General features: G+C 68.4%; 56 protein-coding genes (1 of these 56 only partly in view). 31 read left to right on the top strand and 25 right to left on the bottom strand.

Features of this window, described 5'->3' with window-relative positions; translation table 11 throughout:
- The 5 genes in view from QWY80_RS13010 to QWY80_RS12990 are tightly spaced (at most 10 nt apart) and all read right to left on the bottom strand, a layout consistent with a single transcriptional unit that may run on beyond the window.
- On the bottom strand, positions 1-59 hold the start of the coding sequence (locus QWY80_RS13010; RefSeq protein ID WP_290232146.1) for a formate dehydrogenase subunit delta. Its footprint begins 202 nt before the window's first position; 59 of the gene's 261 nt are visible here — the first part of the coding sequence; it begins with the start codon at positions 57-59; its stop codon lies beyond the left edge, outside the window.
- 10 nt (positions 60-69) lie between these two features.
- On the bottom strand, positions 70-909 hold the full coding sequence (gene fdhD, locus QWY80_RS13005) for a formate dehydrogenase accessory sulfurtransferase FdhD (RefSeq protein WP_290232144.1): 840 nt from the start codon (positions 907-909) through the stop codon (positions 70-72).
- A complete protein-coding gene (gene fdhF / locus QWY80_RS13000) occupies positions 906-3788 on the bottom strand; it encodes a formate dehydrogenase subunit alpha (protein WP_290232142.1) in 2883 nt (960 codons plus the stop codon). Before fdhF ends, fdhD begins: the two co-directional genes overlap by 4 nt.
- Positions 3785-5341, bottom strand: coding sequence for a formate dehydrogenase beta subunit (locus QWY80_RS12995; protein WP_290232140.1), 1557 nt, complete (start codon positions 5339-5341; stop codon positions 3785-3787). The genes fdhF and QWY80_RS12995 overlap by 4 nt, the downstream gene beginning before the upstream one ends.
- Entirely contained in the window at positions 5338-5832 is a 495-nt protein-coding gene (locus tag QWY80_RS12990) for a formate dehydrogenase subunit gamma (RefSeq protein WP_290232138.1), read from the bottom strand. Before QWY80_RS12990 ends, QWY80_RS12995 begins: the two co-directional genes overlap by 4 nt.
- Positions 5833-5961: 129 nt before the next feature.
- Here QWY80_RS12990 and QWY80_RS12985 point away from each other — a divergent pair, with 129 nt between their 5' ends.
- The gene (locus tag QWY80_RS12985) at positions 5962-7041 is read left to right on the top strand and encodes a substrate-binding domain-containing protein (protein ID WP_290232136.1); all 1080 of its coding nucleotides are present in this window, start codon (positions 5962-5964) and stop codon (positions 7039-7041) included.
- A 17-nt stretch (positions 7042-7058) separates the two neighbouring features.
- Here the strand turns inward: QWY80_RS12985 and QWY80_RS12980 are convergent, their stop codons facing one another.
- Genes QWY80_RS12980 through gatC form a run of 5 tightly spaced genes read right to left on the bottom strand, consistent with a single transcriptional unit; the run spans position 7059 to position 11708 of the window.
- On the bottom strand, positions 7059-7877 hold the full coding sequence (locus QWY80_RS12980) for a LuxR C-terminal-related transcriptional regulator (protein ID WP_290232133.1): 819 nt from the start codon (positions 7875-7877) through the stop codon (positions 7059-7061).
- A gap of 10 nt (positions 7878-7887) precedes the next feature.
- Complete coding sequence (locus QWY80_RS12975; RefSeq protein WP_290232131.1) at positions 7888-8439, bottom strand: cupin domain-containing protein; 552 nt, start codon at positions 8437-8439, stop codon at positions 7888-7890.
- Positions 8440-8464: 25 nt separating this feature from the next.
- Positions 8465-9919, bottom strand: coding sequence for an Asp-tRNA(Asn)/Glu-tRNA(Gln) amidotransferase subunit GatB (gene gatB / locus QWY80_RS12970; protein WP_290232129.1), 1455 nt, complete (start codon positions 9917-9919; stop codon positions 8465-8467).
- Complete coding sequence (gene gatA / locus QWY80_RS12965) at positions 9919-11394, bottom strand: Asp-tRNA(Asn)/Glu-tRNA(Gln) amidotransferase subunit GatA (RefSeq protein WP_290232127.1); 1476 nt, start codon at positions 11392-11394, stop codon at positions 9919-9921. Before gatA ends, gatB begins: the two co-directional genes overlap by 1 nt.
- Before the next feature lie 26 nt (positions 11395-11420).
- Entirely contained in the window at positions 11421-11708 is a 288-nt protein-coding gene (gene gatC, locus QWY80_RS12960; protein WP_290232126.1) for an Asp-tRNA(Asn)/Glu-tRNA(Gln) amidotransferase subunit GatC, read from the bottom strand.
- 170 nt (positions 11709-11878) lie between these two features.
- Here gatC and QWY80_RS12955 point away from each other — a divergent pair, with 170 nt between their 5' ends.
- From QWY80_RS12955 to tldD, 7 genes are read left to right on the top strand one after another with little or no spacing between them, the layout of a single operon-like run.
- Complete coding sequence (locus QWY80_RS12955; protein WP_290232123.1) at positions 11879-12916, top strand: rod shape-determining protein; 1038 nt, start codon at positions 11879-11881, stop codon at positions 12914-12916.
- A gap of 25 nt (positions 12917-12941) precedes the next feature.
- Entirely contained in the window at positions 12942-13853 is a 912-nt protein-coding gene (gene mreC / locus QWY80_RS12950; RefSeq protein WP_435389373.1) for a rod shape-determining protein MreC, read from the top strand.
- Positions 13853-14347 (top strand): rod shape-determining protein MreD, encoded by a 495-nt coding sequence (mreD, locus tag QWY80_RS12945; RefSeq protein ID WP_290232121.1) that lies wholly within the window; start codon positions 13853-13855, stop codon positions 14345-14347. The genes mreC and mreD overlap by 1 nt, the downstream gene beginning before the upstream one ends.
- 14 nt (positions 14348-14361) lie before the next feature.
- Positions 14362-14970: a Maf family protein gene (locus QWY80_RS12940; RefSeq protein WP_290232119.1), complete on the top strand. Its 609-nt coding sequence runs from the start codon at positions 14362-14364 to the stop codon at positions 14968-14970.
- Positions 14971-15004: 34 nt separating this feature from the next.
- Positions 15005-16468, top strand: a complete 1464-nt coding sequence (gene rng / locus QWY80_RS12935; protein ID WP_290232117.1) for a ribonuclease G — start codon at positions 15005-15007, stop codon at positions 16466-16468.
- A gap of 4 nt (positions 16469-16472) precedes the next feature.
- Entirely contained in the window at positions 16473-20300 is a 3828-nt protein-coding gene (locus tag QWY80_RS12930) for a YhdP family protein (RefSeq protein ID WP_290232115.1), read from the top strand.
- Positions 20297-21751, top strand: coding sequence for a metalloprotease TldD (tldD, locus tag QWY80_RS12925; RefSeq protein WP_290232113.1), 1455 nt, complete (start codon positions 20297-20299; stop codon positions 21749-21751). The genes QWY80_RS12930 and tldD overlap by 4 nt, the downstream gene beginning before the upstream one ends.
- 157 nt (positions 21752-21908) lie before the next feature.
- Here the strand turns inward: tldD and yjgA are convergent, their stop codons facing one another.
- Positions 21909-22442, bottom strand: a complete 534-nt coding sequence (yjgA, locus tag QWY80_RS12920) for a ribosome biogenesis factor YjgA (protein WP_290232111.1) — start codon at positions 22440-22442, stop codon at positions 21909-21911.
- A 112-nt stretch (positions 22443-22554) separates the two neighbouring features.
- On the opposite strand from yjgA, the gene pmbA reads away from it, so the two are divergent.
- Positions 22555-23895: a metalloprotease PmbA gene (gene pmbA, locus QWY80_RS12915; protein WP_290232108.1), complete on the top strand. Its 1341-nt coding sequence runs from the start codon at positions 22555-22557 to the stop codon at positions 23893-23895.
- On the opposite strand, the gene QWY80_RS12910 is transcribed toward pmbA, so the two are convergent.
- From QWY80_RS12910 to QWY80_RS12860, 11 genes are all read right to left on the bottom strand, one after another.
- Positions 23892-24161, bottom strand: coding sequence for an HPr family phosphocarrier protein (locus QWY80_RS12910; RefSeq protein WP_290232106.1), 270 nt, complete (start codon positions 24159-24161; stop codon positions 23892-23894). The two genes, pmbA and QWY80_RS12910, sit on opposite strands and share 4 nt — an antisense overlap.
- Before the next feature lie 3 nt (positions 24162-24164).
- On the bottom strand, positions 24165-25085 hold the full coding sequence (gene rapZ, locus QWY80_RS12905) for an RNase adapter RapZ (protein ID WP_290232104.1): 921 nt from the start codon (positions 25083-25085) through the stop codon (positions 24165-24167).
- 43 nt (positions 25086-25128) lie between these two features.
- Positions 25129-25593: a PTS IIA-like nitrogen regulatory protein PtsN gene (gene ptsN / locus QWY80_RS12900; protein WP_290232102.1), complete on the bottom strand. Its 465-nt coding sequence runs from the start codon at positions 25591-25593 to the stop codon at positions 25129-25131.
- 7 nt (positions 25594-25600) lie between these two features.
- Positions 25601-25909, bottom strand: a complete 309-nt coding sequence (gene hpf, locus QWY80_RS12895; protein WP_290232100.1) for a ribosome hibernation-promoting factor, HPF/YfiA family — start codon at positions 25907-25909, stop codon at positions 25601-25603.
- 272 nt (positions 25910-26181) lie between these two features.
- A complete protein-coding gene (locus QWY80_RS12890) occupies positions 26182-27600 on the bottom strand; it encodes an RNA polymerase factor sigma-54 (protein ID WP_290232098.1) in 1419 nt (472 codons plus the stop codon).
- Between the two features lie 142 nt (positions 27601-27742).
- On the bottom strand, positions 27743-28468 hold the full coding sequence (lptB, locus tag QWY80_RS12885) for an LPS export ABC transporter ATP-binding protein (RefSeq protein ID WP_290232096.1): 726 nt from the start codon (positions 28466-28468) through the stop codon (positions 27743-27745).
- A 7-nt stretch (positions 28469-28475) separates the two neighbouring features.
- The gene (lptA, locus tag QWY80_RS12880; protein ID WP_290232094.1) at positions 28476-29000 is read right to left on the bottom strand and encodes a lipopolysaccharide transport periplasmic protein LptA; all 525 of its coding nucleotides are present in this window, start codon (positions 28998-29000) and stop codon (positions 28476-28478) included.
- Positions 28997-29581: an LPS export ABC transporter periplasmic protein LptC gene (lptC, locus tag QWY80_RS12875; protein WP_290232091.1), complete on the bottom strand. Its 585-nt coding sequence runs from the start codon at positions 29579-29581 to the stop codon at positions 28997-28999. Before lptC ends, lptA begins: the two co-directional genes overlap by 4 nt.
- A gap of 4 nt (positions 29582-29585) precedes the next feature.
- Positions 29586-30143, bottom strand: coding sequence for a KdsC family phosphatase (locus QWY80_RS12870; RefSeq protein WP_290232090.1), 558 nt, complete (start codon positions 30141-30143; stop codon positions 29586-29588).
- 22 nt (positions 30144-30165) lie between these two features.
- Positions 30166-31158 (bottom strand): KpsF/GutQ family sugar-phosphate isomerase, encoded by a 993-nt coding sequence (locus QWY80_RS12865; protein ID WP_290232088.1) that lies wholly within the window; start codon positions 31156-31158, stop codon positions 30166-30168.
- Positions 31159-31190: 32 nt separating this feature from the next.
- The gene (locus tag QWY80_RS12860; RefSeq protein WP_290232086.1) at positions 31191-32147 is read right to left on the bottom strand and encodes a calcium/sodium antiporter; all 957 of its coding nucleotides are present in this window, start codon (positions 32145-32147) and stop codon (positions 31191-31193) included.
- Between the two features lie 142 nt (positions 32148-32289).
- Between QWY80_RS12860 and QWY80_RS12855 the strand changes: the two genes are divergently transcribed.
- From QWY80_RS12855 to hisD, 9 genes are all read left to right on the top strand, one after another.
- Positions 32290-33102, top strand: coding sequence for an ABC transporter ATP-binding protein (locus QWY80_RS12855; protein WP_290232085.1), 813 nt, complete (start codon positions 32290-32292; stop codon positions 33100-33102).
- Positions 33099-33881 (top strand): lipid asymmetry maintenance ABC transporter permease subunit MlaE, encoded by a 783-nt coding sequence (mlaE, locus tag QWY80_RS12850; RefSeq protein WP_290232082.1) that lies wholly within the window; start codon positions 33099-33101, stop codon positions 33879-33881. Before QWY80_RS12855 ends, mlaE begins: the two co-directional genes overlap by 4 nt.
- 21 nt (positions 33882-33902) lie before the next feature.
- Entirely contained in the window at positions 33903-34367 is a 465-nt protein-coding gene (mlaD, locus tag QWY80_RS12845; protein WP_290232080.1) for an outer membrane lipid asymmetry maintenance protein MlaD, read from the top strand.
- 49 nt (positions 34368-34416) lie between these two features.
- The gene (locus QWY80_RS12840; RefSeq protein ID WP_290232079.1) at positions 34417-35064 is read left to right on the top strand and encodes an MlaC/ttg2D family ABC transporter substrate-binding protein; all 648 of its coding nucleotides are present in this window, start codon (positions 34417-34419) and stop codon (positions 35062-35064) included.
- Positions 35064-35387, top strand: a complete 324-nt coding sequence (locus QWY80_RS12835) for an STAS domain-containing protein (RefSeq protein ID WP_290232077.1) — start codon at positions 35064-35066, stop codon at positions 35385-35387. Before QWY80_RS12840 ends, QWY80_RS12835 begins: the two co-directional genes overlap by 1 nt.
- 118 nt (positions 35388-35505) lie before the next feature.
- Positions 35506-35760, top strand: coding sequence for a BolA family protein (locus tag QWY80_RS12830; RefSeq protein WP_290232075.1), 255 nt, complete (start codon positions 35506-35508; stop codon positions 35758-35760).
- A gap of 6 nt (positions 35761-35766) precedes the next feature.
- Positions 35767-37029 carry a UDP-N-acetylglucosamine 1-carboxyvinyltransferase gene (gene murA, locus QWY80_RS12825; RefSeq protein ID WP_290232073.1) on the top strand — a complete coding sequence of 421 codons (1263 nt, stop codon included), beginning with the start codon at positions 35767-35769 and terminating at the stop codon, positions 37027-37029.
- A gap of 25 nt (positions 37030-37054) precedes the next feature.
- Positions 37055-37708 (top strand): ATP phosphoribosyltransferase, encoded by a 654-nt coding sequence (hisG, locus tag QWY80_RS12820; protein ID WP_290232071.1) that lies wholly within the window; start codon positions 37055-37057, stop codon positions 37706-37708.
- Between the two features lie 93 nt (positions 37709-37801).
- Positions 37802-39121, top strand: coding sequence for a histidinol dehydrogenase (hisD, locus tag QWY80_RS12815; RefSeq protein ID WP_290232069.1), 1320 nt, complete (start codon positions 37802-37804; stop codon positions 39119-39121).
- Between the two features lie 246 nt (positions 39122-39367).
- Here the strand turns inward: hisD and QWY80_RS12810 are convergent, their stop codons facing one another.
- Positions 39368-40213 (bottom strand): IclR family transcriptional regulator, encoded by an 846-nt coding sequence (locus QWY80_RS12810; protein WP_290232067.1) that lies wholly within the window; start codon positions 40211-40213, stop codon positions 39368-39370.
- Positions 40214-40455: 242 nt separating this feature from the next.
- On the opposite strand from QWY80_RS12810, the gene QWY80_RS12805 reads away from it, so the two are divergent.
- The 5 genes from QWY80_RS12805 to QWY80_RS12785 all read left to right on the top strand — a co-directional run bounded on the left by QWY80_RS12805 (position 40456) and on the right by QWY80_RS12785 (position 46486).
- Positions 40456-41841, top strand: coding sequence for an FAD-dependent oxidoreductase (locus QWY80_RS12805; protein WP_290232065.1), 1386 nt, complete (start codon positions 40456-40458; stop codon positions 41839-41841).
- Between the two features lie 188 nt (positions 41842-42029).
- Positions 42030-42698, top strand: coding sequence for a hypothetical protein (locus QWY80_RS12800; RefSeq protein WP_290232063.1), 669 nt, complete (start codon positions 42030-42032; stop codon positions 42696-42698).
- On the top strand, positions 42695-43936 hold the full coding sequence (locus QWY80_RS12795; RefSeq protein WP_290232061.1) for a TRAP transporter permease: 1242 nt from the start codon (positions 42695-42697) through the stop codon (positions 43934-43936). The genes QWY80_RS12800 and QWY80_RS12795 overlap by 4 nt, the downstream gene beginning before the upstream one ends.
- A 35-nt stretch (positions 43937-43971) precedes the next feature.
- On the top strand, positions 43972-44991 hold the full coding sequence (locus QWY80_RS12790) for a TAXI family TRAP transporter solute-binding subunit (RefSeq protein ID WP_290232058.1): 1020 nt from the start codon (positions 43972-43974) through the stop codon (positions 44989-44991).
- A gap of 178 nt (positions 44992-45169) precedes the next feature.
- Positions 45170-46486, top strand: a complete 1317-nt coding sequence (locus QWY80_RS12785) for an MFS transporter (RefSeq protein WP_290232056.1) — start codon at positions 45170-45172, stop codon at positions 46484-46486.
- Between the two features lie 42 nt (positions 46487-46528).
- Here QWY80_RS12785 and QWY80_RS12780 read toward each other — a convergent pair whose 3' ends face one another.
- The gene (locus QWY80_RS12780; protein WP_290232053.1) at positions 46529-47806 is read right to left on the bottom strand and encodes a S1C family serine protease; all 1278 of its coding nucleotides are present in this window, start codon (positions 47804-47806) and stop codon (positions 46529-46531) included.
- Between the two features lie 175 nt (positions 47807-47981).
- Here QWY80_RS12780 and QWY80_RS12775 point away from each other — a divergent pair, with 175 nt between their 5' ends.
- Positions 47982-48743, top strand: a complete 762-nt coding sequence (locus tag QWY80_RS12775) for a Nif3-like dinuclear metal center hexameric protein (protein WP_290232051.1) — start codon at positions 47982-47984, stop codon at positions 48741-48743.
- A 16-nt stretch (positions 48744-48759) separates the two neighbouring features.
- Here QWY80_RS12775 and QWY80_RS12770 read toward each other — a convergent pair whose 3' ends face one another.
- A complete protein-coding gene (locus tag QWY80_RS12770) occupies positions 48760-49200 on the bottom strand; it encodes a Z-ring associated ZapG family protein (protein WP_290232049.1) in 441 nt (146 codons plus the stop codon).
- A gap of 242 nt (positions 49201-49442) precedes the next feature.
- Between QWY80_RS12770 and zapE the strand changes: the two genes are divergently transcribed.
- From zapE to QWY80_RS12735, 7 genes are all read left to right on the top strand, one after another.
- A complete protein-coding gene (zapE, locus tag QWY80_RS12765; protein ID WP_290232047.1) occupies positions 49443-50627 on the top strand; it encodes a cell division protein ZapE in 1185 nt (394 codons plus the stop codon).
- A 411-nt stretch (positions 50628-51038) separates the two neighbouring features.
- Positions 51039-51467, top strand: coding sequence for a 50S ribosomal protein L13 (rplM, locus tag QWY80_RS12760; protein ID WP_290232045.1), 429 nt, complete (start codon positions 51039-51041; stop codon positions 51465-51467).
- Between the two features lie 13 nt (positions 51468-51480).
- Positions 51481-51870 (top strand): 30S ribosomal protein S9, encoded by a 390-nt coding sequence (rpsI, locus tag QWY80_RS12755; protein WP_290232043.1) that lies wholly within the window; start codon positions 51481-51483, stop codon positions 51868-51870.
- Positions 51871-52094: 224 nt separating this feature from the next.
- Positions 52095-52694 (top strand): ubiquinol-cytochrome c reductase iron-sulfur subunit, encoded by a 600-nt coding sequence (gene petA / locus QWY80_RS12750; protein WP_290232041.1) that lies wholly within the window; start codon positions 52095-52097, stop codon positions 52692-52694.
- Positions 52694-53953, top strand: coding sequence for a cytochrome b (locus QWY80_RS12745; protein ID WP_290232039.1), 1260 nt, complete (start codon positions 52694-52696; stop codon positions 53951-53953). The genes petA and QWY80_RS12745 overlap by 1 nt, the downstream gene beginning before the upstream one ends.
- Positions 53953-54720 carry a cytochrome c1 gene (locus tag QWY80_RS12740; protein ID WP_290232036.1) on the top strand — a complete coding sequence of 256 codons (768 nt, stop codon included), beginning with the start codon at positions 53953-53955 and terminating at the stop codon, positions 54718-54720. The genes QWY80_RS12745 and QWY80_RS12740 overlap by 1 nt, the downstream gene beginning before the upstream one ends.
- Before the next feature lie 134 nt (positions 54721-54854).
- Positions 54855-55407 (top strand): glutathione S-transferase N-terminal domain-containing protein (locus tag QWY80_RS12735; protein WP_290232033.1); only part of this gene is annotated, 553 nt, incomplete at its 3' end.

The following is a 55407-nucleotide window of genomic DNA, read 5'->3' as shown; positions in this document are numbered from 1 at the left end:
AGGTTGGCGGCGATCTGGTTGGCCATGCGTACCAGGTGTGTGTCGTGCTGCAGTGACATCGTCGATTCCTCAGCCATGGGCCCGTGCCGTCGTGGGGGCGGCGGGGCGGTGATAGACCAGGTGACGCCCCGGGCGGGCGAAGCCCACCAGCAGCAGGTCGGCCGCCCTGGCCTGCTCCACCGCCAGCGCCGTGGCCGCCGAGACGGCCACCAGGGCGCCGATGCCGGCGCTGGCGCTCTTGTGCACCATCTCGTAGCTGGCGCGGCTGGAGACCAGGGCGAAGCCGTCCGGCGTGGGCCCGCCGCGACGGGCCAGGGCGCCGATCAGCTTGTCCAGGGCGTTGTGGCGCCCCACGTCCTCGCGGACCAGCCGGATGCACCCCTGGCCGTCGCACCAGGCGGCGGCGTGGGTCGCGCCGGTCAGGGCCTGCAGGGCCTGGTGCTCGGCGAGGTTCGCCAGGGCCCGCTGGATGGCGGCATCGCCGAGGGCCGGCGCCGTGACCCGGGGAATGGGGCGGATCGCCTGCGCCAGCGACTCGGTACCGCACAGGCCGCAGCCGGTGCGCCCGGCCAGGCTGCGGCGCCGGGCCTTGAGGGCCGCCAGCCGCTGGCCGGCGATGCGCAGATGCACCGCCAGGCCCCGGGGTTCCTCCTTGACCTCCAGGTCGTAGCACTCGTGGGGATGCGCCAGGATGCCCTCGGAGAGGCTGAAGCCCAGGGCGAACTCCTCCAGGTCGGCGGGGCTGGCCATCATCACCGCCTGGGAGATGCCGTTGTAGACCAGCGCCACCGGCACCTCCAGGGCCAGGGCGTCCTCCCGGGCGTCGGCGTACCAGCCGTTGCTCCCGCGGTGGACCTCCACGGAGTGACGCGCCACGGCGGTCGTGGCCTCCAGACGGCCCGTGCTCATGACGTGGCCTCCCGCTGCGTCGCCTCGGCCAGATAGCCGCGCTGCGCCCGGTCGAAGTCGTCGAAGCGCCGCTGCCAGGCGGAGGGCCGGCTGACCTTCTCCACCTGTACCGCGGTAACCTTGTACTCCGGGCAATTGGTGGCCCAGTCGGAGTTGTCGGTGGTGATGACGTTGGCGCCGCTGCCCGGGTGGTGGAAGGTGGTGTAGACCACCCCCGGCTGCATGCGCTCGCTGAGCCGCGCCCGCAGCACCGTCTGGCCGGCGCGGCTGGTGATGCCCAGCCAGTCGCCGTCGCGGATGCCGCGCAGCTCGGCGTCGGAGGGGTGCAGCTCCAGCACGTCCTCGTCGTGCCACACCTGGTTGTCGGTGCGCCGGGTCTGGGCGCCGACGTTGTACTGCGACAGGATGCGCCCGGTGGTCAGCAGCAGCGGGAAGCGGCGGTTGGCGCGCTCCTCGGTGGCGACGTACTCGGTGATCGCGAAGCGCCCCCGGCCGATGGGGAAATCGTCCGCATGCAGGGTCGGCGTGCCCAGTGGCTGCTCGGCGTTGCAGGGCCACTGCAGGCTGCCGCGTTCCTCGAGCCGCGCGTAGCTGACCCCGGCGAAGCTCGGCGTGAGCCGGGCGATCTCGTCCATGATCTCGGACGGATGGGCGTAGTCCATGGGGTAGCCCAGGGCCCGGGCCAGCTCCTGGGTGACCTCCCAGTCGGCCTTGCCGGCCAGCGGCGGCATCACCCGGCGTACCCGGTTGATGCGCCGCTCGGCGTTGGTGAAGGTGCCGTCCTTCTCCAGGAAGCTCGAGCCCGGCAGCAGCACGTGGGCGTACTTGGCGGTCTCGTTGAGGAAGAGGTCCTGGACGATCAAGCACTCCAGGGAGGAGAGCGCCGCCTCCACGTGCTGGGTGTTGGGGTCGGACTGGGCGATGTCCTCGCCCTGCACGTAGAGCGCCTTGAAGCCGCCCTCGATGGCGGCGTCGAACATGTTGGGGATGCGCAGCCCCGGCTCGTCGTCCAGGATCACGCCCCAGGCGGCCTCGAAGCGCCCGCGGGCCTCGGGATCGGCGACGTGCTGGTAGCCGGGCAGCTCGTGGGGGAAGGAGCCCATGTCGCAGGAGCCCTGGACGTTGTTCTGGCCGCGCAGCGGGTTCACGCCCACGCCCTCGCGGCCGATGTTGCCGGTGGCCAGGGCCAGGTTGGCGATGCCCATCACCATGGTCGAGCCCTGGCTGTGCTCGGTGACCCCCAGGCCATAGTAGATGGCGCCGTTGCCGGCGGTGGCGTAGGTGCGCGCGGCGCGGCGCACGGCCTCGGCGGGAACCCCGGTGATCGCCTCGCTGGCCTCGGGGGAATGGCGCGGCTCACGGATGAAGTCGCGCCAGGCCCGGTAGGCCTCGGTGTCGCAGCGCGAGGCGATAAAGTCCTGGTCTTCCAACCCCTCCGAGATGACGACATGCGCCAGGGCATTGATCAGCGCCACGTTGGTGCCGGGACGCAGCGGCAGATGCTGGGCCTCCTCGAGGTGGGGCGTCTTGAGCAGGTCGATGCGCCGCGGGTCGGCGACGATCAGTTGGGCCCCCTGGCGCAGCCGCTTGCGCATCAGCGAACCGAACACCGGGTGGGCATCGGTGGGGTTGGCGCCGATCACCAGGATCGCATCGGCCTGCATCACCGAGTCAAAGGTCTGGGTGCCGGCGGACTCGCCCAGGGTGGTCTTGAGGCCGTAGCCGGTGGGCGAGTGGCAGACCCGGGCGCAGGTATCGGTGTTGTTGTTGCCGAAGGCGGCCCGCACCAGCTTCTGTACCAGGTAGGTCTCCTCGTTGGTGCAGCGCGAGGAGGTGATGCCGCCGATGCTTTCGCGGCCGTGCTTGGCCTGGATCGCCTCGAGGCGTGCCGCGGCGAAGGCGATGGCCTCCTCCCAGCTCACCTCGCGCCAGGGCTGGTCGATGGCCTCGCGGATCATCGGCGTGGTGAGGCGATCGGGGTGGGTGGCATAGCCGAAGGCGAAGCGTCCCTTGACGCAGGAGTGGCCGTGATTGGCGTCGCCGCCCTTGAAGGGCACCATGCGCACCAGCTGGTCGCCCTTCATCTGCGCCTCGAAGGAGCAGCCCACCCCGCAGTAGGCGCAGGTGGTGACGATGCTGTGCTCCGGCTGGCCGGCGTCGATGACGCTCTTCTCCATCAGGGTGGCGGTGGGGCAGGCCTGGACGCAGGCGCCGCAGGAGACGCAATCGGAGTCCATGAAGGCCTCCGCCTGGCCGGCCGCCACCTTGGAATCGAACCCGCGACCGTCGATGGTCAGGGCGAAGGTGCCCTGCACCTCCTCGCAGGCGCGCACGCAGCGCGAGCAGACGATGCACTTGCTGGGGTCGAAGGTGAAGTAGGGGTTGGACTCGTCCTTCGCCGCCTGCAGGTGATTCTCGCCCTCGAAGCCGTAGCGCACCTGGCGCAGCCCCACCGCCCCGGCCATGTCCTGCAGCTCGCAGTCGCCGTTGGCCGGGCAGGTCAGGCAATCCAGGGGGTGGTCGGAGATGTAGAGCTCCATGACGTTGCGGCGCAGCCGGGCCAGGCGCTCGTTCTGGGTGGTGACCTTCATGCCCTCGGCCACCGGGGTGGTGCAGGCCGCCGGGGTGCCGCGCCGGCCCTCCACCTGGACGGCGCACAGCCGGCAGGAGCCGAAGGCCTCCAGGCTGTCGGTGGCGCACAGCTTGGGGATGTTGATGTCGGCGAGCGCCGCGGCGCGCAGCACCGAGGTGCCCTCGGGCACGCTGATCGCCACGCCGTCGATCTCCAGGCTCACCGGGGCCGCGTCGGCGGCGGGTGCCGGCGTGCCCAGGTCCTTGGAAAGCGCCTTGTCGTGCTGGGGGTCGAAGTGCTGAATCATGAGCGGTCTCCTTCCGGCGCGCGGTGGAAGTCGTCGGGGAAGTGTTTCAGGGCACTCTGCACCGGGAAGGGGGTCATGCCGCCCATGGCGCACAGCGAACCGTCTTCCATGGTCTCGCAGAGCTCGCCGAGCAGTTCGAGATTGGCCTCGCGGTTGTCGTTCGCGCGGATGCGGTCGATGACCTCGACGCCGCGGGTCGAGCCGATGCGGCAGGGCGTGCACTTGCCGCAGGATTCCACCTTGCAGAACTCCATCGAGAAGCGCGCCTGCTCGGCCATGTCCACGCTGTCGTCGAACATCACCACGCCGCCGTGACCGACGCCCGCGCCGACCTCGGCGAAGGTCTCGTAGTCCAGCGGCATATCCCACTGGCTCTCGGGCAGGTAGGCGCACAGCGGGCCGCCGACCTGGACGGCGCGCAGCGGGCGGCCGCTGGCGGTGCCGCCGCCGAAATCCTCCATCAGGGTGCGCAGGGTGGTGCCGAAGGCCAGCTCGATGAGGCCGCCGCGCTTGACGTTGCCCGCCAGCTGCAGCGCCAGGGTGCCGCGGGAGCGGCCCATGCCGTGGTTGGCGTAGGCCGCGGCGCCCTCGGCGAGGATGAAGGGCACGGCGGCCAGCGACAGCACGTTGTTGACCACGGTGGGGCGGCCGAACAGCCCCTCGATGGCCGGCAGCGGCGGCTTGAAGCGCACCAGGCCGCGCTTGCCCTCGAGGCTCTCCAGCAGCGAGGTCTCCTCGCCGCAGATGTAGGCGCCGGCGCCCAGGCGCACCTCCAGGTGGAAGGCGCGACCGCTGCCGCGGATATCCTCGCCCAGGTAGCCGGCGGCCTCGGCCCGGGCGATGGCCGCGTCGAGGATCTCCTTGGCCAGCAGGTACTCGGAGCGCAGGTAGATATAGCCCTGGGTGGCGCCCACGGCGAGGCCGGCGATGGCCATGCCCTCGATCAGCATGTAGGGGTCGCACTCCATCGCCAGGCGATCGGCGAAGGTGCCGGAGTCGCCCTCGTCGGCGTTGCAGACGATGTACTTCTGGTCCGCCGGGGTATCGAGCACCGTCTGCCACTTGATGCCGGTGGGGAAGGCCGCGCCGCCGCGTCCGCGCAGGCCCGAGGCCTTGACCTCCTCGACGATGTCCTGAGGCGTGCGGCTCAGGGCGATCTCCAGGCCGCGGAAGCCGTCGAGGGCCAGGTAGTCGGCGATGGACAATGGGTCGCTGACGCCGATGCGGGCGAAGGTCAGACGCTGCTGACGCTCCAGGTAGGGGATCGCCTCGGTCGGTCCCAGGGCCAGCGGGTGGGAGTCGCGGCCCTCGAGCAGGCCGGCGTCGAGCAGCCCCGGCACGTCGCCGGGGGTCACTGGGCCGTAGGCGACGCGGCCGTCGGCGGTCTCGACCTCGACCAGCGGCTCCAGCCAGGCCAGGCCGCGGGAGCCGTTGCGCACCAGGGTGAGGGACAGGCCGCGGGCGCGGGCCTCCCGCTCCAGGCGCGCGGCCACCTCGTCGGCGCCCAGGGAGAGGGCGGTGGTATCGCGGGGGACGAAGACGCGGACGCTCATGCGAGCACCTCCAGGGGACGGGTCTGCAGCTCGTCGACCAGGGCGTCGAAGGCGTCGGGGGTGATGCGGCCCCGCACCTTGTCGTCGACGCGGACTGAGGGGCCGCAGGCGCAGTTGCCCAGGCAGTAGACCGCCTCCAGGGTGATCTCGCGATCCGCGGTGGTCTGGTGGTAGTCGATGCCCAGGCGCGCCCTGGCATGGGCCTCCAGGGCGCGTCCTCCCACCGCCTGGCAGGCCTCGGCGCGGCAGAGCTGCACCACGTGTCGGCCGGGGGGCGTGGTGCGGAAATGGTGGTAGAAACTGATCACCCCGTGCACCTCGGCACGGGTCTGGCCCAGGGTCTCGGCGATGATCGGCACCGCCCCTTCGGGAACGAAGCCGACGCGCTCCTGGATGGCGTGCAGAATCGGCAGCAGGGCGCCGGGCTTGTGCTTCAGGGCGTCGATCTCGGCCTGGATCGCCTGGGGCGTCCACTCACGGGAATCGCTCATCGAGTCCCCCTGGTCGTTGTGGTGCTGGCTAGTTATGCACGCGATTTCATATATAGGAAGGGGCGTGCGTTTCGGTCGCAATAACGCTAGCATTGGTGTGTTAATTGCAAAATATGAAACTTACTTCATATGAAGCGTATCCGGATCACGCCGGCCTGGTACTTCAGCGACGAGGCCGGTAACCAGCTGGACCCCAAGCTGTTCGCGCTGCTCGAGGCGGTGCATCGGCACGGCAAGCTGACCCGTGCCGCCGAGACCGTCGGTGTCTCTTATCGGCACGCCTGGAACCTGCTCAACAAGTGGGGGGAGTTCTTCGGCATCGCCCTGGTCGAGCTCGAGCGGGGGCGGGGGGCGCGATTGTCGCCACTGGGCGAGAAGCTGCTGTGGGCCGAGCAGCGGGTGATCGCCCGCCTGGGGCCGCAACTGGTGAGCCTGGGCTCGGAGCTCAACCTGGCCATCCAGCAGCAACTGGAGGGGGTGCAGCCGGTGCTGCGCCTGCATGCCAGTCACGGCTTCGCCGTGGAGCTGCTGCCGCAGCATCTCGAGGCGCTGCGCCTCGACCTGCAGTACTGCAGCCCCCGGGAGGCCCTGGCGGCGCTCAACCGTGGGGCCTGTGATCTGGCCGGCTTCCACTTGCCCCGGGGCAAGGTGGGTGAGGTGGTGAGCCGGGGCTACCGCGACCTGCTCAAGCCGCGCAGCCATCGATTGATCGGCTTCATCTCCCGTCGCCAGGGGCTGATGGTGGCCCCGGGCAATCCCGAGGGCATTCAGGGCCTGCAGGGGCTGCTGCAAGAGGGTGTCCGCCTTATCAATCGCCAGGCGGCCTCCGGCACCCGGGCGCTGTTCGATGGCCTGCTGGCGGTGGCAGGCATCCCGGCGTCACGGATCCGCGGCTACGAGGTGGAGGAGTACACCCACTCGGCGGTGGCCGCCTACGTGGCCGCCGGCATGGCCGATACGGGCTTCGGGGTGGAGGCGGCGGCACGGCGCTTCGGGCTCGACTTCGTGCCTCTGGCCACCGAGGACTACCTGCTGGTCTGCCACCGGCGCAGCCTGGCGGAGCCGCGCTTCGCCGCCCTGCTCGAAGTGCTCCGGGGCGAGGCCTTCCAGGCGGCGGTGCGGGCCCTGCCGGGGTATGCGCCGAACCGCTGCGGGGAGGTGACAGGCGTGGACGTGTTGTACGCGGAGGCGGGGCCCGCGCCACCGTAAGGGGCCGCCGTGGGGGATCAGCCGCCGCGCTGGCGGGAGACCAGCGCCACGTGGTCGAGGAACAGCCGGAACAGCTGCGACTGGCTGGAGACCTCGAGGCGCTGGTAGATGTGCTTGCGGTGCACCTTGACAGTGCCGTCGCTGATGTCCAGCTCGCGGGCCGCCGACTTCGTCGAGTGGCCGGCCAGCAGCAGGCGCACGATCTCCTGCTCCCGGGCGGTGAGCACGCCGGCGCCGAAGCTGGCGAAGGCCAGCGCCACGGGTTCCTGCTCCGCCAGTTGCCGCTGGAACTGCCCGCCCTGCCACTTCCAGTACTCGGCGAGCAGGGCCTCCACCAGCGGCGCCAGGTGGCGCAGGGCCTGCATGGCGCGGCGGCTCAGGGGCGGCGACAGGGTGCCGAAGCCCAGCGACACGGCGATCACCACCTCGGCGTCGACCCGGGCGAAGAAAACCACCTCGTCGTGCAGCCCCAGGTCCCGGTAGTAGCGGCGGTAGTAGTCGCTGGCCTCGAAGCGGTCCGGGGCCAGTTCGCGCAGGCGGTGGGCGCCCTGGTCGAGGCCGTCACTCACGGCGGTGAAGAAGGGGTCGAGTAGGTAGGCCTCGCTGAGGTAGCGTTCGATGCCCTGCTCGCGGCGCTGTGGCGGGTAGTCGTCGTGGATCAGCAGCGGCCGGCGGCGGCCGCGATAGGCGTTGACCAGCACGGTGTCGTAGGGCACCAGCTCGCGCAGGCAGCGGTCGAGTCGCCGGGGGAAGTCCGCTGCCGGGGCACCGCGCAGCAGGCCGGCCAGACGCTGGTGCCAGGCCAGGCTGTCGGCGCGGGCGAGGTGGTCGAGCACGGCCCCGCCCTCAGAAGGCCCGGGCCGGGGTGGTGCAGCTGACCAGCCGGCAGGCCACCACGCCCGGGTTGCGGAAGCGGTGGGGCACGTTGGTCTCGAAGTAGTAGGCCTCGCCGGGGCCGAGCAGGCGGGTCTCGGCGCCGACGGTGATCTCGATCTCGCCCTCCAGCACCACGCCGGCCTCCTCGCCCTGATGGGCGATCATCTCGCGGCCGGTGTCGGCGCCGGGGGCGTAGGTCTCGAGCATGAAGGAGAGGGCGCGGTCGCGGCGGTCGGCGCCCACCAGCTTGTAGATGACGTCGCCCGAGCCCACGTCGGCCAGCTCGTCGGCGCTGTAGAACACCCGATGGCCGCTCTCCAGTTCCATGGTGAAGAAGTCCCCGACGCTCATGGGGATGGCGTCGAGGATCTTCTTCAGCGAGCTGACCGAGGGGCTCACCTTGCCCTGCTCGATCAGCGACAGGCTGGAGTGGGTGACCCCGCAGCGCTTGGCCAGCTCGCGCTGGGAAATGCCGCGCAGGCTGCGCAGGGTGCGCAGCCGTTCGCCTACGTCATCGGACATGCCGGTCCTCCTCCTTGCGAAGCCGTCAGCACAGGGCGTCGAGCTTTTCCTTGAGCAACTGGTTGACCTGCTGGGGGTTGGCGGTGCCCCGCGAGGCCTTCATCACCTGGCCGACGAAGTAGCCGATCATCTTGCCGCGCTTCTCCGGCTCGGCATCGCGGTACTGGGCCACCTGGGCGGGGCTCTCGGCGATCACCCGGTCGATCATCGCCTCGATGGCGCCGGTGTCGGTGACCTGCTTGAGCCCCTTGGCCTCGATGATGGCGTCCGCGGAGTCGCCCTCGCCATGCCACAGCGCCTGGAACACCTGCTTGGCGGCCTTGCCGTTGATGGTGTCGTCGATCACCCGGCCGATCAGCTCGCCGAGCTGGCGGGCCGAGACGGGGCTGTCGGTGATCGCCAGGCCCTCGCGGTTCAGGGCGCCGGAGAGCTCGCCCTGGACCCAGTTGGCGGCCTGCTTGGCGTCGCCGCAGGCGTCCTTGACCGCTTCGAAGTACTCGGCCATGGCCCGGCTTGCCGAGAGCACCCCGGCGTCGTAGGCGGACAGGCCGAGCTCGCCCTGGAAGCGCGCGCGCTTCTCGTCGGGCAGCTCCGGCAGGGCCTCGCGCAGGTGATCGACGTAGGCGGCGTCGAGCACCACCGGCAGCAGGTCGGGGCAGGGGAAGTAACGGTAGTCGTTGGCCTCCTCCTTGGTGCGCATGCTGCGGGTCTCGTCGCGCTCAGGGTCGAACAGGCGGGTCTCCTGGATCACCTCGCCGCCGTCCTCGAGCAGCTCGATCTGGCGCTCCACCTCGAACTCGATGGCGCGCTCGACGAAGCGGAAGGAGTTGACGTTCTTGATCTCGGCGCGGGTGCCGAAGCTCTCCTGGCCCTCGGGCCGCACCGAGACGTTGACGTCGCAGCGCATCGAGCCCTCGGCCATATTGCCGTCGGAAATCCCCAGATAGGTGACGATGGAATGGATCGCCTTGAGATAGGCCGCGGCTTCCTTGGCGCTGCGCATGTCCGGCTCGGAGACGATCTCCAGCAGTGGCGTGCCGGCGCGGTTGAGGTCGATGCCGGTCATGCCGTGGAAGTCCTCGTGGAGCGACTTGCCGGCGTCCTCCTCGAGGTGGGCGTGGTGCACCCCGACGCGCTTGGTGCTGCCGTCCTCGAGAGTGATCTCCACCTCGCCGGCCCCCACGATGGGGTGGTACATCTGGCTGGTCTGGTAGCCCTTGGGCAGGTCCGGGTAGAAGTAATTCTTGCGGTCGAACACCGAGACCTCGGGGATCTCGGCGTGGATCGCCAGGCCGAACTGCACCGCCATGGCCACCGCGGCTTCGTTCAACACCGGCAGCACGCCGGGCAGTCCCAGGTCCACGGCGCAGGCCTGGGTGTTGGGCTCGGCGCCGAAGGCGGTGGAGGCGCCGGAAAAGATCTTGGACTGGGTGGCGAGCTGGACGTGCACCTCCAGCCCGATCACGGTTTCCCATTGCATCAGGCGTTCTCCTCGGCGAAGGCGGGACGGCGCAGGTGCCAGTCGGTGGCCTGCTGGAAGCGGTGGGCGACGTTGAGCAGGCGCGCCTCGGCGAAGTGGGTGCCGAGGATCTGCAGGCCTACGGGGCGGCCTTCCGCGGGGCGGCCGCCCGCGAAGCCGGCCGGCACGCTGATGCCGGGGATGCCCGCCAGGTTCACCGCGATGGTGTAGATGTCCTGCAGGTACATGGAGACCGGATCCTTCCTGGCCCCCAGGTCGAAGGCCGGGGTGGGGGAGGCCGGTCCCATCAGCACGTCGACTTCCTCGAAGGCGTCGAGGAAGTCCTGGCGGATCAGCCGCCGCACCTGCTGGGCCTTCTTGTAGTAGGCGTCGAAGAAGCCCTCCGAGAGGGTGTGGGTGCCGATCAGGATGCGCCGCTTGACCTCCTCGCCGAAGCCCTCGGCGCGGGAGCGCTCGTAGAGGTCGATCAGGTCGGTGGGGGCCTCGCAGCGGTGGCCGAAGCGCACGCCGTCGTAGCGCGACAGGTTCGCGGAGGCCTCGGCCGGGGCGATCACGTAGTAGGCCGGGATGGCGTAGTGGGTGTGCGGCAGGCTCACCTCGCGCACCGTGGCGCCCAGCGACTCGTAGACCTTCACCGCCTCGCGTACCGCGCTCTCGACCTCGGGGTCCAGGCCGTCGCCGAAGTACTCCCGAGGCAGGCCGATCTTCAGACCGCTCAGGGGCGCGGCGAGCTCCTCGGTGTAGTCCGGCACGCCGCGGGCCACGCTGGTGGAGTCGCGCAGGTCATGGCCGGCGATGGCGTTCAGCAGCAGGGCGCAGTCCTCGGCCGTGCGCGCCATGGGGCCGGCCTGGTCGAGGCTCGAGGCGTAGGCGATGATGCCCCAGCGCGACACCCGGCCGTAGGTGGGCTTGAGGCCGGTGATGCCGCAGAAGGCCGCCGGCTGGCGGATCGAGCCGCCGGTGTCGGTGCCCATGGCGGCGGGCACCAGGCCCGCGGCCACCGCGGCGGCGCTGCCGCCGGAGCTGCCACCGGGCACGGCGGCGAGGTCCCAGGGGTTCTTCACCGGGCCGAAGTGGCTGTTCTCGTTGGAGGAGCCCATGGCGAACTCGTCCAGGTTGGTCTTGCCCAGGCTCACGGTGCCGGCGGCCTTGAGCCTCTCCACCACGCTGGCGTCGTAGGGCGCCACGAAGTTGGCCAGCATCCGCGAGCCGGCGGTGGTCAGCACGCCGTCGGTACAGAACAGGTCCTTGATGGCCAGGGGCAGGCCGGTGAGCGGGCCGGCCTCGCCCTTCGCTCGGGCGGCGTCGGCCCGATCCGCTGCCTCCCGGGCAGCGTCTGGCGTCACGGTGATAAGGCTGTTGATCTCGCCGTCGAGGCGATCGATGCGCGCGAGCAGGCTCTCGGTCAGCTCGCGGCTGGTGAACTCACCGGCCGCGAGGCAGGCGGCGAGCTCGGTCAGTGTCTTGTCATGCATGGGCCGGAGGCTCCGTTAAGTTTCTCTCACTCGACGACGCGGGGCACCAGGTAGAGGCCCTGTTCCACCGCCGGCGCGCAGCGCTGGAAGCGGTCGCGCTGGTCGGTCTCGGTGACCTCGTCGGCGCGCAGCCGCTGGGTGGCGTCCAGTGGATGGGCCAGGGGCGCGACCCCCTCGGTGTCCAGCGCCTGGAGCTGGTCGACCATTTCCAGGATGCGGCCGAGGTCGTCCAGGTAGTGGGCGGCATCGTCTTCGCTCAGGCCGAGCCGGGCGAGGTGCGCGGCCCTGAGAACGTCAGCGTGTTCAAGCGCCATGATTCGGATGTCCTCGAAGGGAAAACAGGCCGCAAAAGGTACCATATCCGAGGCGCCACGGGCAGGTCCGTGCATCGGCATCGGCGGTGCTCGTGCTTGCTGCTGGGGGGGTGCGGTGATACCGTTTGCATCCGCACAGGGTTCCCGGACTGCACTAGGTAACGACTTCCATGTTCAAACGTTTGAGGGGGCTGTTCTCCAGCGATCTGTCGATCGACCTGGGGACCGCCAATACGCTGATCTACGTCCGCGGCCGCGGCATCGTGCTCGACGAACCGTCGGTCGTGGCCATTCGCCAGTCCGGCAACATGCGCAGCGTGGCCGCCGTGGGGTCCGACGCCAAGCGCATGCTGGGCCGCACCCCCGGCAACATCACCGCCATCCGGCCGATGAAGGACGGCGTGATCGCCGACTTCACCGTCACCGAGCAGATGCTCCAGCACTTCATCCGCAAGGTCCATCAGAGCACCTTCCTGACCCCGAGCCCGCGGGTGCTGGTCTGCGTGCCCTGCATGTCGACCCAGGTGGAGCGCCGCGCCATCAAGGAGTCCGCCGAGGGCGCCGGGGCCCGCGAGGTGTTCCTGATCGAGGAGCCCATGGCGGCGGCCATCGGCGCCGGCCTGCCCGTGGAGGAGGCCCAGGGCTCCATGGTGGTGGACATCGGCGGCGGCACCAGCGAGATCGCCATTATCTCGCTCAACGGCATCGTCTACTCCGAGTCGATCCGCGTCGGCGGCGACCGCTTCGACGAGGCGATCATCGGCTATGTGCGTCGCCACTACGGCAGCCTGATCGGTGAGGCCACTGCCGAGCGCATCAAGGAGGAGATCGGTTGCGCCTATCCCGGCGGCGAACTGCGCGAGATCGACGTGCGCGGCCGCAACCTGGCCGAGGGCATTCCGCGCAGCTTCACGCTCAACTCCCACGAGATCCTCGATGCCCTGCAGGAGACGCTGTCGTCGATCGTCGCCGCGGTCAAGAACGCCCTGGAGCAGTCGCCCCCGGAGCTCGCCTCCGACATCGCCGAGCGCGGCCTGGTGCTGACCGGCGGCGGTGCGCTGCTGCGCGACCTGGACAAGCTGATCGCCGAGGAGACCGGCCTGCCGGTGATCGTCGCCGAGGACCCGTTGACCTGCGTGGCCCGCGGCGGCGGCAAGGCCCTGGAGATGATCGACCAGCATACCTTCGAGCTGCTCTCCAGCGACTGACCGGGGAGGGCTCCCTATCAAGCCGCTGTTCTCGCACGGACCGCTGCCCGTCTATCGCCTCCTGGCGTGCGCCATCGCCTCGGCGGCGCTGATGTTCGTCGATATGCGCTTCACCCGCATGGAGGAGGTGCGCGCCCAGCTCTCCACCGTGGTGGCGCCCGTCCAGTGGGTGGTGAGCCTGCCCAGCGACGTCCTCACCTGGGGGTCGCTGGCGCTCTCCGACCAGCGCGCCCTGCTGGACGAGAACCAGCGCCTGCGCGAGCAGATCCTGACGCTCTCCCACCGGGTGCAGCGCATGGCCGACCTGACCGCCGAGAACGTGCGCTTGCGCGAGCTGCTCGCCGCGGCGCGCCAGCACGACATGCCCTTCATCACCGCCGAGCTGCTCTCCCTGGACCCTGACCCCTTCGCCCACCAGATGGTGATCGATCGGGGGCGTCGCGACGGCGCCTATGTGGGCCAGCCGGTGATGGATGCCGCCGGCCTGGTGGGGCAGGTCACCGCCGTTTCCGCCTACTCCAGCCGGGTGCTGATGGTGGCCGACGCCAGCCATGCGCTGCCGGTGCGGGTCAACCGCAACGGCCTGCGCTTCATCCTCCAGGGCGGCGGCCGCTACGACAGCCTCAACGTGCTGCACGTGCCCGACACCGCCGACATCCGCGAGGGCGACCTGCTGGTCACCTCGGGGCTGGCCGGGCGCTTCCCGCCCGGCTACCCGGTGGCCCGGGTCGCCGAGGTGGTGCATGACCCGGGCGAGCCCTTTGCGCGAGTCACCGCCGCGCCGGTGGCCCAGCTGCAGCGCTCGCGTCACTTCCTGCTGCTCTTCCCGCCGCCCGTGCCGCGCCTCGACGAGGCCTGGGGAGGCGAGCTGGCGCCCGAGGCCCTCGAGGCGGCCCGCGGGGTGAGCGGCAGGCTCGCCGACGAGGAGAGACGCTGATGGCCGTCCCGTCCGCCGCCAACCTGGCCCTGCCCTGGATCTGGCTGTCGCTGCTGCTGGCGCTATGCCTGCAGGTGATGCCGCTGGCCGAGGGCTGGCAGGTGTGGCGACCCGACTGGCTGGGACTGATGCTGATCTACTGGTGCATGCGTGCGCCGGCCCGGGTCGGGGTGGTCCACGGTTTCCTGCTGGGCATCCTGCTCGACCTGATCGAGGGGGCGGTGCTGGGCCAGAATGCCCTGATCCTGTCGCTGCTGGCCTTCCTCTGTGCCCTGGTCTACCCGCGCTTCCGCGCCTACTCCCTGGTCCAGCAGGCGCTGATGGTGCTGGTGCTGCTGGGCACCGCCCAGCTCGCCGAGCAGTGGCTGCGCACCCTGCTGGGTCCCTTCTCCATCCATCTCGCCTTCCTCTTGCCGTCGCTGATCGGTGCGGTGCTCTGGCCCTGGTTCGCCACCCTGTTCGAGGCCCTGGGGCGCCGCCTGACCCGTGCCTGACCCGGAGCCGCCCGATGACCGCCCGAGACCCCGTCCTCTGCCTCGCCTCCGCCTCGCCGCGCCGCCGAGACCTGCTCGCCTCCATCGGCGTGACGGTGACGGTGCACCCGGTGGACGTCGACGAGACGCCCCTGCCGGGTGAGCCGGCCGACGCCTACGTGACCCGCCTGGCCCGCGACAAGGCCCGGCTCGGCGCGGGCCTCTCGCCGTTGCCCAGCCTGGGCTCCGACACCGCCGTGGTGCGCGACGGCGAGATCCTCGGCAAGCCTGAGGGGCCCGAGCACGCCGCCGCCATGCTGCGCTCGCTCTCCGGCCGCAGCCACGAGGTGCTCACCGCCGTGGCGGTGAGCGGCCCGGCCGGGCTGGTTGACGCCTGCGTGGCCACGCGGGTGGTCATGCGCCCGATCCTTGATGCCGAGATCGCCGCCTACTGGGCCACCGGCGAGCCCGCCGACAAGGCCGGGGGCTATGCCATCCAGGGCCTGGCCGCGGTGTTCGTCGAGCGCCTCGAGGGGAGCCACTCGGCGGTGGTGGGCCTGCCGCTGTTCGAGACCGCCGCACTGCTGCGTCGCCAGGGCGTGCCACTATGGAATCGGGCGCTGCCGGCCGCGGCTATGTCATAATGACGAAAGACCCTTTCTGGACAAGGATTTCCGCATGAGCGGCGAAGTACTCATCAACCTGACGCCGATGGAGACCCGAGTGGCCGTCGTGGAGAACGGGGTGCTGCAGGAGGCCTTCATCGAGCGTAGCCGACGGCGGGGCATCGTCGGCAACATCTACAAGGGCAAGGTGGTGCGCGTGCTGCCCGGCATGCAGGCCGCCTTCGTCGACATCGGCCTGGACCGGGCCGCCTTCATCCACGCCCACGAGGTGATGCCCCCCGGGACCCCCGCCGAGGATCAGGTCTCCATCGGCCACCTGCTCCACGAGGGGCAATCGCTGGTGGTGCAGGTCACCAAGGACCCCATCGGCTCCAAGGGCGCCAGGCTCACCACCCACCTCTCGGTGCCGTCGCGCTACTTGGTCTACATGCCCGATGCCCCCCACCATGGCGTCTCCCAGCGCATCGAGGACGATCGCGAGCGCGAGCGGCTGCGCGGATTGATCGAGGAGGCCCAGGCTCAGCAGACCCTGGAGGTCACCGGTGGCTTCATCGTGCGCACCGCCGCCGAGGGGGTCGGGCTCGAGGAGCTCGCCTCGGACATGCACTTCCTGCTGCGGCTGTGGCGCAAGGTCAGCGAGCGCAAGGTCACCGCGCCCGCGCCCAGCGTCATCTACGACGACCTGCCGCTGTTCATGCGCACCCTGCGCGACGTGATGCGCGACGAGATCGAGAAGGTACGCATCGACTCCCGAGAGAACTACATCAAGCTCATCGAGTTCGCCGAGGAGTTCATGCCCGACGCCGTGGAGCGCATCGAGCACTACGCCGGCGAGCGGCCGATCTTCGACCTCTACAGCGTCGAGGACGAGATCCACAAGGCGCTGGGGCGCAAGGTGCAGCTCAAGTCCGGCGGTTACCTGGTGATCGATCCCACCGAGGCGATGACCACCATCGACGTCAATACCGGCGGCTACGTGGGGCATCGCAACCTCGAGGAGACCATCTTCAAGACCAACCTCGAGGCGGCCACCGCCATCGCCCGCCAGCTGCGCCTGCGCAACCTCGGCGGCATCATCATCATCGACTTCATCGACATGGAGGACCCGGAGCACCAGCGCCAGGTGCTGCGCATGCTCGAGAAGTCGCTGGAGCGCGACCACGCCAAGACCAAGTGCACCGGAGTCACCGAGCTGGGCCTGGTGCAACTGACCCGCAAGCGTACCCGCGAGAGCCTGGAACAGACCCTCTGCGAGGCCTGCTCCACCTGCGGCGGACGCGGCACCCTCAAGACCCCGGAGACGGTCTGCTACGAGATCTTCCGCGAGATCCTGCGCGAGGAGCGCGCCTACAACGCCGAGACCTACATGGTGCTGGCCTCCCAGGAGGTGGTGGATCGCCTGCTCGACGAGGAATCCGCGGCGGTGGCCGACCTGGAGGAGTTTATCGGCAAGCCGATCCGTTTCCAGGTGGAGGCTCACTACTCCCAGGAGCAGTACGATATCGTGCTGATGTAGGCCCATGTCCCCGATCCGCCTGGTGACGCGCTGGACCCTGACGCTGGTGGCACTGCCGTTGGCCCTGGCGGCGCTGCTGCTGCTGGCGCTGCGGCTCGCCCTGGGGGTCGCCGACGCCTTCACGCCCCGGCTGGAGGGGCTGCTCTCGGCGCGCTTCAACGCCGAGGTGCGCATCGCCGATCTCGATACCGGCCTGGTCCGGCTCGACCCGCGGCTCGCCCTGGACGGGCTGAGCATCCGGACCCGCGAGGACGACCGGCCGCTGCTGGAGGTGGCCGGTGGCCGCCTGCGCCTGGACACCCTGCAGAGCCTGCGCTCCGGGGTGCCGGTGGTGGAGGATGCGCGCCTGGAGGGCGTGACCCTGCACCTCTATCAGGACGCGTCGGGGGGCTGGCACTGGCCCGACCCCGCCGAGCTGCCCCCCGAACTCCAGCCCCGCAGCGAGTTCGACCTGGAGCGTCTCGACTTCATCGTGGGGGTGCTGCTGCGCCAGCGTGCCTGGGCCGAGGAGGTGCGCGTGGTGCTGCACGGCCGCGAGCGCCGTCTGGACTTCGAGGCGCCGCGCCTGTTGATGACCGGTGACGCCCGGCATGCCCACCTGGAGGGTGAGGTGCGCCTGGCCGGCGCCCGGGAGTCGACCATGCAGGCCGTGCTGGAGATCCGCCCGGGACCCACGGGGTTCCGCGACTTCAGCGCCGCCCTGCAGGCCGACATGCGGCTCGACGACCTGGTCGGCCTGGCCGAGGTGCTGGGCCGCGGCGAACCGCTGCGCCTCGACGAGGCGAGCGGCGAGGCACGGCTGTGGGGGCGCTGGCACCGCGGTTTCCTGGACGACGCGCGGCTGGCCGTGGAGGTGGCGCGGCTGGCGATCAGCCATGAGGACGCGGCGGGGGAGCGCCACGCCATCGAGCTCGATGAGGTCCAGGGGCGCGGTCAGTGGCGGCGCGCGGCCGATGGCTGGGAGGCCTGGTTCGAGGGCGACGCCGAGAGCCCCGACGAGAGCGAGCCCGCAGCCCTGGCGCAGCGCTGGGGCCCCGCCTTGCCCTACCGCTGGCAGTTGGCGGGGGACGCCGACGGCTGGTGGCTCAAGACCGGGGCCTTCGACCTCGGCTCGCTGGCCGCCTGGCGCCACCGGGTGCCGCTGCCCGAGGCCCTGGCACGGGCGGTGGACAGCCTCGACCCGCGGGGGCGGGTGATGGGCTTCGGCCTGGGCCATCGCGACGGCGCCTGGCAGGCCCGGGCGGCGCTGCGCGGCGTGGAGGTCTCGCCCTGGCAGCAGGCGCCGGGCGGCGGCCCCCTGGACATGTGGGTCGAGGCGCGGGGGCTCGACGGCCGGGTGCGCTTCGCCGGGGGCGAGGGCAGTCGGCTCCACTTCCCCGAGGTGTTCGAGGCGCCCATGACCCTGGAGTATGCCGACGGTGAGGTGCTGTGGTCCTATGACGGCCCGCGCAGCCTGGTCAGCGGCCGCGACCTGCGGGCGGGGTGGAACGGCGCCGAGATCCGTGGCGACTTCGGCCTCTCGACGGGACGTGGCGAGCGCGGTGGCCTCGGCCTCTCGCTGGCCTTCGAGGACGTGGACGCCGTCGACTCCCCGCTGCTCGACTGGCTGCCGGTGGGCATCCTCGGCGATGAGTTGCGCGACTGGCTGGGCGCCGGCGTGGCCGGCCGGGTGCCCGAGGGCTCGCTGCGCCTTCACGTACCGCTGTCCGGCGGCAGCGACGAGCGCCTCGACCCCAGCTTCGGCCTCATGCTGGCGATCCGCGAGGGGCGACTGCCCTTCGCCCCGGAGTGGCCGGCCCTGGAGAACGTCGAGGGGAGCCTCGAGCTGCAGGACGAGATCCTGACGGCGACGCTGGAGCGGGCCGAGAGCCTGGGCGTCGCCGTCGGCCCGGGGCGGGTCGGCCTGGCCGACCAGCGGCTCGAGGTGGTCGGCGAGCTAGCCGCCGACGCCGAGGCGCTGCGTCGCTACCTGCTGGCCATGCCCGTGGAGGGCATCGAAGCGGTGAGCGACTGGCGGGCCGAGGGACAGGCGCAGGGTGAGCTGGCCCTGTCCCTGCCGCTGGGTCGGCCCGAGGACCTGGACCTGGAGATCGACACCGAGATCGACTTCCCGCGCCTCGCGTATGCCCCCTTGGGGCTGGCGTTCGGCGATCTGAGCGGCCCCCTGACCTGGCACCAGGAGGGCGAGGAGGGTGGCCTGTCGGGGCGCGTGGAGGGACGCCTGCTGGGCGGTCCGGTGAGCGCCGAGATCGATACCCCGGCCGGCGGCCTGGACCTCGCCGGCCGCGCCCAGGCCGCCGCGCTGGCCGACTGGGCGGGAGTGGCGGCCCTGGGCGAGCGGTTGACGGGTGACATGGGCTGGCAGGGGCGGCTGACCATCGACGAGACGGCCAGCCGTCTGCGCCTGGACAGCACCCTGGAGGGCCTGGCCATCGACCTGCCGGCGCCGCTGGGCAAGGGCCGGGGCGAGTCGCGGCCGCTGCGACTCGACATGGACCTGACGGCGGGGCGCCTGGAGGGGCACCTGGGCGAGCAGCTGGCGCTGCGCTGGCGGGCGCTGCCGGGTAGCGACGCCGGCCAGGGGCAAGTGTGGCTGGGTCGGGCGGCGGGCGGCGGCTGGCCCAGCGGTCCGGGGTGGTGGATCGACGCCTACCGGCCGCGCCTCGAGCCGGCCGCCTGGGCCGATGTCCTGACCGCCGTGCAGGGGGGCGGCGCGGCGGGGCGCCAGGCCCTGCGCGAGGTGCGCCTGGCCACCGACTGCCTGCGGCACGGCGACCACTGCCTGGGCTCCTTCCGCGCCACGGGGCGCCCGCAGTCCGGCGATGGCTGGCGCCTGGACCTGGGCGGCAGCCTGCTGGCGGGCCGGCTCGACTACCGCCCGCAGTTGGCCGAGCCGCTGGACATCGGCCTGTCGCGGCTCGCCCTGGACGGCCTGCTGCCTGAGCCCGCCGAGGTCGACTCGCTGTTCGACGAGATCGCCACGCCGCCCGAACCGACGCCGCTGCCCGACTGGGTGGCCGAGCTGCCCGCGGGGCGACTGCGCATCGCCGAGATCGAGCGTCGCGGCCAGCGCCTGGGGCCCCTCACGGCGCGCTGGCGGGCCACGCCGGAGCGCTTGACCGTGGCGCCCCTGGGGCTGACCCTGGGGGAAATCAGCGCCCACGGCGAGCTGGTCTGGGAGACCGCCGGGGCGGGCGACAGCCTGACCCGGGCGCGGCTCGACCTGGACGGCCGCGACCTGGGCACGGCCCTCGAGGCGCTGGGACAGACGGCGGCCATCCGCAACGCCGAGACACGGGTCGAGAGCCAGCTGGCCTGGCCGGGGGCGCCCTGGCAGTTTGCCCTGGAACGCTCGCGGGGCAGCATCGAGGCGGAGCTGCGGCGCGGGCGCTTCGTCAACCTCGACTCCACCCCGGCGCGGCTGGTGGGGCTGCTCAACGTGGACAACCTGGTACGCCGCCTGCGCCTGGACTTCTCCGACGTCACCGGCCAGGGCACCGCCTTCGATCGTGTCACCGGCTCGGCGACCCTGTATGGTGGCATACTGGAGACCCGTGGGCCGGTGGAGGTCGAAGGGCCGGCCACCCGCTTCACCCTGGACGGCAGCGTCGACCTGGCGCGTCGTGAGCTGGATCAGCGGCTGGGGGTCACCGTGCCCATCAGCCGCAACCTGCCGCTGGCGGCGGTGATCGCCGGGGCGCCGGTGGTGGGCGGTGCCCTGTTCATCGCCGACCGGCTGTTCGGCGATGCCATCGACAACGTGACCCGAATTCATTACCGCGTGCGGGGCCCCTGGACCTCGCCGCAGATCTCAGTGGAAAGTGCCGAATGACGACATCCCGACCCCCCTTGCTCGACGAAGCCGCCGACATCCTGCTCGCCCCGGGCGGGCTGGCCCTCGATGACCTGGAGTCCGGCCTCGGCCACGCCCTGGGGCCGGGCATCGACTACGCCGACCTCTACTTCCAGCGCAGCTGGCACGAGGCCTGGGTGCTGGAGGACGGCGAGGTCAAGGAGGCCAGCTACAACATCGACGGCGGGGTGGGCGTGCGTTCGCTGGCCGGCGAGCGGACCGGCTTCGCCTACTCCAACCAGATCACCGCGGACGCCCTGGCCGAGACCGGGCGCACCGCCGCCGGCATCGTGCGCAGCGGCTCGCGGCTCTCCCTGGCCCGGCCGATGGCGGTGCGGGCCGAGCTGCGCTACGGCGGGGTGGACCCGCTCACCGGGCTCTCCGCCGAGGAGAAGATCGCCCTGCTCAAGGCGGCCGACCGCGTAGCCCGCGCCGCCGATCCGGCGGTGAGCCAGGTGAGCGCCTCGCTCACCGGGGTGCACGAAGTGGTGCTGGTGCGCGCCAGCGACGGCACCTTGGCGGCGGACATCCGGCCCCTGGTGCGCTTCAACGTCAGCGTCATCGCGGTTCGCGACGGCCGCCGCGAGCGCGGCAGTGCCGGGGGCGGCGGTCGCTACACCATGGCGCGACTGCGCGACGAGAACGTGGCCGAGCGCTACGCCAAGGAGGCGGTACGCCAGGCGCTGGTCAACCTGGAGGCGGTCGCCGCCCCGGCCGGCCAGCTGCCGGTGGTGCTGGGGGCGGGCTGGCCGGGCATCCTGCTCCACGAGGCGGTGGGGCATGGCCTGGAGGGCGATTTCAACCGCAAGGGCAGCTCGGCCTTCGCCGGGCGCATGGGCCAGCGAGTGGCGGCGAAGGGGGTGACCGTGGTGGACGACGCGACCCTGGCCGACCGCCGCGGCTCCATGAGCGTCGACGACGAGGGCACCCCGGGACAGAACACGCCGCTGATCGAGGACGGCATCCTCACCGGCTACATGCAGGACAAGCTCAACGCGCGGCTGATGGGCATGACGCCCACCGGCAATGCCCGGCGCGAGTCCTTCGCCCACCTGCCCATGCCGCGCATGACCAACACCTACATGCTGGCAGGAGAGGATGATCCCCAGGACATTCTGAGGAGCGTCAAGCGCGGCCTCTATGCGGTGAGCTTCGGCGGCGGCCAGGTGGACATCACCTCGGGCAAGTTCGTCTTCTCGGCCAGCGAGGCCTACCTGATCGAGGACGGCCGGATCACCGCACCGGTGAAGGGGGCGACACTGATCGGCAACGGCCCCGAGGCCATGGGCCGCGTCTCGATGATCGGCCACGACATGGAACTGGACACCGGGATCGGCGTCTGCGGCAAGGAGGGGCAGGGCGTGCCCGTGGGGGTGGGCCAGCCCACCCTGAAGCTCGACGAGCTGACCGTGGGCGGCACCCAGTCATAGGCGAGTGGCCTGTAGGAGGCCAGCTCTGCTGGGCGATTGGCGCCGTCAGGCGCCTGGCGGTGTAGCCAGGCCTGGACAGTGGACTCGGCCGGGAGCCTGTCGGCTCCTGTCGCCCGACAGAGTCGGCCTCCTACAATGCCTGGCATACTGCCGGCAGTTACAGCCCTGCCGTATCGCGGATCAGCCTGAACAGCTTGCGGGCGCTGGCCGGGGGCTTGCCCCGCTCGCGTTCGCGCCGGGCATTGCGGATCAGCTGGCGCAGTGCCTGGCGGTCGACGTCGGGATGGTCGGCGATGAAGGCCTCCAGGGCACCGTCGCCTTCCTCGAGCAGGCGGTCGCGCCAGGCCTCGAGACGGTGGAAGGCGTGGTCCCGGCGCAGCTGCTCCTGTTCGAGCTCGTCGAGCACCGCCAGGATGGCCGCGAGGTCCTCGCGTCGCATCAGCTTGCCGACGTACTGCATGTGACGTCGGCGGGCCTCGTGGGCGCGGAGGCGGCCGCTCTCCTCGACGGCGGCGAGCAGGTCGTCGGAGAGGGGGAAGCGGGCGCGCTCGGCGGGGCTCATGGCGATGAGCCGCTCGCCCAGGGCCTGGAGCGCGTGCATCTCGCGCTTGAGCTGGGACTTGCTGGGACGCTCGTCGTCCGGCTGCTGGAGGATCTGGGCGAGCAGCTCGCGAGGGGATTGCTGGGACATGCCGCTTCCATGGTCGAGACTGTTAGGGTCCTAGAGTATACCAGCCCGCCTCCCCGGGCTGACGAGGAAGATCACAAGCCGCCGGCCCGCGGGCCGGCCGAAGGAGAGAGAGATGACACAGGCATTCGATGCCGCCGCCCAGCAGTCGCTGCTGGAGTCCCGTTCCCGCATGGCCCTCGAGCTGGCCCGCCGGCTGGGGGCCGACGCCTGCGAGGTGGGGGCCAGCGTCGACCAGGGCATGGGGGTGAGCGTGCGCGAGGGCGAGGTGGAGACCGTGGAGCTCTCCCGCGACCAGGGCATCGCGGTGACCGTCTATCTGGGCACCCGCAAGGGGAGTGCCTCCTCCACCGACGCTGGCGAGGCGTCGATTCGCGCCGTAGTGGAGAAGGCCGTCGCCATCGCCCGTCACACCGGCGAGGACCCGGCGGCGGGCCTGGCCGACGCCGCGCTGATGGCCACCGAGCTGCCGGACCTCGACGTCCACCATCCCTGGGCACTGACCACCGAGCAGGCCATCGAGCTGGCGCTGGCCTGTGAAGCGGCCGGGCGCGGCCGTGCGGGCATCAAGAGCTCCGACGGGGCCTCGCTGTCCAGCGGCGAGGGGGTGCGGGTCTACGCCAACAGCCACGGCTTCCTGGGCAGCCAGCGCGGCAGCCGCCACTCCTTCTCCTGCATGCTGATCGCCGAGGACGAGGCTGGCATGCAGCGTGACTACGACTATACCAGTGCCCGGAATCCCCGCGACTTGCTGACCCCGGAGCGGGTCGGCGAGAGCGCCGCCGAGCGTACCCTGCGCCGCCTGGGCGCACGCCGCCCGGCCACCGGGCGCCTGCCGGTGCTCTTCGACCCCAGCCTGGCCGCGGGGCTGGTGGGCTCGCTGATGGGCGCCATCGCCGGCGGCAACCTCTATCGCCAGGCCTCCTTCCTCTGCGACCGGCTCGGCGATTCCCTCTTCCCCGAGTGGTTCGGTCTCCAGGAACGGCCCATGGAGGTGGGGGCCATGGCCAGCTCGCCCTTCGACAACGACGGCGTCCAGACCCGCGACAACGTCTTCATCGAGGACGGCCGCCTGGCCAGTTACATGCTCTCGGCCTACAGCGCCCGGCGCCTGGGCATGCAGACCACCGCCAACGCCGGCGGCGCCCGCAACCTGCGCCTCGCCGCACCGCTGGTTCCCCGCGACGAGCTGCTGGCACGCATGGGGCGCGGCGTGGTGGTCACCGAACTGATGGGGCAGGGCGTCAACGCCGTGACCGGCGACTACTCCCGTGGCGCCGCCGGTTTCTGGGTGGAGGACGGCGAGGTCCAGTATCCGGTGGAGGAGTTCACCATCGCCGGCAACCTGGAGGCGATGTACCGCGGCCTGGCCGGCGTCGGCAGCGACACCGACACCCGCGGCAGCATCCATACCGGCAGCTGGCTGATCGACGAGATGACCGTGGCGGGCGGCTAGGCATCCTCCTCGAAGCGTGCCTCGAACAGCGCCTGTATGGCGTCCAGGGCCGCCTCGGCGTCCTCGCCCTCGGCGGTGATGGTGAGCTCGGTGCCGCAGGGCGCGGCGAGCATCAGCAGCGACATGATGTTGGCGGCATCGCCTTTGTGGCCGTCGTTGGCCACGGTGATGCGGGCGTCGAAGGGCTGGCAGCACTGCACCAGCTTGGTGGCGGCACGGGCGTGCAGGCCGCGCCTGTTGGTGAGGGTGAGCTTGCGTTGCGGCACGCGTCAGGTTCCTTGACCGGGTGATGCAGGATCCGCCTCCTCCGGCGGGTGGGGCAGGGTGTCGTGGATGCCCAGCTCGCGGTGGCGTAGCCGGACGTGGGGGTAGTGTTCCGTCATGCGGCCGGCCAGGCGCTCGGCGAGGAACACCGAGCGATGCTGACCGCCGGTGCAGCCGATGGCCACGGTGAGGTAGCTGCGGTGGCTGGCCAGGTAGCTGGGCAACCAGCGCTCCAGCCAGCCGAGGATGTCGTCGAGCATCGCCTCGACCACCGGGTAGCCCTCCAGGAAGGCGATGATCTCGGGGTCACGACCGGTGAAGGCGCGCAGCCGGGGGTCCCAGTAGGGATTGGGCAGGCAGCGGGCGTCGAACACCAGGTCGGCGTCCAGCGGCACGCCACGCTTGAAGCCGAAGGACTCCACGGTCAGGGTCAGCTGATCGGGGTCGCGGAGGGCCACCTGGTCGCCGATGCGCCGGCGCAGCTCGTGCACCGAGAGCCGCGAGGTGTCGATCACCAGGTCGGCCAGGTCGCGGATGTCGGCCAGGGCCTGCTCCTCGGAGTCGATGGCCTCGGCCAGGGTCATCTCGCTGTCGCGGGTCAACGGATGGCGCCGCCGGGTGGCCGAGTAGCGCTCGATCAGGATGCGGGCGTCGGTGGTCAGGTAGATCACCTGGCAGGCGATGCCCCGGCCGCGGACCTCCTCCAGCAGACTGGGGAAGCGCAGCAGCGCCTGGGGCAGGTTGCGGGCGTCGATGCTCACGGCGATCGAGGAGCGTGGCGACTCCGAGCTGCCCAGCTCGTCGACCAGCGAGCCGAGCAGCATGGCCGGCAGGTTGTCGATGGCGTAGTAGCCGAGGTCCTCCAGGGCCTGCAGCGCGATCGACTTGCCCGAGCCGGAACGGCCGCTGATGATCACGAGCTGCATGAGGGTCTCCTGGTCGTCGTCTGGCCGGGCGGCCCGCAAGGCCTCAGCCCTGTCGTCGGATCGCCTCGATGAGTCGTTCGTGGAGCTCGCGCTGGCTCTCGCTCCTGCGCAGCCGGCCGCGGGTCTCGGCGTCGTTCATCACGCCCGCCACCTGGGCCAGCAGGGCCAGGTGGGCGTCGTCGGCCTCTTCGGGCACCAGCAGCACGAAGATCAGGTCCACCGGTTCGCCGTCGATGGCGTCGAAGTCGACCGGCTCGACGAGCTTCAGGAAGCCGGCGATGGGCCCCTTGCAATGCGGGCTTCGCGCATGGGGGATGGCCACGCCGTTGCCGATGCCGGTGCTGCCGAGTCGCTCCCGGGCGATGAGCCGACCGAAGACCTCCTGGCTGTCGAGGCTGGGGGTGTTCTGGGCGATGAAGGTGCTGAAGAATTCCAGCACCCGCTTCTTGCTCCCCCCGGGCACGCCGAAGAGGGTTCGCTCGGGGGGCAGGATGGCTTCCAGAGTCATGGCGGGATCAGCGGGCGCCAGCGCCCTGGGCGCGGGCCTGGGCCTTCTCCTTGTGCTTGACCAGCTGGCGATCCAGCTTGTCGGCGAGGGCGTCGATGGCGGCGTACATATCGCCATCCTGAGCCTCGGCATGCAGGTCGGCACCGGCGGCATGCAGGGTGCAGGCGGCCTGCTGACGTTCCTTCTCCACGGAGAGGGTCACCTGCACGTTGGTGATGTTGTCGTAGTGGCGCTCCACACGGGTGAGCTTCTCGTTCACATAGTCACGCAGCGGGTCGGTCAGGTCGACGTGATGGCCGGTGATGTTGACTTGCATGACACGCTCCTTGCTCTGGCGGGTGGTGATTCGATTGTAACCCTTTTTACTGCCTTGCCTACCCCTCTCGGCGCTCGGGGCGCGTCGACCTTCAACGTAGCCGCTTGCGCTCGCTGGAGGAGGGGATGCCCAGGGCCTCGCGGGTGAACTATGGAGAGCGGCCACCGTGCGGCGCTTCCCTGTCACCGAAGCCGCTTGCGTTCGCTGGAGGAGGGGATGCCCAGGGCCTCGCGGGTGAACTTTGGAGAGCGGCCACCGTGCGGCGCTTTCCTTCACCGAAGCCGCTTGCGCTCGCTGGAGGAGGGGATGCCCAGGGCCTCGCGGTACTTGGCCACGGTGCGGCGCGCCACCTTGATACCGGCCTCGTCGAGCAGGGTCACCAGCTTGCTGTCGGAGAGCGGCTTGCGCGGGGCTTCCTCCTGGATCAGCTTGCGGATGCGGGCGCGGATGGCGGTGCTGGAGTGGGCGTCGCCCTCGCCTTCGCCGCCGCCCACCTGGCTGGAGAAGAAGTACTTCAGCTCGAACACCCCGCGGGGGGTGTGGATGTACTTCTGGGTGGTGACCCGCGAGATGGTCGACTCGTGCATCTCCACGACCTGGGCGATGTCGGCCAGGATCAGCGGTTTCATGGCCTCCTCGCCCCGCTCCAGGAAATCGAGCTGGCGGGCCATGATCTCGCGGCCGACCCGCAGCAGGGTGTCGTTGCGGCTGGCCAGGCTCTTCATCAGCCAGCGCGCCTCCTGAAGATGGTCCTTGAGGAAGCGGTTGTCGTCGCTGCGGTCGGCCCGGCGCACCAGGGCGGCGTAGTCGGGCTGGATGCGCAGGCGGGGCATCGCCTCGGGGTTGAGCTCCACGTGCCAGCCGCGGCGGTCGTGATGGGCCACCAGGTCCGGGATGACGTAGTCGGCATCGACGTTGGCGTAGGCGCTGCCGGGACGTGGATCCAGTGAGCGGACCAACTCGATCACCGTGTTCAGGGCCGTGTCGTCGAGGCCCAGGCGGCGCTTGAGCAGGCGCCGGTCGCCGCCGGCCAGGGCCTCGAGGAACTGACGCACCAGGCGGCGCGCCTGGGGCAGCAGGGGAGTGTCGTCGGGCAGGGCGGCGAGCTGCAGCATCAGGCATTCGCGCAGGTCGCGGGCGAAGACGCCGGTGGGCTCGAACTGTTGCAGGCGCAGCAGCACCTGCTCCACCTCGCGGCCACGCAGGTTGTCGAGCCCCTGGGCCCTGAGCCCGTCGCGGATCTCGTCGAGGGGCTGGGCCAGGTAGCCGGCGGGGTCCACGGCGTCGATCAGGCTCTCGGCGATCTGCCGTTCCCGTCCCTCCAGGTCGGTCATGGCCAGTTGCCAGGCCAGGTGGCCGTGGAGACTCTGGCCCTCGGCCTGACGTTCGAAGTCGGGGCCCTCGGTGCCACCGGCGGGGGTGCCCAGGTCCTGGTAGGTGTCGGACCAGTCGCTGTCGGTGGCCAGTTCACCGGGGATCTCGCTGGCCCACTCCTCCTCGGGGGAATCGCCGACCGCCTGCTCGCCGAACTCGTCGTCCAGCTCCAGCATGGGGTTGGATTCCAGCGCCTGCTGGATCTCCTGGCGGAGGTCGAGGGTGGAGAGCTGCAGCAGGGCGATGGCCTGCTGCAGCTGGGGCGTCATGGTCAGCTGGGTACCGACACGCAGTTGCAGGGAAGCCTTCATGGCCATGAGCGCGGTTCTCTCGACTCATCGAAAGGCTTCACCCTAGCCCCTGCCATCGGGTCTTGCAAGCCTGATTTTTGCAACAATCGTGCCATCGGCAATCTTCATGCCGTCGCGTAATAACGACATGGATATCAGTGGATTGCGGTTAGAGGCGGAAGTCCTCGCCCAGGTAGACCTCGCGGACCTTCTGGTTGGCGAGGATCGACTCGGCGTCGCCTTCGGCGATGAGCCTGCCGTCACCGACGATGTAGGCGGTATCGCAGATGTCGAGGGTCTCGCGGACGTTGTGGTCGGTGATCAGCACGCCGATGTCGCGGGCCCTGAGCTGGCGGATGATGCCCTTGATCTCGCCCACCGAGATGGGGTCGACGCCGGCGAAGGGTTCGTCGAGCAGGATGAAGGCGGGCTCCGTCGCCAGGGCCCTGGCGATCTCGACCCGCCGCCGTTCGCCGCCCGAGAGGCTCATCCCCGGGTTGTCGCGGATATGGGTGACGTGGAACTCCTCGAGCAGCTGCTCGAGGCGTGCCCGGCGCGCCTCGCGATCGAGGTCGCGGCGGGTCTCGAGGATCGCCATGATGTTGTCGGCCACCGACAGCTTGCGGAAGATCGAGGCCTCCTGGGGGAGGTAGCCGATGCCCGCCCGGGCGCGTTCGTGCATGGCCGCCCGCGACAGGTCGCGGTCGTCGATGGCCACCTCGCCGGCGTCGGCGCGCACCAGCCCGACGATCATGTAGAAGGAGGTGGTCTTGCCGGCACCGTTGGGGCCCAGCAGGCCGACGATACTGCCCTGGCGGATGGTGAGGCTGATGTCCTGCACCACCCGGCGACGCTTGTAGCTCTTGGCCAGATGACGGGCGTGGAGGGTCTTCATGGGGGCCTTACTGCTCCTGCTCGGGCTGTAGGGTCATGCGGATGCGCTGGCGTCCCTCGACGCCCTCGGCCTCGGACCTGGCCTGCACCACGCGGCGGTCGAGGAAGTACTCGAGATAGCCGCCATCGAAGGTATCGCCGCCCTGGTGGAGTTCGGCGCGGTCGATCAGCTCCACCCGGCGCTCGGCGACGTGGTAGACGACGGTGTGTCCCCAGCCGCGCACCACCGGTTCGTCGGGAGCGGGTTGTTGCTCGAGGTAGGCGCGCTCGCCGGTGGCCACGGCACGGGAGAGTTCGCCGGTGTCGTTGCGGTGGATCTCCACCCGGTCGCCGGTGAGACGCATGCTGCCCTGGCGGATGTCCACGTCGCCGGTGTAGACGGCGGTGCCGGCGCGGTCGTCCAGGTCCAGGCGGTCGGCCTCCACCTCGATGGGCGCCTCGGCGTCGCGGTTCTGGGCCTGGGCCAGGGGGATGGTGGCCAGGAACAGCAGCAGCGCCAGGCTGAGCAGAGGGACAAGTGGCTTGCGCGTCATGACTCGGGCTCCTCTCGGGTCTCGGGCGGGTGGTGGCCGTGCACATTGTCGGTCAGACGGGCCCGGTTGTCATGGAGCCAGGCGTCGAAGCGCTCGCCGCGCATGCGCTGCGGCGGCTGGCGCAGCAGCGCCGGCGTCTCGCTCCAGGCGTGGCCGTCGTCGGCATCGTAGTGGAGCTCCTCGGTGTCCAGTCGCCAGCGCTCCTCGGGGGCCTCGAGCTGGGCGTCGCCGGTCAGCACCAGGGGATTGCCGCCCGGGCCGAGCTCGCCGCTGTCGGCCTCGGCCAGCCACAGACGACCGCCGTCGTCGACCAGGCGCGCCACCGGCTCCGTGAGCCGGGTGACGTCGTCGTGGGGGGTGTGCACCAGGCGTGGCGTATCGACACGCTGGTGGGCAAGCCCCGCGGCGTCGAAGCGTGTCAGCCGTGCACCCTCCAGATAGAAGTCGGGCTCCCCCGCCGCATCCTGGGGCACCGGGCCGGGCTCCCGGACGCTACGGGTGTCGAGCAGGGCGAGCCCACCGCCGAGCGCCACCAGCAGCAGGAACAGCCAGACCCGGAAGGAGGGGCGGGGCAGTGCCATGGGATCAGCGGGTCCCGTGCAGGTAGGTGTCGAGCACGGCGTCCCAGTGGCCCTGAGCGCGCAGCAGGGTGTCGCAGATCTCGCGCACCGCGCCGTGGCCGCCGGCCCGCTCGGTGACCCAGTCGGCGTGGCCCTGGATGTAGTCCGGGGCGCCGGGCACGCTGATGCCGATGCCGGCGCGCTTGATGGCGCCCACGTCGGGCATGTCGTCGCCACAGTAGGCCACCTGGTCGAACTCCAGGCCCAGGCGGGCGCAGAGGTCGCGCAGCACCGGCAGCTTCTTCTCCACGCCCTGGAAGACGTGCTCGATGCCCAGCGCGGCGGCGCGGCGGCTCACCGTGGAGGAGTCGCGGCCGGTGATCAGGGCGACCTGGAAGCCGGCGCGCTTGAGCAGCTTGAGGCCGTGGCCGTCCTGGACGTTGAAGGCCTTGATCTCGATGCCATCGGCCTGGAAGTAGAGCTGGCCGTCGGTGAGCACGCCGTCCACGTCCAGCGCCAGCAGGCGGATGCGGCGCAGGCGGTCGGTGAGCTGGGGATCCTGCAGGGGGGTGGTCTGGGTCATGGGGGCTCCGGATGGGTGAGGGTCAGATCACGCCGCTGGCCAGCAGGTCGTGCATGTGCAGGGCGCCCACCGGGCGCCCCGTCGCGTCGACCACGGCCAGGGCGGAGATGCGGTGGTCTTCCATGAGGCGTACCGCCTCGGCGGCCAGCATGTCCGGGGAGACCCGCTTGCCGGGGCGGGTCATGACGTCGTCGACCGTCAGGCCCGAAAGGTCGCTGTGCTGGTCCAGGGTGCGGCGCAGGTCGCCGTCGGTATAGACCCCGGCCAGGCGTCCGTCGGTGTCCACCACGCAAGTGAAGCCGAGGCCCTGGCGGGTGATCTCCAGCAGGGCGTCGCGCAGCGGGCTGCCCAGCGGCACCCGGGGTAGCCGGCTGCCCTGGTGCATCAGGTCGCCGACGCGCAGCAGCAGCCGCTTGCCGAGGCTACCGCCGGGGTGCGAGAGGGCGAAGTCCTCGGCGGTGAAGCCGCGGCACTCCAGCAGCGCCACGGCCAGGGCATCGCCCAGGGCCAGGGAGGCGGTGGTGGAGGAGGTGGGCGCCAGGTCCAGGGGGCAGGCCTCGCGCTCGACCGCGGCGTCGAGGTGCGCCTCGGCGTGGCGGGCCAGGGTCGAGGCGGGGCGCCCGGTCATGCTGATCAACGGCACGCCCATGCGCTTGAGCAGCGGCAGCAGGGCGGTGACCTCGGCGGTCTCGCCGGAATTGGAGAGCGCCAGCACCACGTCGCCGGGGGTGATCATGCCCAGGTCGCCGTGGCTCGCCTCGCCGGGATGGACGAAGAAGGCCGGGGTGCCGGTGCTGGCCAGGGTGGCGGCGATCTTGCCGGCAATATGCCCGGACTTGCCCATGCCGGTGACCACCACCCGGCCGCGACAGGCCAGGATCAAGTCGCAGGCGCGGTCGAAGGCCTCGTCGAGGCGCTCGATCAGGGCGCCGACGGCCTGCTGCTCCAGGGTCAGGGTGCGCCGGGCGCTAGCACGCAGCCGGGAGGGGGAGGGCGCGGTCGTGTCTCGGTTCATGGCGATGATTGTTGCCTGTTGCGTGGGTTCACTCAAGGGGCGGCGGCGAGGCTTGCCATGCCGAGCCAGCCCAGATAGCCGAAGTAGGCCAGCGCCAGCAGCAGGCCGGGCAGCCGCCCCAGGTGCCCGTAGCGATGCCAGAGCAGCAGGGCGCCCAACGCCAGCGTCAGGCCCAGCATGACCGGATAGTCGCGCCCGCCGGCCGCGGGATCGGCGGTGCCCGGCGCGAGCAGCCCGGGGATCGGCAGCACCGCCAGCAGGTTGAAGAGATTGGAGCCGATGACGTTGCCGATGGCCAGGTCGTGATGGCGCTTCAGGGCGCTGGCCACGCAGGCGGCCAGCTCGGGCAGGCTGGTGCCGATGGCCACGATGGTCAGGCCGATGACCAGCTCGCTGATACCGAGGTCGCGGGCCAGCTCGCTGGCGCCCCACACCAGGCCGCGGGAGCCCGCCACCATGATCGCCAGGGTGATGGTCAGCCACAGCAGGGCCCTGGGCAGGGCCAGGTCGGGGATCTCGCCGGCCACCTCCTCCTCGGCGTCGGGGGTGTCGGCGCGGAACAGCCACCACAGGCTGAAGCCGAGCAGCAGCAGCAGCAGCAGGGCGTCGAGCCGGCCCAGGTGGCCGTTGGCCAGGGCATAGCCCGCCAGGCCGGTGGCGCCGAGCAGCAGGGGCAATTCGCGACGCACGATGGAGAAGCGCACCGGGATGGGCACCACCAGGGCGGTAATGCCCAGCACCAGGCCGATGTTGGCGATGTTCGAGCCCAGGGCGTTGCCGGTGGCCAGGTTGGGGATGCCGTCCAGGGAGGCCATCAGCGACACCACGATCTCGGGGGCAGAGGTGCCCAGGGCGACGATGGTCATGCCCACCAGCATGGTACTCATGCCGGCGCGGCGGGCGGTGGCCGCCGCCGCACCGACGAAGCGGTCGGCGCTCCACAGCAGGGCACAGAGCCCCAGCAGCACGGCGATCAGGGGAAGGAGCATGGGCCTCGGAGAGTCGGCGGGTTCGTGGGGGCGCCCATTTAACGTCCTCGCCCTCCCCAGTGCAAGCCGGTGTGGCCCGGGCTGGCGCCGTCACGGCCGGTTAGGATACGATGTTCGATAATTTTCCGGGGATGATGAGCCGATGAGTGACACTCCCTTCGTGGCGGTGGAGGGGCTGCATTTCGCGCGGGGCGACAAGGATATCTTCCGTGGCGTCGACCTGGCGATCCCGCGCGGCGGCATCACCGCCATCATGGGCCCCAGCGGCTCCGGCAAGACGACCCTGCTCAAGCTGGTCGGCGGGCAGCTCACTCCCGATGCCGGCCGGGTGCTGTTCGATGGCCGGGACGTGCATCGCCAGTCGCGCAAGGCGTTGTTCGCCATGCGCCGGCGCATGGGCATGCTGTTCCAGAGCGGGGCGCTGTTCTCCGACCTGGACGTCTTCGAGAACGTCGCCTTCCCGTTGCGGGTGCACACCGACCTGCCCGGCGCCATGGTCCGCGACCTGGTGCTGATGAAACTGGAGGCGGTGGGCCTGCGCGGCGCCCGCGACATGCTGCCCGCAGAGCTCTCCGGCGGCATGGCTCGGCGGGTGGCGCTGGCCCGGGCGATCGCCCTGGATCCCGAGTTGATCCTCTACGACGAGCCCTTCGTCGGCCAGGATCCGATCTCCATGGGCGTGCTGGTGCAGTTGATCAAGCGACTCAACCAGGCGCTGGGGCTGACATCGGTGATCGTGTCCCACGACATCAAGGAGACGCTGACCATTGCCGACTACGTCTATGTGATCGCCGACGGCCAGGTGATGGCCCACGGCACGCCGCAGGGCCTCGACGTGGACCGGGACCCGCGGGTCAGTCAGTTCGTCCACGGCGAACCGGACGGCCCGGTGCCCTTCCACTACCCGGCGGTGGACTACTTCACCGATATCCTGAGCAGCGGAGGTGGTCGATGATGTCGCGAGTCCTGCGCCTGGGGCGCTTCGGCTGCGAGCTCTTCGAGGCGCTGGGGCGGGCCGGCATCTTCCTCGCCCAGTCGGCGGTGGGCCTGCCCAGCCGCGAGGGTTGGTACCTGTGGCTGCGCCAGATGCACTTCGTCGGCGTGCTGTCGCTGGCCATCGTGCTGGTGTCGGGGCTGTTCATCGGCATGGTGCTTGCCCTGCAGGGCTATACCATCCTGGTCGACTTCGGCGCCGAGCAGGCGCTGGGCCAGATGGTGGCGCTGTCGCTGCTGCGCGAGCTGGCGCCGGTGGTGGCGGCGCTGCTGTTCGCCGGCCGGGCGGGCTCGGCGTTGACCGCCGAGATCGGCCTGATGAAGGCCACCGAGCAGCTCTCCAGCATGGAGATGATCGGCGTCGACCCGCTGCGCCGGGTGGTGGCGCCGCGCCTGTGGGCCGGCTTCGTGGCGCTGCCGCTGCTCACCGTGGGGTTCAGCGTGGTGGGCATCTACGGTGGCTACCTGGTCGGTGTCGACTGGCTCGGCGGCTTCGCGGGTTCCTACTGGGGGAACATGCAGGCCAGCGTCGAGTTCGTGGCCGATGTGGGCAACGGCATGGTCAAGAGCCTGGTGTTCGCCCTGGTGGTGACCTGGATCGCGGTGTTCCAGGGCTACGATCTGGTGCCCACCTCGGAGGGCATCTCCCGGGCCACCACCCGTACGGTGGTCTACTCCTCCCTGGCCGTGCTCGGCCTCGATTTCGTGCTGACCGCCGTGATGTTTGGCGGCCTGGCCTGAGTGGATGTTCGGAGACATGCGATGAAACGCAGCAAGACGATGGAGCTGGGGGTGGGGCTGTTCATGCTCGCCGGTATCCTCGGCCTGGTGTTCCTCGGCCTGAGGGTCAGCGGCCTGACCCTGGAGGCGCCGGGAGAGACCTTCCGCCTGGAGGCCAACTTCGCCAATATCGGCGGGCTCAAGCCCCGTGCCCGGGTCACCATGGCCGGGGTGACCGTGGGGCGGGTGGCGGCCATCGACCTCGACACCGACTGGTACGACGCCCGGGTGGTGCTCGAGCTGGATGCCGACCTGGAGGACCAGCTGCCCCGCGACACCACGGCGGCGATCCTCACCGCCGGCCTGCTCGGCGAGCAGTACGTCGGCCTGTCGGTGGGCGGCGACCCCGAGACCCTGGCCGACGGTGACAGCCTCCGCGATACCCAGTCGGCCATCGTGCTGGAAGAACTCATCCAGCAGTTCGTGTCCAACATGGTCAGCGACTGAGGCCATCGCTGCGGCCATCCCGATGATTCCTGACAAGGAGACGTTGACAATGACCCGGTCAATCCAAGCCTTCCCTGCGCTGTGCCTCGCCGTGCTGCTGGCGCTGCTCTCGTTGCCGGCCCTGGCGGCCCCCGAGCGCCCCCCCGAGCAGGTGATCCGCGACAGCGTCGAGACGCTCACCGGCCAGATCGAGGGGCGGCGCGATCACTTCGCCGAGCATCCCGACGAGCTCGAGGCGCTGGTGGACGCCAGCCTCGCCGATATCGCCGACTTCCGCTACATCGGCGCCAGCGTGATGGGGCGCTACTTCGGCAATGCCACGCCCCAGCAGCGCTCGCGCTTCGTCGACACCTTCCGCCAGACGCTGATCGATACCTATGCCAAGGGGCTGGTGACCTTCGATTACCGCGAGCTGCGCGTCCTCGACGCCCAGGGGCCCCGGCGTCACGAGGATCAGGCCAGCGTGGAGATGGAGGTGGTCGCCGAGGACGGCAGCGTCTACCCGGTGAGCTACAGCCTGCGCCTCTCCGACGACCGCTGGAAGGTGGTCAATGTCATCGTCAACGGCATCAACCTGGGCCTGACCTTCCGCAACCAGTTCGACCAGGCCATGCGCGACAACGGCCGTGACTACGACGCCGTGATCGATGGCTGGGCCCCCGAGGTGGGCGTCGAGACCCTGGAGGAGGGCGCCTGATGCCCCTGCTGTCACGCGCCGGTGCCACCCTGGAGGCGGACGGAGCGGCCCTGGTGGTGCATGGTGAGGTGGGCTTCGAGGTCGCCGCGGAACTGGCCGAGGAGGGCGTCGCCTGGCTGCGTGGGCGGCCGGGTGGCTCCGGCGTGGCCTTCGACCTGAGCGGGGTGGCGGGCGTCAGCAGTGCCGCGCTCTCCGTGCTGCTGGAGTGGACCCGCACCGCCCGGGCCGCCGATCTGCGCCTCGAAGCGGTGCGCCTCTCCCCGGCCCTGGGGCGGCTAACCGACCTGGCCGGCCTCGACCGCCTGCTGCCCCTGGCCGCCTGAGCCGCCGGCATCGCCAAGCGCGGCGCTTTTCATTACCATGGGGCCTTTCCCGTTTCGTGCCACCGGCCCTTCCCGGCCGGTGGCCTGACCCTTTCGAGCATTACAGGAGTGCCGGTTCATGCAACCCAGCGAAGTCAAGGCGCTGCTCGAGTCGCGCATCGACGGCTGCGAATTCCATATCCAGGGCGAGGGCTGCAACTTCCAGGTGGTGGCCGTGGGCGAGGCCTTCGAAGGCCTGTCGCCGGTCAAGCGGCAGCAGCTGATCTACGGGGCGCTGTCCGAGGAGATCGCCAGCGGGGCGCTGCACGCCATCAGCATCAAGACCTACACTCCGGCGCAGTGGCAGAGCGCGCCGGAGAACTCCGGCGCCTGACACCCCATGGACAAGTTGATCATTACCGGCAACGGGCCGGTCGACGGCGAGGTATGGGCCAGCGGCGCCAAGAACGCCGCCCTGCCGATCCTCTGCGCCACCCTGCTCGCCGAGGAGCCGGTGACCATCGGCAACCTGCCGCACCTGCAGGACATCACCACCACCCTGGAGCTGCTCGGCCACCTGGGCCTGGAGCCGGTGATGGGCGAGAAGATGAGCATCCAGCTCGACGGCGCCCAGGTGAAGCACTGCGACGCGCCCTACGAACTGGTCAAGAAGATGCGTGCCTCCATCCTGGTGCTGGGGCCGCTGCTCGCCCACTTCGGCCACGCCGACGTCTCGCTGCCCGGCGGCTGCGCCATCGGGTCGCGGCCGGTGGACCTGCACCTGCGTGGCCTGGAGGCGATGGGTGCCGAGATCCGCGTCGAGGGCGGCTACATTCGCGCCCGGGTCGACGGCCGCCTCAGGGGCGCCACCATCTTCTTCGATACCGTCACCGTCACCGGCACCGAGAACCTGCTGATGGCGGCGACCCTGGCGGAGGGCACCACGGTGCTGGAGAACGCCGCCCGGGAGCCGGAGGTGGTCGACCTGGCCGAGTGCCTGATCAAGATGGGCGCGAGGATCCGCGGCCATGGCAGCGACACCATCGTGGTGGAGGGCGTGGAGCGCCTGCACGGCGCCTACCACGACGTCATGCCCGACCGCATCGAGACCGGCACCTTCCTGGTGGCCGCGGCGCTGTCGCGCGGGCGCGTCAGGGTCAGGCGCACCCGGGCCGACATCCTCGAGGCGGTGCTGGCCAAGCTGGAGGAGGCGGGTGCCGTGATCACCAGCGGCGACGACTGGATCGCGCTGGACATGCAGGGGCGGCGGCCCCGGGCGGTCAACGTGCGCACCGCCCCTTACCCGGCGTTTCCCACCGACATGCAGGCCCAGTTCGTGGCGCTCAATGCGGTGGCCGAGGGGAACGCCCGGGTGGTGGAGACCATCTTCGAGAACCGCTTCATGCACGTCCAGGAACTCAATCGCATGGGCGCGCGCATCGCGCTCGAGGGTAACACCGCGGTGATCGAGGGGGTCGAGCGCCTCTCCGGGGCCCCGGTGATGGCCACCGACCTGCGCGCCTCGGCGTCGCTGGTGATCGCGGCGATGCGGGCCGAGGGCGAGACCCTGGTGGATCGCATCTACCACATCGACCGCGGCTACGAGTGCATCGAGGAGAAGCTGCAGCTGCTGGGCGCGCAGATCCGGCGCGTGCCGGGCTAGCCCGCATCCCGACCAAGGCGAGAGCATGAGCAAACAACTGATCCTGGCCCTCTCCAAGGGCCGCATCCTGCAAGAGACCCTGCCGCTGCTGGCCGACGCCGGCATCGAGCCGGCGGAGGACCTGGGCAAGAGCCGCAAGCTGCTGTTCGACACCAACCTGCCCGACGTCAAGCTGGTGGTGATCCGCGCCACCGACGTGCCCACCTACGTCCAGCTGGGCGCCGCCGACCTGGGCGTGGCGGGCAAGGACGCGCTGCTCGAGCACGGTGCCGTGGGGCTCTACGAGCCGCTGGACCTGGAGATCTCGCGCTGCAAGCTGATGACCGCCGGCGTCGTCGGCGCCGAGCCGGCTCGGGCGCGGCGCCGGGTGGCCACCAAGTTCGTCAACGTCGCCCGGCGCTGGTACGCCGAGCAGGGCATCCAGGCCGAGGTGATCAAGCTCTACGGCGCCATGGAGCTGGCCCCGCTGATGAACCTGGCCGACGAGATCGTCGACATCGTCGACACCGGCAACACCCTGCGTGCCAACGGCATGGAGCCCCGCGAGCTGATCGCGCCGATCTCCACCCGGCTGGTGGTCAACAAGGCGGCCATGACCATGAAGCATGCGCGCATCAAGCCGCTGCTCGAGCGCCTCGGCCAGGCCGTGGCCGCCCGCCGGGAGGCCGCGACCTCCTGATCCGGCCGGGCGCTGGCCCCGGCGCCATCGCCCGGCCCGCCGCCGCGCCGGTTTGCCCCTTCCCCCAGAGACTCCACCGCGATGGACGCTGCCATGACCGACTCCCAAGCCTCATCCCCTATCGCCCGGCTCGCCACCGGCGACGCCGACTTCGCCTCCCGCCTCGACGCCCTGCTGGCCTGGGAGGGGGTCTCCGACGCCGCGGTGCAGCAGCGCGTCGAGGAGATCCTCGAGGCGGTACAGGAGCGCGGCGACGCCGCCCTGGTTGAGGCGAGCAACCGCTTCGACCGCCTCTCGGCGTCGAGCATGGCCGACCTGACCCTGGAGGCGCCGCGCCTGCGCCGGGCCTTCGAGGGACTGCCCGACGAACAGCGCGAGGCGCTGACCCGGGCCGCCGAACGCATCCGCGTCTACCACGAGCGCCAGAAGCCGGAATCCTGGCGCTACACCGAGGCCGACGGCACGGTGCTCGGCCAGCAGGTCACGCCGCTGGATCGCGCCGGCATCTACGTGCCCGGCGGCAAGGCCGCCTATCCCTCCTCGGTGCTGATGAACGCCATCCCCGCCCATGTGGCCGGGGTGCGCGAGATCGTCATGGTGGTGCCGACCCCGGACGGCGTGCTCAACGAACTGGTGCTGGCCGCGGCCCACCTGGCCGGTGTCGATCGCGTCTTCACCCTGGGCGGCGCCCAGGCGGTGGCGGCCCTGGCCTACGGCACCGAGACGGTGCCAAGGGTCGACAAGATCGTCGGCCCCGGCAACATCTATGTGGCCACCGCCAAGCGTGCCGTGTTCGGTCGGGTGGGCATCGACATGATCGCCGGCCCCTCGGAGATCCTGGTGGTTTCCGACGGCGGTACCGACCCCGACTGGCTGGCCATGGATCTCTTCTCCCAGGCGGAGCACGACGAGGACGCCCAGGCGATCCTGGTGAGCTGGGACGCCGATCACCTGGACGCCGTGGCGGCGGCCATCGAGCGGCTGCTGCCGACCCTGGAGCGCGCGGCGATCGTGCGCGAGTCGCTGGCCAACCGCGGGGCCCTGGTCCACTGCCGCGACCGGGCCGACGCCGTGGCGCTGATCAATCGTGTCGCCCCGGAGCACCTGGAGCTCTCGGTGGGCGATCCCGAGGGGTGGCTGCCCGAGGTGCGCCATGCCGGCGCCATCTTCATGGGGCGCCACACCGCCGAGGCCCTGGGTGACTACTGCGCCGGTCCCAACCACGTGCTGCCCACCTCGGGCACGGCGCGCTTCTCCTCGCCGCTGGGGGTCTACGACTTCCAGAAGCGCTCGTCGATCATCCATTGCTCGCCGCGGGGCGCCGCCGAGCTGGGGCGCGTGGCCTCGGTGCTGGCACGGGGCGAGTCGCTGACCGCCCACGCGCGGTCGGCCGAGTATCGCATCCAAGGCTAGGTTTTGGCCGAAAACTGCCTGCGCTCGCCCATACGGCGTTGAAAATCAGCTTGAAATGCGTATTTATGCCCACGTAGATTTCACTTTGGACTTGCGACATCCCTGTCGCTCGCTCTTCAAGCAGCAGAGCTGCCCAAATCCTCAATCCTGACGATTTGTCGCTGATTTTTGTCTTGGGGCTCACATGGACGTGGGCAATGAATGCGTCGGCCGCAGGGAACAGGTCTAGCCTTGGCCATTCCTCACCTACTTTTCGGGCACATCCACCCGAAGCCCCTCGGCAACGGCCTCTCTGCGCGGTACCTCACTATAGCCAAGATAGCGGGAAATATCGGCGGCGGTATTCAGCACATTGTCCTTCAGCGTACCGTGGAGGTCCGCCATGCAGGGCAACGATTCGTAATCCGAGACATTGATCGCGGCAATGGCACGCCCGGATGCATCCCGCACCGGTGCCGCAACGCTGATGATGCCGTCACCGATGAATGATCCAGCGATATAGCCCCGTTGTCGCTCTTCTGTGAGACACTGCTTCAGTTCATCCAGGTTGCCAGGCCCATCCTGAGTCAAGGCATGGAAATCGTAATCGGCATCATATAACTCGGCGAGTTCCTCATCCGACAGATCCAATAGCATTGCCCTGCCGAGGGAGGAGAAATGGGCCGGAAGGCGGGAGCCCACGCGGCGATTGCTCGACAAGCGCTGATGGGATGGGGCTCGATACACATACAGGATATCGCGTCCGTCCAGCAATCCCATATGAGTGCTGGCTCCCACCCTGTCTCTGAGATCATCGAGTATTGGGCCCGCCACTTCGATCAGCTCCTGAGAGTGCAGATAGTCGAAACCCAGCGTCAACACCCGAGGGCCAAGGCTATAGGTCACCGAATCTTTGCCACGCAGCAGGTAGCCTTCGGTCTCGAGGGTGTAAACCAGACGAAAGGCGGTTGCGCGTGGCAGGCCCAGTTCCCGACCGATTTCCGCAACACGCATGGTTGGCCGCGAACGACCGAACAGCCCCAGTACGGCGAGCCCCCGGCGAAGCCCGGGCACGAGGTAGTTCCGGTTGGCCCCAGTTGTCTTGTCATCCACGTTTGGTTTCTCCATAAGCATCCTGCTCTCTAGACAAGCATCGGCTGGCTCACAGGCAAGCATCGGACAGCGGACCGTCCCAAGCAAGCACTGCCGAAAAGTGAGCCGGTGAGTTTGACAACTTCAGGATAGCCTACCATAGTTACGCATGCGAATCGACGTTACGTATATGAATCAAAAGATGAGCCAGGCTGGTCATGGTCAAGCCATTTCCGCCCGGGTCAGAACAGGAGAGTCAAGAGATGTCGAACAACCTGTCGAACATTACCGAACCCGCTCGCGAAATCCCGTGCCTGCTCGAGGCTGACATCGTTGTGGTTGGGGGGGGCACTACGGGGCCGATGGCTGCGCTGGCAGCCGCCAGACAAGGGCGTAGCGTGGTCCTCATCGAGCGTTTCGGTTCGCTGGGCGGCAACATGACACTGGGACTGAACACCAAGCCTTCCGGCGTGCTGTCGGGCGGTCTCCCCCTTGAGCTTTGGAACCTGGCACGGTCGGTCGGTGGCGTGGGTGCCGACTATGTCGCCACCACCAAGGTGAAAGACGTCAAGATCGCCTCGCCCTGTGATCCGGAAATCATGAAAATGCTGCTCACGCGCCTGCTCCATGAAGCGGGGGTGCGGGTGCTCTTCGAGACAGTTGTGTCGGCGCCGGTCATGGAGGAAAACAAGGTTGCCGGCGTCATCATCGAGGGCAAGGGCGGTCGCCAGTATGTTAGTGCCAAGGTTGTGGTGGACTGTTCGGCTGATGCCGATGTGGCGGCTTCCGCCGGTGCACCCTACGTGCTCGGCGATGGGGATGCGCATGCTGTGCAGCCGGTTTCCATGTATTTCACTCTCTCTAACGTGGACGTGAAACGCTTGGCGGAGTGGGCCAAGGCCAACCCGGACGAGGTCCCTGCGCGAGCCATACCCGAGAACGATGAGGATCTGGACTACGGCCTGTGGCTGACGGGGTTCAATAATCTGATCAGAGACTACCAGAAAGAAAAGAACATCAAGCTCCAGCGCGACAACATCACCTTGAAGACGGCCAACGGTGTGCTCTATGTGAACGCCACGCGAGTGCTTGGTGTGGATGGGCTGTCGCCACTGGAGATGAGCGACGCCATGCTCGAGATCTACCGTCAGATAGAGGCCTATACGGCGTTCCTGGTCGAGAAGGTTCCCGGGTTCGAGAATGCCCACATCGGACAGATTGCCCCAGTGATCGGTGTGCGTGAAACCCGCCACATACGCGGGGAGTACATGCTGACGGGCAAGGATGTCACTGATTGCGTAGCGTTCGAGGACACCATTGCCGCCGATAACTGTGCCATGGACGTTCATGACGTCAGGGGTTCGGATGTGGACTTCCAGGGCCTCGGGCCCTACGAGATCCCCTACCGCTGCCTGGTGCCCCTGGACGTGGGTCAACTGCTGGTGGCTGGACGCTGCATCTCGGCCGACCATGTGGCGCATGGCCGTACCCGTAACATGCCCGCCTGCATGGCCACGGGACAGGCCGCTGGTGTCGCCGCCGCTGTCGCGGTCGCTTCGGGAACCAGCGTCAGGGATGTGGACGTGGCAAAAGTGCAGGAGATACTGCGCAAGATGGACATGCCATTGAAGGCAGCGGAGATCGCCTAAGCCCGTGCGGTGACGGCCTCGTTGTGAGTGGGCCGAGGCCGTCCCACTTTACTGGCTAAGCCATATGCCCCCGAACAGCAGCTGGCCCTTACAGGGCTTGAGAGGTAGCGATCTGCTGTTTGATAGAAACGCAGCGAGTGCACTGAAACTGTGGCGTTCGCCAAGTACAACAAGGGGAGGTTAACAAGATGTCGGTTAGCGTAAGAAGCGTAACCGCAGTGATGCTGGTCGTTGCCATCTATCACTTCTACATAGCTCTCACAGGCGTTCCCGAGCCCATGATGGTTCGGCCTATCCATGTCAGTGCGCTAATTTTTCTTGGGTTTCTCCTTCTTCCTTTCCGGACCCCTAAAACTGTGGAGGATGGTGCAGAAGTAGCCGCTCATGTGCCTCACTGGTTTGATTGGGTTCTTGCTATCCTCGGGCTTGTTTCAGCCGTTTATATTCTGAATGATTATGAGCGTCTTACCCTACGCTTGGCCTATCTGGATCCGCTGACTACGGGAGACTGGGTCGTGGGCGTGGTTACCATTGCACTTATCATTGAACTGGCGAGACGGGTCGTGGGTCTGGTGCTCCCGGTCATCATCGTGGCTTTCGGTGCCTTTACTCTCTTAGGTCCGTACTTACCGGGTTTCCTTAGCCACCAGGGAGCCGGTGCCGAAAAATTCCTCGATCATATCTTCCTTACATCAACGGGTGTTTACGGATCGCTTGCTTCACTGTCGCTGTCGATCGTGTTCATGTTCATTGCCTTTGGCGCCTTCCTGCAGGCGGCAGGGGGAGAGCGCCTTCTTTCACAGATCATCATATCCATGACTCGCGGCCGGAAGGGGGGCCCGGGAAGGCCGCGGTGATTGCCAGCGTCATTTTCGGTGCATTGACCGGCAGTGGCGCGGCCAATGTTTATGCGACGGGGGCGGTGACGATCCCGTTGATGAAGCGGGCCGGTTATCGTAGGGAATTCGCGGCAGCTACGGAAGCCTGCGCCTCACAGCTGGGCCAGCTATTGCCACCGGTGATGGGGGCCGCTGCCTTCATTGTTGCCGAGTTCAGCCGTGTCAGTTATGCCTATGTCGCCGTGGCTGCGCTGGTTCCCTCCTTCTTCTATGTCTTTGCACTGTATTTCGCGGTTCATATTGAATCGAATAAAGCGGGAATTGGCGTGTATGAGCCAGAAGGAGAACAGATAAGTCTTGGTGAAGTCCTGTCGCGCTACTGGCACCTGGCCCTGCCCCTGGTGATCCTGATCGTTCTGCTTGTCATGCGATATACGCCATACTTCGCCGCGACGGTAGCGACGATTTCTGTCATCCCCATCAGCTGGCTACGCCGTGAAACGAGAATGGGGGTTAGAGAATTGGTGGAGGCGACTGTTTCTACGATGAAGCGTATCGTCTCGATTGGTATCGTCCTGGTCTGTGCCGGCATTGGCATTGCGATCCTTGAGATGACAGGCGTTCCTTATCAGATAACAGGGCTTCTTGTAGATCTGAGCGGTGGCTACATGTTTCCGGCACTCTTAATTGTAGGGGCCATGACGATAGTGCTCGGCTTCGGGATGCCGGTAACCGGAGCATTTCTTATCGCGTCATTGTTCGGCGCGACTGCACTCATGGAATTCGGTATTGACCCCTTTGTCGCCTACATGATCATTTTCCTGTTCGCCCTGACCGCGAACATTACTCCCCCTGTCTGCGTGGCGACATTCGCGGCAGCGTCGATCGCCAATTGTAGCTTCACGCGTGCCGGTATGCGTGGCCTCCGCCTCGGTATGCCCGCGTATGTGATTCCGATCGTGATTGCTTATAACCCAACACTGCTGAATCTTGGAGAACATGGATTCTGGTTCGGTCTCCAGGTCTTCATCAGCACGACTTTCGCCGTCATTGGCCTCGTGGTGCTGATGTCAGATTGGTTCCTTCATAGGCTGAATATGGTGCAGCGAGCACTTCTGGGTGTCTCGTTGTTGGCCATTGTCATGCCAATGCCATGGACGGACATTCTGGCGGCGCTGGCTGTCGGGCTGGTGCTGTCCTGGCAATGGTATGATGCAAGAAAGGTGCATGGTTCATCCGTGAATGGTTCGCCTTGAAATTGTGAAACAAATACAAATCGATGGGAGTCGTTATGAAAAACATGAAATATGTGTCAGCAGCAGCCGGGTTGATGTTTGCGGCCGGCCTGGCAAGCACCGACCGGGTGATGGCCCAAGATATCGATATGACGGCCTATGCCGGCTCCGTCGGCGGCCTTTACATGGAGGTCATGTCGGTATGGATATCGGATTGGGAAAAGGAAATAGACGGCTTGAACATCTCGGCGGTTTCGGGAGGGGGCACGACCAATCCGTTCCATATATCGAGGGGGGCGCCGAACGAGGCGATAGGCATCACCGATACCATCACCACGGCGGATGCCATGGAGGGAGCGGGAGATATTGGGGCACGGGCCCCTGATGGCCTGACAAACCTGCGGGCCCTAGTACGCTTCAATGCGCTTAGTCACTCCGCCTTCATGATCCGTGGCAGCTCATTGCCCGACGGAGTGACGACAGTTGGGGAGTTACTTGATGAGAAGCCGGCGCTGCGGTGGGCGTTCTTCCAACGCGGCAATCCCGGTGAACTGACCGCTCGACGTTTCCTGGAAGCGTATGATGTTAGCATTGAGGACCTGAACGATTGGGGTGGGAGTGTTTCGTATAATCCTCAGGCCGAGCACTCCTCACTGATGATCGATGGACATGTCGATGTGTCGATGGTGATGACACGAGCGCCTGCAGCCTTCATGCTGGATATGGATGCTTCCGTCAGGGACCTCGTCTGGCTGAAGATCGAGGAAGATATTGTTGACAAGGTGATCGACAGTTACGGCGGATATATCAAGGTCGACCATCCGGCCGAGTTCTACGATAGCCTGGAAGAACCGTTCGTCACGGCATCGGTAGACCATGTGCTGTTTGTGCATGAGGACATGGACGAAGAACTGGCCTATCAATTGACTAAGTCCGTGCTGGAGAACGCTTCCGGCATGCGTAATGCACTCAAATCCATGAGCGAATTCTATCCTGAGGAAGTCTGCCACGATACAGGGCGGTTCCCGCTGCATGAAGGGGCCGAGCGTGCCTGTGACGAGCTCGGTTACCTGTGAAGTAGTGATAGCGTAGCCAGTGGCGGCCGGCGTGCAGTCGGTCGCCGCCGTCCATGGGCCCCAGTGTCAGGATGAGTGCCGTGTCCTCTGATACCCTGTTCTTAAAATCCAGGGGGCGATAGGAGTCGCTTCAGGCGCCGGCCCCATTGTCGTGTCAATCTGACGGGAGGAGGCCCAGTTGAAAAATCAGGCACAGGCAGTCTCAGCTATCCTGATGAATCGATTTTCTCGGGTTTTTCTCCCTTTCGCTGCCGGCTATTTTCTCTCCTACCTGTTTCGCAACATCAATGCCGTAGTTGCCAGTGAGTTGGAATCTGATGTTGGCTTGAGTGCTGATAAGCTTGGCTTGCTGACCGGGTTCTACTTTCTTGCCTTCGCTTCTTTTCAATTGCCCCTGGGAGTGCTGCTGGATCGTTTTGGTCCGCGTCGTGTTGAATCGTTTCTACTGCTGATCGCAGGGGTTGGTGCTCTGGTCTTCGCTGTGGGTGAGGAGCTGGTGACGCTGACCGTGGGTCGGGCCTTGATCGGTCTGGGAGTTTCTGCTTGCTTGATGGCAGGCTTCAAGGCCTTTGCGCAGTGGTTCGAGCCGCAGCGACTTCCCCTCGTCAATGGGTATATGCTGGCATGTGGAGGGCTTGGTGCGATGGGTGCCACCGCTCCTGTCGAAGCCATACTCGGTGTAACCACTTGGCGGGTACTGTTCGCGATGCTGGCGGTTGCCTGTGTCGTGGTGGCTGCCGTGCTCTGGCGGGTGGTACCGGAGAAAGCGAGCGAGGCCAGGGCCGGGCCGTTGAATCAGCAGATCGTTGCCTTGTCCTGCCTTCTTCGCAGCGCGGTGTTCTGGCGCTTTGCGCCTGCTGCCTTGGTGTTTCCTGCTGCCCCCATGGCGGTCCAGGGCCTCTGGGCCGGGCCATGGTTACGCGATGTTGCAGGACTGGACCGTAATGCTGTTGCTCAACATCTGCTTCTGCTGGCATTCGCGACCACCATCGGCTTCATCGCCTGGGGGGCTCTGGCAGAGAGGTTAGGGCGGCTGGGGATCCGTTCCATGACGGTGGCAGGCATCGGCCTTGCGCTCTTCGTGCTGTCAGTCATGGTACTGACTTGGCAACCTGTGGGGAGCGTGCTGCCTGCCTGGTTGATGTTCGGTCTATGTGGTTCTGCTGGTAGTTTGCTTTATGTGGTTATTACTCCACGGTTCGAAGCCGACCTGATGGGCAGGGTCATCACCGCATTGAATCTGATGGTCTTCCTCGGTGCCTTTTTGTTGCAATGGAGCATCGGGATCGTGATCGAATTCTGGGGCGAAGGACCTGGGCAGGGATATTCCCCCATGGGTTACCGCCTATGCTTCGGCTTGGTGGCACTCTTGCAAGTGCTCGCTCTAATGTGGTTGCTCTGGCCGCGCGCAAATGAAGAAAGGTCCCGAGGCTCGGTTTCCACACCATCACGTGATGATCGGTCCGGAAACCGGGATCCGCTGGAAAAGCCATGATCAGCTCGCTGACAAGGCCTGCATCGTCGAGGGGGTGCGACTTCACTCGGGGCGGCGCAGCTCGGGCGGCGGGCGCTCGCCCACCTCCAGGGTCACCTCCATCGTCTCGCCGCCGCGTATCACGGTGAGCGGCAGGCTCTCGCCGGGCTCCACCGCGGCGATGTCGCTCATGGTCTCCCGGGCGTCGAGGATCGGGCGGCCGTCGATGGCCAGCAGCACGTCGCCGGGCCTCAAGCCGGCCTGGTCGGCGGGGCCGTCCGGGACCACCCCGGCGATCACCACGCCGCGAGGCGCCTGGAGGCCGAAGGAGGCGGCCAGTTCGGGGTTGAGCTCCTGGGCCTCCACGCCCAGCCAGCCGCGGATCACCCGGCCCTGGGTGACCAGTTCCTCGAGGATGTTGCGTGCCAGGTTGGCGGGGATGGCGAAGCCGATGCCCTGGGAGCCGCCGGAGCGCGAGAAGATGGCGGTGTTGATGCCCACCATGGCGCCCTCCGGGTCGATCAGGGCGCCCCCGGAGTTGCCGGGGTTGATGGCGGCGTCGGTCTGGATGAAGTCCTCGTAGGCGTTGAGCCCCAGGTGGCTGCGCCCGGTGGCACTGATGATGCCCATGGTCACCGTCTGGCCCACGCCGAAGGGGTTGCCGATGGCCAGGGCCACGTCGCCGATGGCCGCCTCGCTGGAGTCGGCGAGCTCGATGACCGGCAGGTCGTCGAGCTCGATGCGCAGCACGGCCAGGTCGCTCTCCGGGTCGGTGCCGATCACCTCGGCGAGGGTCTCGCGGCCGTCACGCAGGGCCACCTGGATCTGGTCGGCGCCGCCGATCACATGGTGGTTGGTGAGCACATAGCCTTCGTCGCTGACGATGACCCCCGAGCCCAGGCTGGAGAGCATGCGCTGGCGGGCGGGCATGTCGTCGCCGAAGAACTGGCGGAAGAAGGGGTCGGACATCAGCGGATGCTGGTCGCGCTCCACCACCCGGGAGGAGTAGATGTTGACCACCGCCGGGGCCGCACGCTCCACGGCGGCGGCGTAGCTCACCGCCCCCTGATCGCGGGAGAGCGGCGGCGCCTGGCGGAGCTCCGGGGCCGGGCGGTCGGCCTCCTCGTCGGGCGCCTCCACTTTCGGTGACACCGCCAGGGGCGTCGGGGCGATGGGGGCGGGATCGGTGGCGGGCGGCGCCGAACCGTTCGGCTGCGACTCCCGGCCGGTCAGCTGCGGGAAGGCGTTGAGCAGCACGACGGCCAGCAGCACGCCGATCACGGCCGGCAACAGGTAGGGGGCGAGCGTGCGGAGTCGATGGCGCAGCGGGCGGTAGGACATGCGGGGCTCGGTCCTCGTGCAGGGCTATCGCAGTTGGGCTCCGCCCCGTCCCCGGCGCCTCTCGTCATGTCCAGGGGCGGTGGTCTGGAGCCGGGATGGTCGCCGGGGCAGGGGGGCGCCGTTTACAATCGGCGAAATGGTAACACTTTCACCCAGCTAGCGTCCGGAGGGGAGCATGGCGAATCGCGATACGCTGGTGGCCGCCTGCCAGCGGGAACTGGTGGCGGAGCGCTTCAAGGACTACACCGTCAACGGCCTGCAGGTCGAGGGCCGCGAGGAGGTGCGTCGCGTGCTGAGCGGGGTCACCGCCTGCCAGGCGCTGCTCGACGAGGCGGTGGCCTGGCAGGCCGATCTGGTGCTGGTGCACCACGGCTACTTCTGGAAGAACGAGCCGGTGGCGATCACCGGCATGAAGCGGCGGCGCCTGCAGACCCTGCTGGCCCACGACATCAGCCTGCTCGCCTACCATCTGCCGCTGGATGCCCATGCGGCCTTGGGCAACAACGCCGAACTGGGCCGGCGGTTGGGTTTCATCGCGGAGGGCTGTGCCGATGGCGAGCCGGGCGAGGGGCTGCTGTGGCTGGGGGCGCCGGAGGGGCCGCTGTCGGCCGCCGAGCTGGCGGCGCGTCTCGCCGACAGCCTGGACCGGGAGCCGCTGCTGGTGGAGGCGCCGACGAGGGGCAGGATTCGCCGGGTGGCCTGGTGCACCGGTGGCGCCCAGGACATGATCGCCGCTGCCGCCGAGGCGGGGGCCGACGCCTTCATCTCCGGCGAGATCTCCGAGCGCACCACCCACCTGGCCCGGGAGCTGGACATCCACTACCTCTGCGCCGGCCACCACGCCACCGAGCGTTACGGGGTCCAGGCTCTGGGCGAGTGGCTGGTCGGCGAGTTCGGCGTGGAGCACCGCTTCGTGGATATCGACAACCCCGCCTGACGGCGGGAGGCAGGCGTCAGTAGCGGGGCGGCTGCGGGGCCTCGCCGCTTTGCCGCAGGCCGAAGTCCTCCGACAGGGTACCGCCCTTGCCGTCGGCATAGTCGCGGGGAGCGGGCGGCTCCTTGTGGGGCGCCTCGGCAGGCGCATCCGTCTCGATCTCGATCCCTCGGGTCGGACCCGGTTTGCCCCCCAGGTCCCGGGCATCCCAGTCCAGTCGCTCGGCGAGCGCCTCGCCGTCGCGCCGCAGCGACTCCAACAGGCGCCCGACCTCCCTGAAGTGGTCGTCGAGGCCCTCGCGCAGGGCGGCGAGCTCGCGGTCGCGCTCGGCGAGACGGCGGCGCAGCCGCTGCAGGTTGGAGGCCCCGGCGTTGAGCCAGTGATGGCCCGCGGCGCCGATGCCGATGCCCGCGAGCAGGCAGGCGATGGCCAGAATCCAGTTGATGTTGCTGTCGTCCACGTCAGTCTCCCTGCGGCGGTGGATCGGTCCGGGCGAGGCGGATACGGTCGAGGGGCGGTGGCCCCGGCGCGCACATTATAGGGCCGAGCCGCGTCGGCGGGTCAACGCGGGGGGAGGGATGGCATGGCAATGCGCGGCGGAGCCGAGGCGCGTATGGGGGAGGGATGGCATGGCAATGCGCGGCGGAGCCGAGGCGCGTATAATGCGCAGCCTATCGAAGCCGCGACAGGCAGTTTCACTTCATGAGCGCAACGCCGAACCCGCCGGAAACCCGCGATGCCCGTCTCACGCCCCTGGCCCGCTACCGGGCCGACCTGGAGCGTGACGACTTCCAGTACGACGCCGCCCAGGAGCGGGCGGTGATGCACCTCCAGCGCCTCCACGACGAGCTGCTGGCGACGCCGCGCGCCGCGCCGCAGGGAGCGGCCACGGAGGGCGGGCTGGCCGCACGGGTGGCGGGGCTGTTCGGCAAGCGTGGCCGCCGCCCGGCCGCCGAGCCTGTGCTGCCCGAGGTGAGCGGCCTCTACTTCTGGGGTGGGGTGGGGCGCGGCAAGACCTATCTGGTGGACGCCTTCTACGAGTCGCTGCCCTTCCCCGAGAAGATGCGCACCCATTTTCACCGCTTCATGCAGCGGGTGCACAACGAGCTCGAGCACTACAAGGGCGAGAAGAACCCGCTGCGGCTGGTCGCCGTCAAGTTCGCCGCCGAGGCGCGGGTGATCTGCTTCGACGAGTTCTTTGTCAAGGACATCACCGATGCCATGATCCTGGCCAACCTGCTCGAGGCGCTGTTCGAGAATGGCGTGGTGCTGGTGGCGACCTCCAACATCGTGCCGGACGATCTCTACAAGGACGGCCTGCAGCGGTCGCGCTTCCTGCCGGCCATCGACCTGCTTAAACGCCACTGCGAAGTGGTCAACGTGGACTCCGGCATCGACTACCGCCTGCGTGCCCTGGAACGCGCCGAGATCTTCCACTCGCCGCTGGACGAGGCCGCCGAGGCGGAGCTCGCCCGCAGCTTCCGCGAGATCGCCGGCCAGGCGGGCGAGGCCGACGTGCCGCTGGAGATCAACCGCCGAGTGCTGCATGCCCGCCGGCTGCACGACGACGTGGTGTGGTTCGAGTTCAGGGAGCTCTGCGACGGGCCGCGCAGCCAGAACGACTACATCGAGCTGGCCCGCGAGTTCCACTCCGTGCTGGTCTCCAACGTGACGCGAATGAGTGGCGCCACGGACGACCAGGCCAGGCGCTTCATCAACATGGTCGACGAGTTCTACGACCGCGGCGTCAAGCTGCTGATGTCCGCCGAGGTGCCGGCGGAGCGGCTCTATGCCGATGGCCGGCTGGGATTCGAGTTCCGGCGCACCCTCTCGCGGCTGCAGGAGATGCAGTCCCGGGAGTACCTGGCGCTGCCGCACAAGCCGTGACCCGGCCCGGCTTCGCCGGGCCGGGAGCTGTAAGTACGCGGCTACGCCGCTTGAAGAAGGAAGATCGGCGCTTCGCGCCTGGAAGAGAGAAGAGCATCTATCCTGTCTTCCCGCTTCCCGCTTCCCGCTTCCCGCTTCCCGCTTCCCGCTTGCCTCTTGCCTCTTGCCTCTTGCCTCTTGCCTCTTGCCTCTTGCCTCTTGCCTCTTGCCTCTTGCCTCTTGCCTCTTGCCTCTTGCCTCTTGCCTCTTGCCTCTTCCGTTGGCATTGCCTTGCCGGTGGCGGCTCGTGTAGAATGCGCGCTCGCTCGACCGTTGTGCCGTCCCTCGGGCGGGGCAACCAAGAAGAATAGGGATGGTTCCATGTCGGCATCGCCGGCGGCGGAACCCAATGCACTCGATTGGTGAGATTCCATGAAGACGTTCACTGCCAAACCGCAGACCGTCCAGCGCGACTGGTACGTGGTCGACGCCACGGACAAGACGCTGGGCCGCCTGGCCACCGAGATCGCCCGCCGCCTGCGCGGCAAGCACAAGCCGGAGTTCACCCCGCACGTCGATACCGGCGACTACATCGTGGTGATCAACGCCGAGAAGGTGAAGGTCACCGGCAACAAGGCCAGGGCCAAGACCTACTACCGCCACACCGGCTATCCCGGCGGCCTGCGCTCCATGACCTTCGACAAGCTCGTTGAGCACGCCCCGGAGCGCATCATCGAGACCGCCGTGAAGGGCATGCTGCCGAAGGGTCCCCTGGGCCGCGCCATGTATTCCAAGCTCAAGGTCTACGCCGGCGCCGAGCACCCGCACGCCGCCCAGCAGCCGCAAGAACTGAACATCTGAGGGAGTCTTCGCCATGACACAGCAGTATTACGGTACCGGGCGCCGCAAGACCTCTACCGCCCGCGTCTTCCTGAAGCCAGGCACCGGCAAGATCACCGTCAACAGCCGCGATCTCAGCGACTACTTTGGTCGCGTCACCGGTCGCATGGTGGTGCGCCAGCCCCTCGAACTGACCGAGACCCTGGAGCAGTTCGACGTCTACGTCACCGTCAAGGGCGGCGGCGGCTCCGCCCAGGCCGGCGCCATCCGTCACGGCATCACCCGTGCCCTGATGGAGTACAACGAGGACTTCCGCGCCCCGCTGCGCGAGGCGGGCTACGTGACCCGCGACGCTCGCCAGGTCGAGCGCAAGAAGGTCGGCCTGCGCAAGGCGCGTCGTCGCCCGCAGTTCTCCAAGCGCTGATCCTCGCCCGCTTCGAGGTCACGGTCACGCCCGGGTCCCCATGGCCCGGGCGTTTCTTTTTCCGTGTCAATGAGTTGTCGCCACGCTACCACCATGGTCATGGGGGCTTTTCCTTGTGCAGGGCGACACGATTTTTTACCATATAACGCATTTGGTATCCGTGGTCGCGGGGGATTCACTGCCCGTGATGGAACAACGGGTAAGCTGATGGGAGAAACCTTGAAATGGCAGATAACGGCGTGAACAAGGGTCGGCGCCGTTTCCTCGTGGGCGCAACCACCGTCGTGGGTGGGGTGGGCGCCGTCGGGGTAGCGGTCCCCTTTGTGGCTTCCTGGCAGCCTAGTGCCAGGGCAAGAGCGGCGGGCGCCCCCGTCCAGGCGGATGTATCCAAGCTCGAGGCCGGGCAGCGCATGACCGTCGAGTGGCGTGGACGCCCGGTATGGATCATCCGGCGCACCTCGGAGATGATCGAGCGCACCACGGGCATCGAGGCCTCGCGACTGGCCGATCCGGAATCCGAGGTGCCGCAGCAGCCCGCCTACGTGTCCGGTCCCCTGCGCTCGGTGCGTGACGAGATTGGCGTGCTGATCGGCATCTGCACCCATCTGGGCTGCTCGCCGCTGTTCCGCCCCGAGCCCGATGCCGAGGGCGTGGGCACCGAGGACTGGCCGGGCGGCTTCTTCTGCCCCTGCCACGGCTCGCGCTTCGACCTGGCCGGTCGGGTGTTCCGCAACGTGCCGGCCCCCACCAACCTGGAGGTTCCGCCGTACCGCTTCGAGTCCGACGACATCATCGTCGTGGGTGAAGACGAGGAGACTGCCTGATGGGTAACCCGAACAAGGCCAAGGCGGAAAGCGGGATCATGCGCTGGGTCGATGACCGCTTCCCCGCGACGCAGATGTGGCAGGACCACCTGTCCAAGTACTATGCCCCCAAGAACTTCAACTTCTGGTACTTCTTCGGCTCGCTGGCGCTGCTGGTGCTGGTCAACCAGATCCTCACCGGCATCTGGCTGACCATGAGCTTCAACCCCTCCGCGGAAGGGGCCTTCGCCTCCGTCGAGTACATCATGCGCGACGTGGAGTGGGGCTGGCTGATCCGCTACATGCATACCACCGGCGCCTCGGCCTTCTTCGTGGTGGTCTACCTGCACATGTTCCGCGGCCTGCTCTATGGCTCCTACAGGGCGCCTCGCGAGCTGGTGTGGATCTTCGGCATGACCATCTACCTGGCGCTGATGGCCGAGGCCTTCATGGGCTACCTGCTGCCCTGGGGGCAGATGTCCTACTGGGGCGCCCAGGTGATCATCTCGCTGTTCTCGGCGATCCCGGCGATCGGCCCCGACCTCGCCCAGTGGGTGCGCGGCGACTTCCTGATCTCCGGGATCACCCTCAACCGCTTCTTCGCCCTGCACGTGGTGGCGTTGCCCATCGTGATCCTGGCGCTGGTGGTGCTGCACATCATCGCCCTGCACGAGGTGGGGTCCAACAACCCCGATGGCATCGACATCAAGCAGAAGAAGGACGAGACCGGCAAGCCCCTGGACGGCATTCCCTTCCATCCCTACTACACGGTCAAGGACCTGTTCGGCGTCGCCGTCTTCCTGTTCGTGTTCTGCGTGGTGGTCTTCTACTTCCCGGAGGGCGGTGGCTACTTCATTGAGAAGCCCAACTTCGAGCCGGCCAACCCGTTGAAGACCCCGGATCACATCGCCCCAGTGTGGTATTTCACACCCTTCTACGCGATCCTGCGCGCCATCACCTTCTCGCTGTTCGGGCTCGACGCCAAGTTCCTCGGCGTGATGTTCATGGGCGCGGCCATCGCGGTGCTCTTCGTGCTGCCCTGGCTCGATCGCAGTCCGGTGCGCTCCATGCGCTACAAGGGCTGGATCTCCAAGGTCATGCTGGCCCTGTTCGCGATCAGCTTCGTGATCCTGGGCGTGCTGGGCGTGCTGCCGGCCACCGAGGGGCGCACCATCCTCGCCCAGGTGTGCACCGCGATCTATTTCGCCTTCTTCCTGCTGATGCCGATCTATACCCGGCTGGAGAAGACCAAACCCGTTCCGGAGAGGGTGACTGGCTAATGAAAAAGCAATTGTTCGCACTGCTCTTCGCGCTGGTGCCCTGCACGGCGATGGCCGCGGGAGGCGCGAGCGTGCCGTACTCCATGGAGCCGGACCTGCAGGACCAGGCATCGCTGCAGAACGGCATGAAGCTCTACGTCAACTACTGCATGGGCTGCCACTCCCTGGAGTACCAGCGGTTCGCGCGCGCCGCCCACGACCTGGGCATGCCCCAGGACCTGGTCGAGGAGAACCTGATCTTCTCCTCCGACCTGGCCTACAACGACCAGCTGCACATCGCCATGGACAGCGGCGATGCCGAGGGCTGGTTCGGGGCGCCACCGCCCGACCTGACCCTGGAGGCGCGCCTGCGTGGCACCGACTGGATCTACTCCTATCTGCTGAGCTTCTACAAGGACCCGAGCCGGCCCACCGGGGTCAACAACGCCGTGTTCGACCTGGTGGCGATGCCCAACGTCCTGGAGCCGTTGCAGGGTGTACAGGAGAAGGTGTGTGCCGAGACCGATCGCCCCGTCGAAGGGGCCGAACTCGACCCGCTGACCGGCAAGTACCAGTCCTGCGAGACCCTCCAGGTGACCCAGCCCGGCGAGATGGAGCCCGACGAGTTCGAGGAGGCGGTCTATGACCTCACCAACTTCCTCGCCTATGTCGGTGAGCCCTCCAAGCTGCAGGCCCAGACCCTGGCGCCCAAGGTGCTGATCTTCATCTTCATCTTCGGTGTCATTGCCTACCTGCTCAAGCGCGAGTACTGGCGCGACATCCACTGATCCGCCCCGGCGGGGCGTACGGGGGCGCATGGCCGACGGTCGTGCGCCCCCGTGGTGTCTGCGCCGGCGAGCCGCCCCGCGGTGGGGCCGGGTCGTGTTATCATTGCCGTTCGAACTGATGCGAGGATTGTTTCATGGGTGTAGTGGCCAAGCGGTCGTCGATGACCTTCTACTCCGGTGGTGCCGATCACTTCAGCCACCGAGTGCGCATCGTGCTCGCCGAGAAGGGCGTGGCGGTGGACATCGTCGAGGTCACCGATGATCAGCATCCCGAGGAGCTCGCCGACCTCAATCCCTATAACAGCGTGCCGACGTTGCTGGACCGCGACCTGGTGCTCTACGAGTCCAAGGTGATGATGGAGTACCTGGACGAGCGCTTCCCGCATCCGCCCCTGTTGCCGGTCTACCCGGTGGCTCGGGCCCAGAGCCGGTTGTGGATGCACCGCATCGAGCGCGAATGGTGCCCGCTGGTGGAGCAGATCGAGCAGGGGCCGAGGAAGGAGGCCGACCGCGCCCGCAAGGAGCTGCGTGAGAGCCTGGTGGGGATCTCGCCGATCTTCGAGGACATGCCATTCTTCATGAGCGAGGAATTCACCCTGGTGGACTGCTGCCTGGCACCCATCCTGTGGCGCCTGCCGGCCCTGGGCATCGAGCTGCCGGAGAAGCAGGTGGCTCCGCTACTCGGTT

Origin of the sequence: Halomonas ramblicola (assembly GCF_030409215.1) — a bacterium.
GTDB classification, from domain to species: Bacteria; Pseudomonadota; Gammaproteobacteria; order Pseudomonadales; family Halomonadaceae; genus Halomonas; species Halomonas ramblicola.
The sequence above is the reverse complement of the archived record's forward strand: the minus strand, read 5'-3'. Positions and strand labels throughout refer to the sequence as shown.

Bases quoted from the DNA above. Each gene is read 5' to 3' on its own strand.
- fdhD (WP_290232144.1), bottom strand. From the start codon at position 909: ATGAGCACGGGCCGTCTGGAGGCCACGACCGCCGTGGCGCGTCACTCC.
- fdhF (WP_290232142.1), bottom strand. From the start codon at position 3,788: ATGATTCAGCACTTCGACCCCCAGCACGACAAGGCGCTTTCCAAGGAC.
- QWY80_RS12995 (WP_290232140.1), bottom strand. From the start codon at position 5,341: ATGAGCGTCCGCGTCTTCGTCCCCCGCGATACCACCGCCCTCTCCCTG.
- QWY80_RS12990 (WP_290232138.1), bottom strand. From the start codon at position 5,832: ATGAGCGATTCCCGTGAGTGGACGCCCCAGGCGATCCAGGCCGAGATC.
- QWY80_RS12985 (WP_290232136.1), top strand. From the start codon at position 5,962: ATGAAGCGTATCCGGATCACGCCGGCCTGGTACTTCAGCGACGAGGCC.
- QWY80_RS12975 (WP_290232131.1), bottom strand. From the start codon at position 8,439: ATGTCCGATGACGTAGGCGAACGGCTGCGCACCCTGCGCAGCCTGCGC.
- gatB (WP_290232129.1), bottom strand. From the start codon at position 9,919: ATGCAATGGGAAACCGTGATCGGGCTGGAGGTGCACGTCCAGCTCGCC.
- gatA (WP_290232127.1), bottom strand. From the start codon at position 11,394: ATGCATGACAAGACACTGACCGAGCTCGCCGCCTGCCTCGCGGCCGGT.
- gatC (WP_290232126.1), bottom strand. From the start codon at position 11,708: ATGGCGCTTGAACACGCTGACGTTCTCAGGGCCGCGCACCTCGCCCGG.
- QWY80_RS12955 (WP_290232123.1), top strand. From the start codon at position 11,879: ATGTTCAAACGTTTGAGGGGGCTGTTCTCCAGCGATCTGTCGATCGAC.
- mreD (WP_290232121.1), top strand. From the start codon at position 13,853: ATGGCCGTCCCGTCCGCCGCCAACCTGGCCCTGCCCTGGATCTGGCTG.
- QWY80_RS12940 (WP_290232119.1), top strand. From the start codon at position 14,362: ATGACCGCCCGAGACCCCGTCCTCTGCCTCGCCTCCGCCTCGCCGCGC.
- rng (WP_290232117.1), top strand. From the start codon at position 15,005: ATGAGCGGCGAAGTACTCATCAACCTGACGCCGATGGAGACCCGAGTG.
- QWY80_RS12930 (WP_290232115.1), top strand. From the start codon at position 16,473: ATGTCCCCGATCCGCCTGGTGACGCGCTGGACCCTGACGCTGGTGGCA.
- tldD (WP_290232113.1), top strand. From the start codon at position 20,297: ATGACGACATCCCGACCCCCCTTGCTCGACGAAGCCGCCGACATCCTG.
- yjgA (WP_290232111.1), bottom strand. From the start codon at position 22,442: ATGTCCCAGCAATCCCCTCGCGAGCTGCTCGCCCAGATCCTCCAGCAG.
- pmbA (WP_290232108.1), top strand. From the start codon at position 22,555: ATGACACAGGCATTCGATGCCGCCGCCCAGCAGTCGCTGCTGGAGTCC.
- rapZ (WP_290232104.1), bottom strand. From the start codon at position 25,085: ATGCAGCTCGTGATCATCAGCGGCCGTTCCGGCTCGGGCAAGTCGATC.
- ptsN (WP_290232102.1), bottom strand. From the start codon at position 25,593: ATGACTCTGGAAGCCATCCTGCCCCCCGAGCGAACCCTCTTCGGCGTG.
- hpf (WP_290232100.1), bottom strand. From the start codon at position 25,909: ATGCAAGTCAACATCACCGGCCATCACGTCGACCTGACCGACCCGCTG.
- QWY80_RS12890 (WP_290232098.1), bottom strand. From the start codon at position 27,600: ATGGCCATGAAGGCTTCCCTGCAACTGCGTGTCGGTACCCAGCTGACC.
- lptB (WP_290232096.1), bottom strand. From the start codon at position 28,468: ATGAAGACCCTCCACGCCCGTCATCTGGCCAAGAGCTACAAGCGTCGC.
- lptA (WP_290232094.1), bottom strand. From the start codon at position 29,000: ATGACGCGCAAGCCACTTGTCCCTCTGCTCAGCCTGGCGCTGCTGCTG.
- lptC (WP_290232091.1), bottom strand. From the start codon at position 29,581: ATGGCACTGCCCCGCCCCTCCTTCCGGGTCTGGCTGTTCCTGCTGCTG.
- QWY80_RS12870 (WP_290232090.1), bottom strand. From the start codon at position 30,143: ATGACCCAGACCACCCCCCTGCAGGATCCCCAGCTCACCGACCGCCTG.
- QWY80_RS12865 (WP_290232088.1), bottom strand. From the start codon at position 31,158: ATGAACCGAGACACGACCGCGCCCTCCCCCTCCCGGCTGCGTGCTAGC.
- QWY80_RS12860 (WP_290232086.1), bottom strand. From the start codon at position 32,147: ATGCTCCTTCCCCTGATCGCCGTGCTGCTGGGGCTCTGTGCCCTGCTG.
- QWY80_RS12855 (WP_290232085.1), top strand. From the start codon at position 32,290: ATGAGTGACACTCCCTTCGTGGCGGTGGAGGGGCTGCATTTCGCGCGG.
- mlaE (WP_290232082.1), top strand. From the start codon at position 33,099: ATGATGTCGCGAGTCCTGCGCCTGGGGCGCTTCGGCTGCGAGCTCTTC.
- mlaD (WP_290232080.1), top strand. From the start codon at position 33,903: ATGAAACGCAGCAAGACGATGGAGCTGGGGGTGGGGCTGTTCATGCTC.
- QWY80_RS12840 (WP_290232079.1), top strand. From the start codon at position 34,417: ATGACCCGGTCAATCCAAGCCTTCCCTGCGCTGTGCCTCGCCGTGCTG.
- QWY80_RS12835 (WP_290232077.1), top strand. From the start codon at position 35,064: ATGCCCCTGCTGTCACGCGCCGGTGCCACCCTGGAGGCGGACGGAGCG.
- QWY80_RS12830 (WP_290232075.1), top strand. From the start codon at position 35,506: ATGCAACCCAGCGAAGTCAAGGCGCTGCTCGAGTCGCGCATCGACGGC.
- murA (WP_290232073.1), top strand. From the start codon at position 35,767: ATGGACAAGTTGATCATTACCGGCAACGGGCCGGTCGACGGCGAGGTA.
- hisG (WP_290232071.1), top strand. From the start codon at position 37,055: ATGAGCAAACAACTGATCCTGGCCCTCTCCAAGGGCCGCATCCTGCAA.
- hisD (WP_290232069.1), top strand. From the start codon at position 37,802: ATGACCGACTCCCAAGCCTCATCCCCTATCGCCCGGCTCGCCACCGGC.
- QWY80_RS12805 (WP_290232065.1), top strand. From the start codon at position 40,456: ATGTCGAACAACCTGTCGAACATTACCGAACCCGCTCGCGAAATCCCG.
- QWY80_RS12800 (WP_290232063.1), top strand. From the start codon at position 42,030: ATGTCGGTTAGCGTAAGAAGCGTAACCGCAGTGATGCTGGTCGTTGCC.
- QWY80_RS12790 (WP_290232058.1), top strand. From the start codon at position 43,972: ATGAAAAACATGAAATATGTGTCAGCAGCAGCCGGGTTGATGTTTGCG.
- QWY80_RS12780 (WP_290232053.1), bottom strand. From the start codon at position 47,806: ATGTCCTACCGCCCGCTGCGCCATCGACTCCGCACGCTCGCCCCCTAC.
- QWY80_RS12775 (WP_290232051.1), top strand. From the start codon at position 47,982: ATGGCGAATCGCGATACGCTGGTGGCCGCCTGCCAGCGGGAACTGGTG.
- zapE (WP_290232047.1), top strand. From the start codon at position 49,443: ATGAGCGCAACGCCGAACCCGCCGGAAACCCGCGATGCCCGTCTCACG.
- rplM (WP_290232045.1), top strand. From the start codon at position 51,039: ATGAAGACGTTCACTGCCAAACCGCAGACCGTCCAGCGCGACTGGTAC.
- rpsI (WP_290232043.1), top strand. From the start codon at position 51,481: ATGACACAGCAGTATTACGGTACCGGGCGCCGCAAGACCTCTACCGCC.
- petA (WP_290232041.1), top strand. From the start codon at position 52,095: ATGGCAGATAACGGCGTGAACAAGGGTCGGCGCCGTTTCCTCGTGGGC.
- QWY80_RS12745 (WP_290232039.1), top strand. From the start codon at position 52,694: ATGGGTAACCCGAACAAGGCCAAGGCGGAAAGCGGGATCATGCGCTGG.
- QWY80_RS12740 (WP_290232036.1), top strand. From the start codon at position 53,953: ATGAAAAAGCAATTGTTCGCACTGCTCTTCGCGCTGGTGCCCTGCACG.